Genomic DNA, 41,886 nt, shown 5'->3' on the forward strand with positions numbered 1-41,886 from the left:
AACGACCGAATGACCCGTGCTGGCACACCGCCAACCAATGAATGATCAGGAACATCTTTAGTCACGACCGCACCAGCCGCAATCACCACGTCATTGCCAATCGTGACGCCAGGAGTAATGGTTACCTTTCCACCAATCCACACATCATCGCCGATCGTTACCGGTAGTGCCTTGGCTAAGTACTGCCGCCTTCCTTGAGCGGTCATGGGATGGTTCACGGTATAAATATCAACGTTAGGCCCAATCATGACATGCGCACCAATCTTAACCGGTGCCAAATCTAAGATCGTTAAATTGTAGTTACTTAAGAAATCTTCTCCAACGGTAATATTTTGCCCATTATCGCAACGAAATGGGCTCTGCACAGAAACACGCTTCCCAAAGCCACCTAAAATTTCCTTAATCTTAGCCGTCTGTCCTTGGACATCGGTTGCTGCCAACGCATTAAATTCCTGACACAATTGTGCTGCACGAGCTTTTTGTGCCGCAACTTCTGCGTCGGAAAAATTGTACCAGTCACCTTGGTTAATCTTTTCTAACTCACTCATTTTCATCAGCCTCCTTGTTTACCATCACTTTACAACTTAGAGCGGGCTCTAAGTCAAATCAGGTACAAAAAAAGTTTGAGACAAAGCCCAAACTCTCTTGACTAAGCATCATTTTGATAAGACAAGATCAATTGTTGAATCGCCTGATTATCCGCTGCGGTCCCAATTGTGAACCGAATCCAGTCTGACTGTAATCCCGTCCGCAAACTATACCCGTGATGCAATAAATAATCAGCTAACTGATCGGCCTGTGGATATTTGAAGAAAATGAAGTTGGCATCACTGCGATCATATTGAATCTGTTGTGCATCAAAGAACGCTTCCCATTTTGTCCGCTCTACGGCATTTTTAGCAACGGTTGTCTGCACGAAATTCTGATCATTAACGGCCGCTAACGCCGCTGCTTGGGTCAAAGAATTCACGTTATAAGGTAACCGAACCGCCTGCATCGTTGGCGCATAAGTCTTAGAAAAGACCGCATAACCGACTCGGAAGTTGGCTAACCCGTACGCCTTAGAAAACGTCCGCATGACCACAACATTATCATAACGACTTGGCAATTGCATCGCCGTTAACTTGGCTGCATCCGTTGCAAAGTCAATATAGGCTTCATCAATTAACACCATCGTCTCGGCTGGTACTTGTTGGATAAAGGCTTCTAAATCAGCCAACGTCTCACTAGTCCCAGTGGGGTTATTCGGATTACATAACCAAACCATTTTGACATCAGGAGTTAGCGCTTGTGCCATCGCTGGAAAATCCACATGTCCATCAGCTAACGTTGGTACACTGACTAAGGTGGCTTCCTCAATTTCAGCGTGTAGACCATATTCAGAGAAGGTCGGTGCCGCCACCAAGACTTGGTCACCCGGGGCTAAAAACGTCCGTGACACCATCACGATCATTTCGTCTAAGCCAACACTAAAGACCAGTTGTTCTGGATCAACATGTTGTTGGCTCGCCACCGCTAGTCGTAATTCGGTCGCATCGCCATCCGGATAACGATTACTACCAGAAAAGTCCCAATTTTTAACGGCGGCTTCAACTGCCGGTGAAGTGCCATAAGGATTCTCATTAGCGGATAGACGCACTAACCGGTTGACACCCAATTCTGCTTGCAACGTTGCTAATGGTTTCTCCGGCACATAAGGTTGGAGTTTTTTGACACTTTCTTTCATATAAGGTACCTCCTACAAATTCTTGATTTCAGGACGATCTTTAAAGCTGCTCATCTTACCTTCGCGTTTAGCTAGTTCGGCCTTGATTTGATCAAAGCTAACGCCTCGTTCGACTAACAGCACTAACACGTGGTAAAACAGGTCCGCTGTTTCGTAAACTAATTCATCATCACCCGGATTTTTAGCCGCAACGATCACTTCTGTCGATTCTTCACCGACTTTTTTCAAAATTTTATCGATACCTTCCGTGAATAAATAATCCGTGTAAGAACCTTTTTTAGGCGTTTGTTTCCGGGCAGCGATCAGTTGATAAAGTTCTTCCATATTTTGCATATTAATTAACCTCTTTCTGTGTTTGAACGGTTTTAAAGAAACAGCTGTAGTGACCAGTATGACAAGCTGGACCATGCGGTGTCACCGCGATCAGCAATGTATCGTTGTCACAATCGAGTTTAATGCTGACCACGTCTTGTAAATTGCCACTCGTGGCGCCTTTATGCCATAATTCTTGGCGCGATCGTGACCAAAACCACGTTTGACCAGAAGCTAACGTCCGTTGGTAGCTTTCCGCATTCATCCAAGCCACCATTAACACGTCTTTAGTCATCGCATCCATAACGACCGTGGTTACCAGGCCATCGCCTTTTTCAAAGTCAGGTTGTTCATTCATCTCACGATCACCCCTTTAGCGGCTAGTGCCTGTTTGACTTGACTAATCGTTAACTCACCATAATGAAATACCGATGCCGCTAACGCCCCATCAACCGGCGCCTGGTCAAAGACCTCGACAAAGTCAGCTAAGTTTCCAGCCCCGCCAGAAGCAATCAGGGGTACGGCGACAACCTCGCCTAAAGCTTGATAAAGGTTCAGATCAAAGCCGGCCTTAGTCCCATCGCGATCCATGCTGGTCACTAACAATTCACCGGCCCCTAAGGCAACAGCTTGTTGCGCCCAGTCTAAAGCATCCAGATCCGTCGCTTTTTTGCCGCCATGGGTATAAACACGGTACATCTGTGCCGCTTCATCCCAAGCCGCATCAATTGCCACCACAATACATTGGTTGCCAAACTTTTCGGCCCCAGCCTTAATCAAAGCTGGATTGGCAACCGCCGCGGAATTAATCGCCACTTTATCAGCACCCGCTTTTAAGATCCGTTGCATATCATCAACACGACTAATGCCGCCACCAATCGTTAGTGGCATAAAAACTTGTGCCGAAACTTCTTCAACCAAATCGGCCATCGTTCGACGCTGTTCATTAGTCGCAGAAATATCGAGGAAAACCAGTTCATCGGCACCTTGTTGTTGATAGGCGGCGGCAATTTCAACTGGATCACCGATATCGGTCAAATTCACAAAATTGACGCCTTTTTTCACGCGACCATCGGCAACATCCAAACATGGAATTAACCGTTTTGCTAACATGCATCCACCTCCGCTAATTCGGCCAATGAAACGGTGCCGGCATACAATGCCTTACCGACAATCGCATCTTTAATGCCGGCCGCCTGTAATATTTTCAAATCATCGACATTGCGAATCCCACCACTAGCAACTAAATTAGCCGCTGGCAACTGTGCGTGAAGGTCAGTTAACAGTTCTAAGTTTGGCCCTTGCAAGGTACCATCGCGGGCCACATCGGTGACGATGAAGTGCCGTGCGCCACTCACCATCATCGTCTGAATCAAAGTACTCATCTTCGTTTGTGATTGAGACAGCCAACCGTCAATCGCGACTTGACCGTCCTTACCATCAACCCCAATTACGATCCGATTACCACCAAAATCAGTCAGTAATCGTTTGACTAAGTCGGGATCTGTCAAAGCTGCTGAACCGATAATCAACCGATCTAAGCCGAGGTCTAAGTATCGTTTCGCTAAGTCATAATTGCGAATACCGCCGCCCAATTCCAAGGTGCCAGTAAACGCCGCCCGCACGGCCTTAACGGTAGTAAAGTTTTCTGGTTGTCCGGATTTGGCACCATCTAAATCAACCAAATGGAGTTGATTTAACCCGGCAGCTTGAATCTGTTGCGCTTGTTCAACCGGATCAGTATTAATTAACGTTGCCTGGTCAAAATCACCTTGGTATAGCCGCACGCTTTGGCCGGCTTTTAAATCAATTGCTGGAAAAATCATTGGCACTCACCATGTCCTTAAAAGTTGCTAATTGTTGTAGTCCGACTTGTCCACTTTTTTCAGGATGAAATTGCATCCCCACCACATTATCGCGTTGAACGATGCTTGGCACTGTCACGCCATGTTGAACCGTGGCGACAATTTCATCAGTTGGGCATACCGCATAATATGAATGAACAAAATACGTATAGTTTTGATCAATGGCTTTAAAAGCACTCGCTGGTTGTTGCAACACATTTTGATTCCAACCCATTTGTGGCACTTTCACACCCAGATCAGCTGGCAGAGCAGTGACCCGCCCTTTTAATAGACCTAATCCAACATGATCACCATATTCATTACTACTCTTAAATAAGAGTTGCATCCCTAAACAAATGCCGAGCATCGGTTTGCCATCACGAGCTAACCGTTGTAACACTGGCACAAGTTGTCGTTCATTTAAAGCAGCCATCGCCGCAGCGAAGGCCCCAACACCAGGTAAGATAACCGCATCCGCCGCCGCTAGTTCAGCCGGATCGGCCGTTAATACCGTAGCGACATCTAAATAATCGAATGCTTTTTTTAAGTTACGGGTATTCCCCGTATCGTAATCCACGATTGCAAACATCTAAATCACACCCTTTGTCGAGTTGACCCCCTGAATTTCAGGATTGACCGTCACGGCCGCGCGCATCGCCCGGCCTAAGGCTTTGAATAAGCTTTCCACTTTGTGATGGGTATTACGACCGTAGAGAATTCGAGCGTGTAAGTTCATCTCAGCGGCAAAAGCCAAGGCTTGGAAGAAATCTTCTACCGTTTCGGTATCTAGTCCCCCGAGACGTGGATTGGTGAGTTCAGCATCAAAAACCAAGTAAGATCGACCACTCAAGTCAACACTCACTTGACCTAATGTTTCATCCATCGGTACGAATTCAGTACCGTACCGTTCAATCCCAACTTTATCGCCAAGAGCTTGTTTAAAACATTCCCCCAGCACAATCCCAGTGTCTTCAGTCGTGTGATGTGGGTCAACGTCCAAGTCCCCGTTGGCTTTGACGACTAGGCCAAACCGACCATGCTTGGCGAATAACGTTAACATGTGGTTTAAAAAGCCAATCCCAGTATCAATGTCGATGCCACTCTGTTCGTCTAGATTCAAACTAATTTCGATTTGCGTTTCTTTAGTGTTCCGTTTAATCGTTGCCTGTCGCATGTGTCTTCCTCCTAGTCATAGTACGTGTCAAAACGTGATTCAATCGCACGGGCATGCCCCTCTAGACCTTCAACTCGAGCCAACGTGGTAATGGCTTGGGCTTCTTTTTGTAAGGCCGTCTTCGTGTATTGCACAAATGACGTCCGTTTGACAAAATCATAAACGCCTAATGGTGAACTGAAGCGGGCCGTGCCGCTTGTTGGCAAAATGTGATTAGGACCCGCCACATAGTCACCTAATGGTTCCGAGGCATATCTCCCTAAGAAGACGGAACCCGCATTTTTAATCAAATTCAAGTATTGGGTCGGATTAGGCAATTGAATTTCCAAGTGTTCGGGGGCCACGGTATTCATTAAGTCAAACATGTCTTCAACTTGATCAACTACCGCGATGAACCCCTTATTGGTAACCGAGGCTGTCGCAATCTCAGTCCGAGGCAACACTTTTAGTTGAGAATCCACATTATCACTGACTGCTTGGGCCAGTTTAGCGCTATTGGTAATCAGGATCGGCCGGGCAAGCTTGTCATGTTCCGCTTGGCTCAACAAGTCAGCGGCCAGTTCACGCGGATTGGCACTGTCATCGGCGATGATGCCGATTTCAGATGGACCCGCGACCATATCAATCGCCACTTGACCGAAAACTTGTTTCTTGGCCGTGGCTACAAAAACGTTCCCAGGACCAATAATTTTATCCACTTGAGGAATTGATTCGGTTCCATATGCTAACGCCGCAATTGCTTGGGCCCCACCGACTTGGTAAACCGCATCGACACCAGCAATCTTAGCAGCAGCTAGTACGGCGGGATTAATCCCATCGGTTTGTGGTGGTGTGACCATCACCACTTCATTAACCCCAGCAATTTTAGCCGGCAAGGCACTCATCAAAATGGTCGATGGATAAGCCGCGGTACCACCTGGAACGTAGAGACCCACACGATTCAGTGGTAAGAATTTTTGACCGCGTAAGACCCCTGGTTGCTCAGCGTCCACAAAACCAGTGGCCTTTTCTTTTTCGTGGAAACTGGTGATATTACGTTTGGCTAAGAGCAACGCCGCTTTAACGTCTGGATCTAAGTTATCGTAAGCCGCATCAATCGTAGCTTGGTCCAACTTGAATTGATCAACAGCCACGCCGTCAAATTGTTGACCGTAGTCTTTTAAGGCCGTATCACCATTTTCAATCACGTTGGTGATAATTCTTTGAACAGCTGTGACCACGTTTTGATCAGTTAATTGTTGTGTTTTGGTTTGAACTAATTTTTTTAAGCTGGCTAAATCTTCATTAATAATTTTCATGATGGCATGACTTCCTTTTTGGCATTGGCATTGACAACATCAGCTAAACGATCAACTAAATCATAAATTGCATTGGCTTGTTGCTTGAGAGCTAATCGATTGACCACTAACCGCGTCGAGACGGGTTGTAAGTAGTCGTAAATCTGTAAGTGATTCTCACGAATGGTGGTCCCGGTTTCGGTAATATCAACAATGGCATCCGCTAATCCGGTTAACGGTGCTAGTTCAACCGAACCTTCAATTTTGATAATTTCAACATCTTGGCCCAGGCGGTCAAAATAACGTTTCGTAATCAATGGATATTTGGTGCCAATAATCTTGCGCCGCGGCGCTTTCGGGTCAAAATCTTGCGTTGAGGCTAGGACAAACTGACATTCACCAATTCCCAAATCGAGTAATTCATATTGGGTACTTTGGTGTTCAACCAAAATATCACTACCGACAATCCCAATATCGGCGGCACCGCGTTCGAGAAAAGTGGTGACATCCGGGCCTTTCGCTAAAATAAATTCATACGGTTGCGTTTCAGAATCAAAGATCAAGCGTCGCTGTTTATGCCGAACCAAGTCGCAATCAATTCCAGCTTGTTCCAACAATGGCAAGACTTGTTTTTCAACGCGTCCTTTGGTCAAGGCAATTTTCAAACGTTTAGTTGGCATCTGACGTCCCCTCCGTTAAATCAATTAAAGCTGCACCCAATTGTTGGGCTTCAATAATCGCACCGGCCCGATCCGCGGCCAAACTTAGAGTCGCTTGTGGCTGGGTGGCTAATACTTGTTCCGCCTGTGTCCATTGATCAGGGTTAAAATAAATCACTTGTTTAGGTGTCGTCACTGTCGTGTTTAAGGCCAATTCCGTTAAGAGATCGACATCTAATCCCATCCCAACAGCCGGTTCACTTTTGGTCTGAAAGTTCGCTAGTAGTTGATCGTAACGGCCACCACTGAATAAGTAACCCGCACCAGCCTGTGAGAATCCCCGGAACGTCAAACCGGTGTAATACTTCTGCGGCGCTTGGCTACTCAAATCAATTGAGACCGCTTGATCAGGCATGGTCGTTTGCATCCAAGTCACCACCGTTTTTAGTTCATCAATCCATTTGGTGACCGTCTCAGGTAGCGGCGCTTGGGCCAATCGTTGAAAAATCTGCTTGGGTTGACCGAATAACCGTGGCCATTGTTGCAAAAAGGGATAGATGGGCTGATCTTGATACGCCGCAATTAACGCGGTATACTGTGGAATTTGCTTATTGAACAAAGCAGTCTTAATCGCCGTTTGTTGCTCAGAATCAGTCGTCAAACTGGCCACAACTTGTTGGGCGAATGGCGCACTGCCGAGTTCAATTTCAACTGCGTCATCAATTAATTCAGCGCTCAACTGATTGGCAATCGCCAAACATTCTAATTCGGCTTTCAAGGACGCATACCCTACTAACTCAACGCCGGCTTGCGTAATCTGATTGTAAGACCCAGACAGACGTCGACTCACACGAAAAATATCGCCAACGTAGCCAAATTTCTGTGGCAGCGGCACTTTGGTCGCACTGAGAAAACGTGCAATGGGTAACGTCATATCCGGTCGTAAAACTAAGGTCTGGCCTTCCGTATCAAGTAACCGGTATAACTGATAATTGCCCATCTGGTAAGGATCAAAGACCGCTTGATTTTCCAACAACGGTGTTGCGATTGGAGCCAAACCACGTTGCTTAAAATGGGCTTGGATCACCGCGATGAGTTGTTGTTTAGTCGCGGCCCGGCGACCAAATTCATCGCGCGTACCAAGTGGTAATAAATTGCTTAACATGTCCAAGACCTCCTTAATTTTTCCTGCCGAATGTCAAATAAAAAAACGCCCTCTTAGCTTAATTGCTAAAAGGACGTTTACGCGTGGTTCCACCTTTGTTCGTTACTAGCTCACACTAGTAGCCTCATGTTGACAAATCGTCAACTTGGATAACGAAACCATTCGGCCAAGGCTAATCTACCTGGTTCACCTTGGCAGTTCATAGATGTGGGTTCATTAATAATATCTGCTCGGTTCTCAGCTACCCGAACTCTCTGGATGAGGAAGTTATTAACTACTTTTTCTAATCACAACCGTTTTATTAAAATTTGATTAGGCGTTTAATTTAAAATTCATTCTAGTAGTCTTTTTTTAACTTGTCAACCAACAATTAATTTTTTTATGAGATGCTGTCCCCGACCGACACTGATAATATCGTGTGAATCTGAACCATAAATCAGCGGAATCTCAAGCTTTTGAGCCCGCTTCAAAATTTGATTGCCCGGATAAAAATCATTACAAAAAGGTTTGAACAAACCAGCTAAATTTAAATCTAATTCACGGTGTTGCGTTTTAAGTAACGCTAAAATCTGATCAACTAAAGCTAAGTTATCGGCATCCAACGGTTCGATCAACTTGAAGTAATCTTGATACTTACGCACCAAGCTCATATGACCAATCCGTTGCGGCGCATACGGCCCTAAGTCAGCTTGTACGGATGCCAGGACCGTTTGGTAGTACTGTTTAAAGAGCTGTTGGGGCTGATCTATCCAAGGTTCAAAAGCCACGCCAAAGTTTTCTGGACTTAAATCAATCCCCCAAGTTTTACGTTGGGCCCCAGTCATGAAGTGCACCGACAAAATGCTTTCCTGAGTTTGTGGACCATATGTCTTCAAAAAATCACGTGTCCAAGTTTCAAAGCCGGCTAAATAATCCACTTCAAAGCCAATCGAAATGTCAATCTGATCACGATACTTAGCTTGTAATCGTTGCCCTAACGCCAAATACGTTGGCACTTGGTCAAGTGTCAGCGAAGCTTCCGTAATGCCTTCAGACATGCCAGCATAAGTTGCCGCAAACTCTGGTGGCAACGGTGCATGCTCCGTCAAACAATACTTCTGCATGCCTAACTGAATCGCCCGCTGCACCATTTTCTCAGTCGACTCACCACTGCCATGCGGACATAATTCCGTATGCGTATGACCATCCATTAACATATTCTCAGCTCCTTTTAATAATTGTTCACTATTCAACCATAAATTATCATAAATAGCAATATTCAAAAAAAAGCCTGAGCCTTAACCCAAGCTAGTCTCAATTAAGCTTTTTCAGATGCACTACCCGCATGGCGATAAGCCGGCACTAAAATATCATCGACCAACAATTTCACCTTATCATCGCCAATCGTTTCACGCGTAAATACATGATATCGTAACCACTCAAACGGTAATAATTTTAAATCGTTTGAAAAAGCAGTTGTCGTGATTTCACCCCGAGTTTGCGCCCGTTCGAGTACCCGATCAATGGCGTGAATATCAATAGTTGAGCTTTCTTCAACAATTTTTGAAATCACAGTCCCTTGTTCTTGATTTAAAACACTAAAAAAAGTCGTCACATATGACTGACCAAAAGTATTCATACTAATAACGAATCGTTTCATAACTTGCATTAAATCCTCGCGTAAACTATCACCAGTAAATACCACCTCATCAGTTCGACCATTGTTCTCAGCCTTAATCTGATCCTGAACTGCCGCTAACGATAATTCAAAGGGTGACTTCCAGCGCCGGTAGATCACGGGTTTACTCGTTCCAGCTGCGGCTGCCACTTTCGGAAACGTTAGTCCCGCTAATCCTTCAGTCGCTAATATCTCACGTGTTGCTTGAAAAATAGCCTTTTCTAATTCAACCCCACGGCGACGTGTTTTTGTCATCACGATTCACTCCTTATTTAAGAAACCAAAAGTTTCTTATTGACTTTTTTCTCTCTAAGCGTATTATAGCAGTTGTGCTTTTAAGATACCAAAAGTTTCTTATGTAAGGAGAAAGAAAATGAAAAAACAACCTACCAAAATTTCAAAATCAACGATGACCATTGCTTGGGTCATCGTATTCGGTGCCATGGCACCGCTATTAGATTCAACCATGATGAACATCGCCATCAACAACTTGGTCAAAAGCTTTAACAGTTCGGTGACCACGGTTCAATGGACGATTACTTGTTACCTACTGGCTACTGGTGTCGCCGTACCATTTTCCAGTTGGCTACTCAACAAATTTGACGGTAAACTCGTCTTTATGACTGGTGAAATTTTATTTGGTGTCGGATCAATTTTATCCGCAATCTCACCAAATATTCAATTTCTAATCGGTGCGCGCTTAATTCAAGGGTTTGCTGGCGGTTTAATCATGCCACTGTTAACGACCTTGTTAGTCCAAACTGCCGGAACTGCTGTGATGGGTCAAATGATGGCAACAGTAGGGCTTCCCATGATTCTTGGACCACTTTTTGGACCCGTTATCGGCGGGGTTATTATCAAGTTTCTTTCTTGGCACTGGATTTTCTGGATTAACGTGCCCGTCACCTTAATTTCAATGTTCTTAATCATTTGGAAAATGCCTAACTACCCCGCACAAAATAAAGCAGCTAAAATGGATTTCATTGGAATCTTATTGTTAATCGTGTCATCCAGTTCAATTATTTATGCGATCGTCAAGGCTGCTCACAGTGCTAATTTCACCAATCATACGACGGTCACTTTCTTAATTATTGGCGCCGTAGCCTTGATCTTGTACATTATCTGGGCCGCCTTTCGTCGTGAACAGGCCGTTTTGCCACTTAGTCTATTCACCTTCCCATCATTTGATGGTTCAGTCGTCGGGCTGTTTCTCGCCGGGACAGTTCTCAATGGTGCCATGCTATTACTGCCACTTTTCCTCCAAAATGTGCAAGGGATGAGTGTCATCATGGCCGCCTTAGCCTTGGTACCACAAGGCCTTGGTATGTTAGTTTCACGGCCACTAACCGGTAAGCTCACAGACCAAATTGGGGCTAAATATGTGGTCTTCACCAGTGTCTTAATCACGTTTATTGGCACACTACCGTTCTTTTGGATTGGTATTCACACGGCTTATTGGTTAATCGCCATCGTCTTGTTTGTTCGCGGTATCGGTGCTGGTGGGATTTTGATGCCATTAATGGCTGACTCTTACACCGGTATGGACAATGCCCAAGTACCAGCCGCAACGATTGGGTCTCGGATTATCCAAAATGTCGGCAGTGCATTTGGTTCGGCGTTAATCACCACTTTGGTCACGGCTTACTCCAACTCGCACGTTAAAACATTTGAACATCGTCTGGCAGCTGGTCATTACCATGTAGCCGCAAGTCATTTGAAAGCATTCACGACTCAACACTTAGTTAACATTCGCCTTGAAGCATTTCAATATGGTTTCTTATTCATCTCAATCGCAGCCTTAGTCATCATTTTGCCAACCCTATTCTTATCTAACAAAATGAAAAAAGTTTAATCTAACTAAAAAAGATGATCACAACAGCCAATATTGGCGTTGTGATCATCTTTTTATATTTTCATCACTAAAGGTTGAAAGCTGAATTTCAGACTTAACCATTGATAGGATAGACATTTAACGGTCAAAAATAGCGAAACTTGCCGCCTACCGTTCGCCCAATCCGGGCCGGAACGCTGTGGATGGACAATCCAAGCCAAAGTTCGGTCTTGGATTTCGTTTTGAACCGCAAAGGTCGGCGTTTCAAAAGCGCCAGTTTCTAAGCAAAAACCGCTAAGAAACGCCCACGGCTGGGCCCAGATTAGACTCACTTTCGGCTAGAGTTGTGATCAAATCATTGATCATCGCTTAACCGCAGGCTGTCAGTGATGGCGCCAACCGTGAAAACGTCGTTGTCCGGGTGTTTTTGCCGGACTTACAACGTGGACGTCTTGAAAGACTAGTGGTGTTTGCTAGGCTTTCAAGCGAGATTGAAGCCCGCCTTTTGGCTGAAATCGGTCCCCACAGCTGGCAGAATCACTGACAGCCGGAGGTGACCGATTTAAGAGTATTCAAGTCAGCTCTAGCAAGGTCCTACTAACGATGAGTAAGTTCAACCTTTAGTTTTCATCATTAATTTTGTGTCAGCCATTTCTTAATACTTGGCCAACTATTTCCGTTCACGATCATTCGTGGTAAGTTGTTCATTGCCGTTTCATCGGTGACAATCCCGACATCTAAGGTTGCAATACCTTCAGTCAAATGTTGCTTACTCAAGAAATTATTAATCCGTTTAGGGCCACTCCCATATGGATAGGCAAACATCTTCGCAGTAACCCCCATATGCGCTTTTAACTCACGCTTACTTAACGCAAAATCACGTTTAAAGTTTTGATATTCATGTGGTTGATCAAAAATCGGTGTAAACTTCTTGGTTAAATAATGCATATCATGCGTATGCAAGCCTAAAGTCATCAATGATCCTGCCGACTTTTTAGCAGCCTTGATCTGTGACCAAGTTGCCAATTGCGTGCCTTCACGGTAACGGCCAGTATTTCCGGTAATCACAAACGTGGTAAACGGCATGTGATACTTCTTCATAATTGGCATGGCATTATCAATCGTGGTTCGATCAATATCATCAAAGGTTAAGACAACGTATTTGCCCTTAATCGGTTTGCCGCTAGCTTTCATTTGCGCCATTTGCGCACTCGAAATCACTTTCACGTGTTGCTCATGAAGGGTCTTCATTTGGGCGGCAAATTGATCTAATGGCACATTAAAGTCATGTAACTGTGAGTTACTCGACAAGATTTTTGATAATTGGACCCCGGCAGTATTCTTCAAAATCCGGTGATAACAAAAAATAATGATCCCATTTTTCGCGCGCGCATCTTCTGGGCGTAACGCATAATCTTCGTTGCCACCCTTATTAAATTGGAAATTCTGTTTAACGGTGAAGCCCATGGCCACGACCACTAATAATGCTAACAGCCAAATTAATCCTTTTCGTTTCCACCGCTTCATGCTTGTTTCCCCCGTAATTTCCGTAACCGCCACGCGGCATAACCCCAAACTATCAGTGAAACAAGCACAATGATACCAACCACAATGCCATATAACTGATAATCCAAATTCATCAACAAGTAAAAGCTAACCAGTGTATCACTGTAGACGTGAAAGATGAACGCGAGATTCACGACCACAACAAAAATCACAAATAGCCACATCGCCGCAATCAACAAAATCCGCCCACCAGTCCGATGCGCACTAGTCTGCTTACGAATCACAAATTTTTCATTATCCCGCATTACTTCAACCCCCGATCTGGACTGGTCCACGTCCCAATCCGATCTGGATCTAAGACGAACGAAATGATGGCCGCGATACAACTGACCAAGTTAATCATCCAATAATAGATGATATAAACTGGTATCAATAATAGATCGCGCCATTCCAAATAGGCCGCAGCTTGTGATGCTTTAAACCCAATCCCGAATTGGGTAAAACTGATGACCAATAAGATCAACAAAATATCGCCATCCAGCTGCACCGAGTGCACCATAATCAAATTTAGCACCCATGAAATAAGACTTAATGAGGTACAAATCGCCCAAACATTACTAATCACTGTTTCATAAAGTAAAACGCGTTTACTCCAGCTACCATGAGCCAGGACATCACGGTTTCCCACCAGCACTTCAAGCCCACCACGTGACCAACGTTGCCGTTGCTTGATCAGATTCCGTACGCTTTCGGGCACAAGAATCCAGCAAATTGCTCGTGGTTCATAACGCACTTGCCAGCCATGCCGATACATCCGCCACGTAATATCAATATCTTCAGTCATAACCGCTGGATTCCAACCGCCAACTGCCAGTAATGCGTCTCGACGAAAGGCAACAATGACGCCAGAAACTGTTGTAATCCGGCCCGTCAAAAAGGCTTGGGCTTTCTTAATAATGTCAATAACCCCAATATATTCCAATAACTGTAGCCGACCCAAAATAGTCGTCCGATTCCGAACCACTGGTTTACCAGCCACTGCTCCAATATGAGGATCACTATTTAACGTCTTCACAAGTTCAGATAATGACTGATAGTCTAGGATCGAATCTGAATCGATCCCCAACAAATACTCACCGTTAGCCACTTTTAGTCCCTGGTTCATCGCGTTAGCTTTGCCTTGATTAACTTCAATTGGCACAACTTTAATCAAAAAACGATTTTCATAAGCTTTTTGTAACTCATACATGATGTTCAACGTATCATCACTGCTCTTGTCATCAATCAGAATGATCTCAAAATTATGATAATGTAGCGCCGCAATCGATGCCACGGCCCCTTTTAAGGTATCCTGTTCATTATGCGCTGGCACGAGAATCGACACTAACGGTGCAGTATCAGGCGTTAGCACTGGTCGTTTTTCAGTTCGCTGTAACTTACCAAAATAAAGACACCCAATAATCCACAGGGACGCCACTAAGATTGGATAACCAATCACAAAGTCATTCATTAAATTAATCAACCACATATTTTTTTAATTACTCCTTTTAATCGTTCCCCATCAATAAGCATATTATTTTAACACATAATTGCCGATTGACTAGTTGAATCACATAATCGGTGGATTTTGGTTCCTAAACGTTTATGACGTAATTAAGTGGCAATTTCTTTATTTTCTATGAAAAAAAGGTGAATGACCATCATTCAGTCACAATTCTCCAGTACAATGGGTTTAATTAACTAAAAGTTGAAAAATAATTATAGTGATGGAACCCTTACCAGTACTATCCTGAGTTATGCTAAATCGGTCACCTACGCCAGTCAGTAATTCTGCCGGCTGTGGGGATCGGTTCCAGCCAAAGTACGGGCTTCCACCTCACTTTTGAGCCTAGCCCAAATCGCTAGTCTCAAAAGTCGTCCACATCGTAAGCTCGGGAAAACCACCCGAACTAACGATATTTTCACGGCCGGCGCCATCACTGGCTGACTCCGGTTATTTCGAATTAATCAACTTGGTAACTATTATAGCCGATAGTGAGTCCACATTGAGCCCAGCCTTGGGAGCTCTTAGCGATTTATCGCTTAGAGCTCGGCGCTTTTGAAACACGGGTTGGGTGGTTCAAAACGACGTTTCAGACCGCTCTTTGGCTGAGCCGGTCCGCCCACAGCGTTCCGACTCAATGTGGGCGAACGATAGGTGGCAAGTATGACTAGTTTTTATCAATGATTATCGATAAAAACTATCTTTCAACCTTTAGTTTAATTAATTCATCGGGGGGACGCCATTATGCGAAACTTAATCACTAAACTCTATCAACTGGCTCAATCTAGTCATATCGTCAGTACGTTGCTCGAACCCGCGCACATTATTATTTTGGCGTTGCCATTCGTCACCTTACTAATTGCCTTAATCGTTCTATCCGGTCAGTTACACAGCCACGAAACCCTCAGTGAACGGCGAATTGTCAGTACTTACTCCTTTATCTGGTACCTAGCAGCCAGCTATTTACTGATTATTTTGCCACTCCCTTCACGCAGTTCAGTGGCCGCCTTAACGAGCGCCGAATATAATCTCCAACCTTTTTACTTCGTCACGCAGCTTAAGCTACTCACCGGTTTTCAGCTAAGCAATCCGGCGACATGGTTAGCAACATTTAAAACATCGACTTTTTTCCAACCGTTTTTTAACGTGATTCTCTTAATGCCATTTGGCGCTTATCTGAAAGGCCGTCACCATTGGCCAATTTGGTTAATCACGTTGGCTAGCTTCGCCCTATCGTTATTCTTTGAAACCACTCAACTCACTGGGCTGTACGGCTACTACAGTCGGGCTTATCGCATGTTTGACGTGGATGATCTGATCACCAACACGTTCGGTGGCTTTTTAGGTGCCGTGGCACTAGGCTTTATTCCTAAAAAATGGTGGCAAACCGATCATTCTCGTCAACTTAATCATCAAGATCATCCCATCAATTGGCGTCGTATTGGGGCACTTATCATTGACTGGGGCTTAATTGCATGCTTTGATGCCGGTTACTTTGTACTCGTTAAACATTTTAATTGGCCACTACCGCATGATTTTCGTTGGCTGTATGTCTTTAACATCTTAGCGTTCTTCTGGTTACCAGCCAAACTCTGGCGTGGTAAAACGATTGGTGGTTGGTTAACCAATAGTCGCCTTTTAAGTACCACCGGTCAGCCAGCTAGTGGTTGGCAACTTTTAGTTCATTATGGTGGTCTTTATTTCATTAGTTTGCCACTACTTTTCTTAGACTTGTGGTTATTCAATAAACTGGGAAACGTTCCTAGCCCAACACTCAATCGGTTAGATATTAGCCTTGTCATCGTTTCTTTAATCTTACTCATTATTAGTTACGATCTACTCTTAACTTTCTTCAGTCGCGAGCATCAAATGTGGTGTGAACGGTTAAGTCGGACGACTGTTCATTAAAACGCCCTTTACGTTCGGGGCCAAAGCATGTTAAATTGAGAGTAAATCAAAAATCTGGAAGTTTACAAACATGATAAAAGTAGAAGCCCTAAGCGACGATTTCCGGTGGGTCGCAGTTAACAATTATACGGATAATGATTATAATCAGCTCATTAATGAAGAAGGCGTCACCGATGAAATGTTGGGTTACGCCACCGACCGACATGAACGTGGCCGACTCGAATACGATGCCAAAAGTGCCATTACCACGTTGATTTTTGACGTGGTGACCAAGAACATTGATGAAGGGACTTACACCGCTCAAGTCAGTTTTATGTTGGTTGAACACACGTTGCTCACCTTCACGACTGACCACACTGATTTTGTTGAAGACATGTTGGCGGATGTGATCGATGCCGATTGGGAAAAAGTCCAACATCCCATCGATTATATCTTTGACGTGATGTACAAGTTATCACGTCAATACTTTCAAGCAATTAATGCCATCAACAAAGACCGGCAAAATATCCAATCCAAAATGCGTAAACAAATCCAACGTTCCGTCATTCTACAACTGATGGAATTAGAAACGACATTGGTTTACTTTTTGACTTCGCTCAAAACCAATAATGACATGTTACAATCGCTCAAACGCTTTGCACCAATTAAATTATCAACGACACAAAAAGAACGCCTTGATGATATCATTGTTGAAGCACAACAAGGGCTCGAAATGGCTAACATCGCTTCTGATATTATTGGTCGAGTTTCCAACGCCTATTCAAACATCTTAGATAATAGTTTGAACAACACCATGTGGCTATTAACGATCTTTTCAATCGTGTTGACGATGCCAAATATCGTTTTTGGCTTTTTCGGTCAAAACGTCGATCTCCCATTCACCAAAAATCCATTCGGTTGGGAGATTACGGTCATCATCGCGATTGGCTTGTGCGCCCTCACCATTTGGCTACTCCGTCGTAATTCATTTCGTAAATAAGCCTCAAAAAAGGTCGCCGATTCGAAAATTCGAATCAGCGACCTTCTTTTGATGTCAGAATATTTATTGCCAAAACGTGCACCAAAAGTCAATCAGTTCCGCTTAACCCTGCTAACCAAGCAATCCAAGTTCAGGATTGTTCGGTTAGCAACGTTAATGCTCGCTGACTGCCCGACTTTTGGCTCACTCTAATCTTATTGCATGTGTAACAAGCCTAACTTATCTAAGTGTTCGGCGATTTGAACGGAGTTCCAAGCCGCACCCTTCAATAAGTTGTCAGAAACGTCCCACATATGGAAAGCCATTGGATCTTCTTGATCAGGACGAACCCGGCCAACGAAAGTATCCTTAGACCCTTCAGCATTGTGAGCTTGTGGGTAAATTTGATGATCTGGATCATCTTGTAACACGATCCCAGGAGCAGCAGCTAAAGCGGCTTGAATGCCTTTAACGTTAGCTTTAGGGTCTTCAACTTCAAAATAGACAGCTTCGGAATGACTAACAGGTACCGGAATCCGGACACAAGTAGCCGTAACTTTGATATCATCACTATCCATATCGCCACCACACATGATCTTCTTGGTTTCATGGATCATTTTCCATTCTTCATGGGTATAACCGTCTTCTTCAAAGACATCAATTTGTGGTAACGCATTAAAGGCAATTGGATAATGCTTCTTATCACCAGAAACGGGTAAAATGCTAGCTTCCATTTCCTTACCATCTAAATAAGCTTGTGCTTCATCACGTAATTCTTGTACCGCACGGTTACCAGCACCACTAACGGCTTGATACGTGGACACAATGACCTTCTTCAATCCAAAGGCCTTGCGAATTGGTTCCAATGCCACGACCATTTGAATCGTTGAGCAATTTGGATTGGCAATAATGCCATGATGCTTGTACAAAGCATCTTCGTTCACTTCTGGTACCACTAATGGGACTTCGGGGTCCATTCGGAACGCACTTGTATTATCAACAACGACTGCACCACGTTTAACAGCTTCAGGCGCAAACTTCTTAGAAACTGAGCCACCCGCTGAGAATAAGGCCAAATCAATCCCTTCAAATGATTCTGGGACAGTTTCTTCAACCGTTAACGTTTGACCGTTGAACTGCAATTCTTTACCCGCCGACCGACTCGAAGCCAGTAATTTAACTGAATTGACTGGTAAACTCGTTTGTTCCACCATTTTGATCATCCGGGCACCTACAGCACCGGTTGCACCGACAATCGCGACGTTATATCCACTCACAATGAAGACCTCGCTTTGATAGTTATTGAAACTCAAGTATAGCACATTCAAAAAAATTAAAAACTAATGAGATCTAAAAAAATAATGATCCTAATCTCAAATCAATTGAGGACGACTTAACTGTTAGCGATTAAGCCTTATCAAATCAACGTTTACTCGCTTATCAGGCGTTCATTAAGTAATCAAAAAAATTATTTTTGCGCCCTTGACCGCATGAAAGCGTTGTCAGATTAGTTAACCCGTTTCACTTTAGTTGCTTATTCCACTGAAATGAGTCAAAATATATATCGAGGTGAAGAAATGCCAACCAAAAAACGATCGACGCGCGTTAGATTATTCGCTGATGTGAATCACGTCTTGGATACTTTGGAAATGAATTCTGCTCATTTAGTTTCAGAGTATTATCATCAGATGGCAACCACCGGTTTGATTCCCAAAGGTTTTCATGCCGATCAGGCTTGCCAAACAGCTAAAGATGCTGATACCCACCAAATGTCAATGATGACGACTATTGACGATTTAGACCAAATGTACGCTAATCTTAAAGAATGCTAGCTACCTGGTCGGGGATCAATGACTCATTCAATTTAATCCGTTACTAACGTTTGTTACTGAATGACGACCGGCGATTCCGGGCGTCTTTTTTTGTGTCTAAAAATCCCAGCAAACTCACCCCGCCTTTTTCTGTTATTTACTTAAAACTGGGCTTCTCAGTATTTGCTCATAAAAAAGCTAGATCAATTTTATTGACCTAGCTTTTTTAAACGTGTTGACTACGACCTGCGTTTAGTGCCGTTGCTTCAAAAAATGATCAAACTGCGTATTAATTGCATCCATGACTTTCGGGTCATGCAAATCGGCCGGTTCAGCTGCCGTCCCACCAGTAATATCACTGACCACCTGCAAATAGCCAAAAAGTACTTGACTCGGATCAAGGTGGTACTGTTGTGCCAAGTTTACTGCTAAATCATAACGATCTGGACCCATTAATGCTGAATAATTTGTCATGCTGATTTTCCTTTCGATAAAGCCAATTGATTACTCATCCGTAAATATGCTAAAAAGTGAAAAATAATCCCACCCGCTAGTAGTAAAGCCCCTAACCAGACTGACCAGAAAGTGCTTACAATGGCTAATCCATAAATAGACACACTGCGAACGGGGTCGAATTTGATGGCTGCGTAAAAGTCATTAGACACCCGCGTACTTTTTAGCTCTTGATGATGGTGTAAATACAAATACATAAAATAGAAGGTCGCTGAAATGAACAACGCAACCAAGTCATAGACAATAAAAGCGGCTTGCATATCTGCTCGGTTACCGCTAGTCAAAGCTTCCGCAACTAACGACATCGGATAGTCAAGCAACGTGATACTAAATAGCATCAGTAAATTCAATATATTTACATTCCGATCAATTCGTTGCAACATACTAAAATAATCATGATGAAACAACCATAACGTCCCAACGTAAAAATATGAAAAAGCATAGGACAAAAATAACGGCCATTGTGCTAACAGCGCGGCCAGTAAGTGTCCCGACTTAAAGTCTGGTACATGGAATTCCAAAACTAAAATCGTAATTAAAATGGCAAAAATACCATCGCTAAATGCTTGAAAGCGATCCGTTTTCATCAAGCATCCCCCTCTCACAATTTCAATAGGATAGCATAACTGTCTATCAATTGCTGGAATTTGACTTTTCAAGCGGTTACATCATTCAATTGTAATGCCCAGCACAAGTCATCTATGGTAGACTTATCATAACGAAATCAATAGATGAGGGGCGTCACATCCACATGAAAAAATTTCTCAAACCGAAATTTTTGTTCTTGGTCTTTTGGATTGTCGTTGTCTTTGTCGGCATCGCCGCGTTACCAAACGTGCAGTCGCTAATCGACAGCCATCAAAGCCAAACGAGCAGCCAAGTTTCCACGGCAAAATTGACAAAGCTACAAAATAAATGGGGACGCGGGTTGGCTCATACCGATCAACTCGTATTAGTTTTTAATAATCAGCGAACTCAATTACTGCCGAGTCAACAGACAAAAATTGACAAAGCCTTAAAGCAAATCAATAAAAAGGCGAAATACTATGGCATTAAACAAATCCGGACGATACATACTTCAACTAATGATCAGCAATTATTAACCTCTAAAGATGGTTCCACCGAATTGGCCGTTGTCGCCGTTGATAATCAACAATCCGAATTAAAAGTCGTAGCTAACCAACTGGCAGATGCGGCTAAGGTCAAAGGACTCAAAACCTACGTGACCAGTACAGATTTAATTGCCGCTCAACGACAACAAACGCAATTAAATCACACAATTATGATTCTCGTTATTGGTGCCATCTGTACATTGCTTTTATTAGGAATTATTTTCCGATCCCTACTGATTCCACTAATCAACTTGCTCATTCAAACCATTACCTTAATTACAACAACTAGTATTGCTGCAAATGCCGTTACCTTCTGGAAACTTCCATTTGCCGGCAATAGTGTGCTTTTAATTGGGATCAGTGTTTTGATTTTAAGTACAGTCTTAACCTGGTCTTACATGAATGATTACTTAGCCGAAGCTGAAAATACTGACGATCTAGAAGCCGACGCCCTAGCAACATTATCCGGTCAATTTAAAAAGTGGTTAATTGTCCTAGTCAGCTTTGCTTTGATGACTGTCGGATTAAGCTTTGCTGCTTTGCCAGCAGTTGCTTCTAGTTGGATACTTGCCTTAGCGGTGGTTTTATCTGCGTTGGCGGTGCCAACCTTAAATTACACCTTTGCTGCGCTACTCGGCCATGGTATTCAATGGCCCGGGACTCAAGCTTGGGGTCAACGCTCCAAGAATCTGTGGCGGCAATTTGGACGTTTTAGTCATTGGCGACCACTATTAGCATGGTTAGTCGCCTTAATCTTAATCGTGCCTGGTTTGTGGTTTGCACAGGCACGGTTCTCGTATGATACCTTAACACCTGATTTACTAGCCACCACCACTAATGCTGAAGATGGTAGCCAAGTAATCAGTGCACACTTTGGTGCTGGTGAAACCACGCCAGTTACCATTAATGTCTCCACGAACCGTAACTTGACCACTCAAAAAGATTTACAAACCATTGATGCGTTGACAACCAAGTTACAGCATGTGGCTGGGGTTAAATCGGTTGTTTCCGTGACTCAACCGACTGGTCAAAAAGTTGCGCAGTACTATGTAGGTAACCAATTAGATACGATTAACGCCAACCTCAGCGTTAACCAAAAAGACTTACAAAAGATCAAAAAACGTTTAGACAGTAATCAAGAAACCTTAACTAGTACCCAAGTTGGCCAACAGTTAAAGAACTTGAAGAAACTGCAAAAACAAATCAACAAACTCTCGACTTACAACGACCGCATCTCTAATGCACTGGTCAATACCGAAATGACTGCCGGCAATATTACAGGTAAAAACAAACGCAGTCGCCGGGCCTTACGTTCATTGAATCGAGAACTCAACAAAGCTGACAATTTAGTTGCCAGCATCACTGATTTAACAAATACCGTTCAAATGAACCAAGATAGTGTCGTATCCATGTACGATGAAACGAATCAAAAGATCAAGTCCGTTAATAAGAAGTTAGCAAAAACCGTTAAACTCGTTGGTACTGTGGGTAGTTCAATCAATAAAACCAACACCTACTTGGCTAGTTTGAAAGCCAGTGAAGTCGGTAAAGCGTTCTACCTACCAGCCGATGCTTACAATAGCAGTCTCTTTCAAAATAGTTTAACGACCAATACCAGTAAAAATGGTCATCAAACACAGTTGATTGTGACCTTCAAGACGGCTTCAACTAGTACGACTAGTTTCCATGCGTTAACTGCGGTGAAACAAACCGTTAAAGCGAGCCTACTAGCCACACCACTCTCAAAAGCTGACATTAACTACAGCGGTGAAACCGTTACGCAAAGTAGTATTCGTCAAACCTTCATTTCAAACTACTTGAAATGGGCGTTATTAGCGTTTGTTTTAATCGGTGTTTGTCTCTGGTTAGGCCTACGTTCAATCGTCTTGAGCGAATATTTGGTTATTGGGTTAGGGCTTATCGTAACCGCCAGTTGGGGCTTCACGCGCCTACTCTACACGAGCTTCGCCAACTTTGGGAACTTACCATGGTTAACCCTCGTTTGGGGCAGTATCTTATTAACCTTACACTGGTTACTCATCAGTACCGTAACGGTTAATCGTCGTGATTGGTTACACCAATTTGAAGCTGAAAGTTTGATGCAACATTTCGCTCGTAGTGGTCGCATGATCTTACCCGTTAGTTTGTTCGAATTAGTCTGTGTCCTCCCAATGTTGGGCATGCCAGAACAACTCTTACAATCAACTGGGATCATGGTTCTGATCGGCATTATTCTAAGCAACCTAGTCACCCCACTGATCTTACCGGGATTGATTGCTTGGACAGTTAATCCGCCTAAGCTCAATGTTAAGTCATGGGGCCCATGGCTTAAGGCCCGCTTCAAGCGAACACCTAAAGCTAAGAAAGCCAAATCGACTAAATCAGAGCAAAAATAATTAACTCAAATACCACCAACCTTGCGATCAACAAGGTTGGTGGTATTTTTTTATAATCAAAATTAGTCGTACTTACCACCTGCCGTTCGCCCACCTTGAGCCGGAACGCTGTGGGCGGACTGGTCGAGCCATAAACCGGTCTCGACCATCGTTTTGAACCACCCAACCCGTGTTTCAAAAGCGCCGAGCTCTAAGCGATAAATCACTAAGAGCTCCCACGGCTGGGCTCAATGTGGAGGCACTCTCGGTTATCAATGATGTCTAAATTAATTAGTCCACGATATAACCGGAGTCAATCAGCGATGGCGCCGGCCGTGATAACATCGTTAGTCCGGATGATTTTGCCGGACTTTACGATGTGGACGACTTTTGAGACTAGCGGGTTGGGCTAGGCTCTTGGCTGAAGCCGGTCCCCACAGCCGGCAGAATCACTGGCTGGCGTAGGTAACAAGTTAATGCTGGCAAGACTTTCTGCCATCTTTGTACTACTTTATAAAATCACATAAGCATAATACGTCACGAACACACAAATCACCATACAAATCAGGTTAAGTGGAATCCCAACTTTAAAGTAATCGGTAAACTTATAGTGACCGGGACCATAAACAATCAGATTCGTTTGATAGCCAATTGGCGTTGAAAAGTCGGCAGTAGCCGCGATCGTAATCAACATGACTAACATTATCACTGGTAAGTTGACAATTTTCGCCGCTGAAACCACAATTGGAAACATCAATGATAATGCCGCCGCATTCGATAAGATGGCCGTTAAGAAGTTGGTGATAAAGTACAACAAGAACATATAAACTATCGGGGCCGAGTTTCCTGTTAAGGCCACCAATCCTTTAGCAATAAACTTATCCGCACCAACATTGGACATTGCAACGCCTAAGCTGTAGGAACTTGCAACTAAGAACAAAACATTCATATCAACGGCCTTCACCACATCATCAACCGTCACACACTTAGTTAAGAACAAAAGCACACAGGCCGCGGCTAAACCGACAAATAAATCGATCACACCAATGGTGGATGCAATAATCGTTGTAATCAATAACAAGAGTGGCAAAAAGTCTTTATACGTTGTCGCCACATTTTGGGTTGGTTGCGTATTAAAGACATGGACATCTTTCATCGCTTCAAGTTGGGCACCATCATTGTTGGTAATCGCCACGAGATCATCGCCGGCCTTCAAATTAATCCGACCAATTTGACCTTTTAACTGAACCGCATTTCGATGAATCGCGACGATCACACTGCCATACCGATTACGAAAATTGGCTGATTTAACCGTTTGATTAATCAATGTTGAGTTTTCGGGAATCGATAGTTCTACAATTTGTGCCTGTTCATTCGTAATATCAGCCATATTGACCTTTTCAGTACTGGGAATTAATCCTTTGATTTGTAATAAATCATTGATTTCGTTAATCGAACCGGTGAAGTACAACTTGTCGCCTTGTTGTAGTTCGACAGCTTGACTGACGGGGACAATGGGACGGCCAGCGCGATTGATTGCGGCCAAAAAGACATTTTCTAAATCACGCAATCCAGCTGCAGCTACAGTTTGCCCAAGGTATTCAAAGTCTGGTCCAACTGACATTTCAATCAAATAATCATTTGGGGCGTCCGTGACTTCATCTAAAGGACTATTGCGATAATTAGGTAACAAGTGATACCCAATCGTCATCAAATAACCAATCCCAACGATGGTAATCGGCAGCCCCACAATCGCTAAGTCAAAAGTCCCGAATTGCTTCAAATGGTATTTGGATAACAATCCCTGAGCAACTAAGTTTGTCGACGTCCCTAAGACCGTCAACAAGCCACTTAAAATCGTGGCATACGATAGCGGAATTAAGAATTTTGAGGCCGATAGTCCTTTCTCCTTACACCATTTCTGTACCATCGGCGTTAAGGTTGAAACGATTGGCGTGTTATTCATAAAAGGCGAAATCACACTCACGGTCGTCAATAATTTCAATAACGCCCCACGTTCATGTTGCCCATTACCCAAAATACGGTTAAACAACCGATTGACAACATTACTCTTCGCAATCGCATAGGCCATAATATACATCAACGCAATGGTGGCTAAACCATCATTAGCGAACCCCGCTAGCGCATCACTAGGTGACAACACCCCAATTAATAATAAGAAACCCAACGCACATAAAATCACGGCGTTCGGGGTGGTGATTTCCATGGCCATCACAACAAAAGTTACGACTAAGGTTATTAAAACAATGGCAATTTGAACGGTCATTTACCAAGACTCCAATCCGCGACAACGCGCTATTTTCGATCAACTAGACTTTTATTGTAAGCAACAAATATGACCAAATTCGCGCTAGCCTGTGAAAGCATTAGGCAATTCCGCAAGATTTTGAGAAGATTGTGTGTGTATTTTTAAAACTGGCCAAAAAAAGAAGCGTGCGACTATAGTTATTTAATGCAAAAAAGAGTTTGGGTGTTATCCCAAACTCTTCCTTTGAATTCATACCTATTCATTAGTTCCGTAACTGTGTTTCGTTGGATATAAGGAGAATCGTTCGGCCCGATAAACGTAACCGCCGCTCCCCAAATTACTTAACTTCACGTTAAAGACTTGTTTTTTCGTCTTTGTGTCATATTCAATAATATTCGCGGCATCACCGTTATCTAACCACCCGAAGTCAATCAAGCGATTACTGCTACTGAGGTAACGGTTCGACCCGATAATATTACTAAAGTTGGCCTTACCTAACGATTTTCCATAACTACCGACTTGACTAATTGTCTTGGTCTTTTCGTTAATATGGTATTCGACACCTTCTGAATACTTACCAGAAGATTTAGCCAATGACGACTTCGTGGTCCCGACCGCAATGTTATTATTGAAGATTAATAGATTCAAGGAATTCTTATTCTTCAACGTTGATGGATCAACAATCGCAGCGTGTTGACCACCTGGCCAAGAAATCTTGCCACTCGCCTTCAACAAATACTTCCGATAAGACTTCGGCCAAGCTGAACGTTTCTTACCCGATAGAATCCACTTAATCTTTTCAGTCTTGTAATCAATCTTCATGACCAAGTTTTGATTCCGACTAGAAATAATCAAGCTCTTATCGGTTGAATCGTAATAAACCGAATTTTCATGGAACCAGTCAGTTTTACCCATGTACTTAGAAGACTTGGTTGCGGAATATTGTTCATAGAATTTCGCTGGTAAGATGTTCTTCATGTTAATGACCTTGGTAATCTTACCGGTCTTATGCGAAATCACGATCATCGTATCTTCAACATACTTCCGACCACCATCAGAAACCGTGGCGATCAAATCACCATTTGGCAATTCAGTCACATCATGGTGAATTTGGTTATGGTTTTGTTTCTTAGAACCAGCCGTCTTCCCCCATGCTTTATGGTTTAAGCGATAGACCTTGTACATCTTACCCGTGTAATCCATTTCAACTAATTGATTAAAGTAGGAATTAGACTTCTTCGACTTCGTCCAGATCAACAAATGTCCATTACTTAATTGCTTAAAGATATGCGAGGTTGGACGTGTCGTATACCAACGAATTGTTCCATCCGCATCCATCCCAAAGGAATAGTTCTTAGACTTGTTTTTACCAGAGATGGTTGTCCGGACCATAAAGGTTAACTTAGAATTACCCGAGCCTAAGACCATCTTTGACTTGTTATTCTTCTTAACCGAGACCTTCATAGAAGACAATGAACTTGGTAACTTCTTAGTCTTCAAATAGATCGTCTTCGTTTGTTTGGTCTTATTCTTATAAGTGACCGTCACTTTGACTTTGTTCTTATAGTTAGCATACAAACCAAGCACTTGTAACGTATGGTTCTTCGTATACTTAGTCGTCTTGTTGGTAATCGACGTCTTACTTGTCTTTCCAACGACTGTATACGTCACTTTAGCCGCTTTAGTCGTATGGAACGCTGCAATCGCGGTCAGTGGCGAACTTCCATACGCATTCACTTTAGTATACATGTTACTAAAGGTATAGCTAGATCCACTAGCAGCAGCCTTTTTTATCTTAGTGGTTGTTGATTTTTGTTTCTTAATACCACCATAAACCAGCCGCGAATTAATATCCTTCTTAACCGCACTGTCTGAACGGACCTTGCTACCATTGCTAGTCGTCTTGGTTGCGGATTGATAGCCATACCAACCGGCAGCCCCGCCACCAAGTACCACCACAATTAAAATGATGAGCCAAACTTTCTTGCGCATATCATCGACACCTTTACTAATAAATGTAGCGGCCTCCAACTTGGAGAACCGCCGAATATTTTATCCTATATCTTTAAGTAAAACACGTTTGACTTAAAAAAGCTCTCGCATGCGCTCAATTAACTGCTCAGCCACCGTTAAGTTTTGAACATAAGTACCACTAGCCAACGGATGGCCGCCACCACCAAAACGTCGAGCTAAATCATCGATTGGCACTTGCTTAGAACGCAAATGCACCCGATAAGTGCCATCAGGATGTTCAATCAACCACAGCCAACCTCGGACATTGGTTAATTTTCCCGGTAAGGCCACCACAGCATCGACTTCATCTAACCGCAACCCTAATTGACGCAACGTGCGTTGGGTCAATGTTAAGATGCCAACTCCATGATCATCAACTTCCAGATTGCTTAACACGTAACCGGCCAACTTACTAATTCGTGGTGTTAGATCCGTCACCTGATGGCTGACACGACTGACATCCACACCTAATGCCGCTAACTTCGCGGCGATACTCAACGTCCGGGCCGTCGTTTCTGGTGTTGAAAATTGAACCGTATCACCTAAGATCCCGGCATACAAGCGACTCGCCGCTGCCGTATCCAACGTCAACTGTTGATAGTTAGCTTGATAAAACGTATAGATCATTTCCGCGCAACTCGAGAAATCGGGATCAACCCAATTCAACTGTCCATATGGATCTAGATTAGGATGATGATCAATCTTAATGACAGGAATCCCCACCGGTAGTGCGCCATCAATGCGTTGCGCATTAGCGCAATCCACCACAATAATGAGATCATCGGCTTGCGGTGTTTCTAATGTTATCGCTGCTGGATCGCTTAACCACGCCAAAGTCTGACTCGGCGTGCCACCAGCCATCACATTTTTATCAGGAAAGGCCTGTTGCAACAAACCGATTAACCCGAATTGACTACCTAACGCATCCGGATCAGGATTTTGATGGCGGTAAACATAGATGTTGGCATGTTGCTGAATCATCGTTAAAATTTCAGTTAACATCATCAAGCCACCCGTGTTAAGCTGACAGGTCTAAATAACCATGATTGGTTAAATAGCGCATGATTTGTTCGACCGACTCACTTAATGGTTGTTTCGACGTATCAATAGTAATTTCCGGTTGCGTTGGCGCCTCATAAGGCGCATCGATCCCAGTAAAGCCTTTGATATCACCACGACGAGCCTTGGCATATAATTGCTTCACATCACGTTCTTCACACACGGCAAGTGGCGTATCTACAAAGATTTCGACAAATTCACCCGCTGCCAATAAGTCACGCACTTGGTCGCGATCCGCTTGATAAGGTGAAATAAACGCAGTAAGTGTAATGACACCGGCATCAACAAACAATTTAGACACTTCACCGACCCGACGAATGTTTTCTTGCCGATCAGCCGCAGAAAAGCCTAAATTACTGTTCAGTCCAAAGCGCATATTATCGCCATCTAAAACATAGCTATTCACTTGTTCTTCATAAAGCCGTTGCGCTACCGCATTGGCAATCGTTGATTTACCAGAACCTGACAACCCGGTGAACCACAGCACGGGGCTGCGATGACCGGCTAATGTTTGACGTTGTTGCTTACTAACTTGCGTATTTTGCCAAGTAATATTGGTTGATTTACTCATGAACCATCGCCGCCTTTCGTTTTAACCCATCAATTAAGACTTGAGCGACTTCTGGTCGTGACACTTCTTTTGGTGGTACCACGCCATCGCTTAACATCTTCCGGACCTTAGTCCCGCTCAACGAAATATGGTCGTCATCTGGATGTGGGCAAGTCTTCGCCGTCGCCATTGAGCCACAACGTTTGCAATAGAAAGAATTTTCAAATTTGAAGAAGCCCATCCCAAGTTCGGATTCAACGGACGTAATCAAGGCTTGGGCTTCGTAAGTCCCATAGTAGTCACCAACACCGGCATGATCACGGCCGACAATAAAGTGCGTACAGCCATAGTTTTTGCGGACCGTTGCATGTAAGATGGCCTCACGAGGGCCCGCATAACGCATCGCCGCTGGATAAATGACTAAGCGGACACGATCAGCGGGATAATAATGCTTCAAAATCGTTTGATAACTGTCCATCCGCACATCGGCCGGAATATCATCAGCTTTGGTTTCACCAACAAGTGGATTCAACAACAAGCCATCAACACTTTCAAGCGCCGTTTTTTGAATAAATTCATGAGCACGATGAATCGGATTACGTGTTTGGAAACCAACAATGGTTTCCCACCCTAATTCATGAAACATTTGGCGCGTGGCTTTGGGTGCCATATAGAATTGATCGAATTCACCATGACTCGGTTGTTTCAATAATTTAATGGGACCACCTAAATAGACATCACCGTTATCAAGCATGCGTTTTACTCCAGGATGCGCACTTTCAGTAGTGCCATAGACCTTTTGGGCTTCGACTTGTTTGTCAGGTCGGAATTTATCGGTCACGGTTAAGGTCCCATATAAAGTCCCATCAGCGGTCTTTAAGGCAACTTCTTGCCCAATTGTCACCGTTTCAGCCGTGGCTTCATCAACCGGAAGCGTAATCGGAATAGACCACAATACGCCGTTCGTTAAATGCATGTTGTCGACGACACCGCGATAATCAGCTTCCGACATAAAGCCAGTCAGTGGACTAAAGCCACCAATCCCAATGAGTTCCAAGTCGGATAGATTCCACGCATTGATTGTTAAGCTTGGTAATTTTTCAGCAGCTTGTCGTGTTGCGTCAGACTCATCTAATAAATCAATTAATTGGCCGCCGTGCGGTAAAATACCTACTGTTGTTTTTGTCATTATTAATCACCTATCTGTTTTAAAATTTTGTCATGATATAACGCTAAATATTGTTGCAAAGCGGCTTGGTTAGCCGGATCTTGACTAGCTGCTGTTATTAGCTGTGCCAAGTTTTGGGCAACCTGGGCCAACGTTAGTGGCGCTTCTGGCATCGATACCGCTGAGTTGTTTTCAACGACAACCTCATCTTGTTGTACGAAAGTTGCCAATTGAGTTTGCGTATCCGGTTGTGTCACCGCGGCCGCTGGGATAATCAAGTAAGGTTGGTCTTTGACCGCATGCAAGACACGCACGGTGGATCGTAAGGCCACCTTTAAGGCTGCTGGATCTTGTTGTAATTGTTCAAAGTCTGCGACTAAAACCAAGTTACGAGTCGCTAAGCCCATTTCGTCACTAACGGCCATGATCATTTCAACAACCGAGCTAGCGGCAACATCACCTAAGCCCCAAACATCATCATGTTTGGCATGTTTACGAATAAAGTTATTTAAATCTTCTTTGTCACTAACTAAGACATAATCTTTTGGATACGTGACCTCCCAAGGCTGGGTCGTCGCCAACTTTTGACTTAATTGTGTTTGTAATTGATGTGCGCGGGTATTATCGGCCGTTTGTAACACCACACCAAGTTCGGTTAATTGATCATTCACGTGTTCCACGGCCGCTGCATCATTCCCCCAAACATAAACGGTCTTACCAGGAATCTTTTTATTAAAGTCTCGATATAAGGACCCATGTTTAGTCACATATTGATCAGTTAATTGTTTAATTTTGAGATCAAATTCTTCTGATTCAAAGAATTCAGGATCATTCGCCGCTCGCACTGCTAATAAATACAAGGTCTTCGCATCCGGATCGATATTGTTATCCGCTTTAAAGTCGGCCAAGCTTTGCGCACTGTCACTATGTTGCAAGTTTGGATCAATGAAGCCATCAATTTCAGCCTGCAATGTCCCTTCATCGCTTGGCCATGGTAATTGCAATTGATCAGCAATGCGTTTTAAGGTCGGTAACGTTTCATTAAATAAAGCCTCGTAAGTAATTAAAATCCGATTCTGATTCTTCGTATCACGCAACGACAATAAGGTCCGCACTTGCCATTGACGTAAAGCCAAAGTCGCATCGCGATGCCAAGCCCGACTATTGGAATTCACCACATCAATCGGGTTACGGATTAAAATAATCTCAGCCGGTTGCACGTTGATATCAGCTAGTACTGCTTGCCAGAGCTCGATATAATCATTCATCCGGGGATCTTTAATCGCTAAGTATCGTTCATCTGCAAAAAAATCAGTTAAGTATTTGGTCAAGTTTTCGCGATCTTTTTTTATTTTGGCACTATCCTCATAACCGGCAAAGGCTGGACGATAACGAATCTTACTCCCAATCGACTTATGGATCTTAATCACATCTTTATTCTCAAAATAGCCTTTGGGATTGATCTTCTTACTAGGGCCCAATAAGTTATTAGTGCCTAGCGAGATGCCCATAAAACTAATACATTTCGTTAAGACGGACGTCCCGGAACGACCACTGCCGAGAATTAAGACGGCTTTTTTCTTGGGCCGCCATCGATTCATCAAGTGTTGCATCAAACTGTTTGCCATTGTCATCATCCTAACTTTTAGTAGTGGTGCGTTGTCTGGCATACCAGAAACATTAGTAATAATCCTAGCATGGTTTTCGGCCGCAAATATTACCGTGGTCTGAAAATAATATGATTAATTCACGAACAAATAACTAAAAACTAACCGTAAAAAAGACTTAATTAAAAGCCGCACAATTTCGTTCAAACACTGTTGAATCAACTTTTGTTTCAAATTGTGTGAATTTTAATTGACCAAATCAGTCAACGTGAGCTGGTAAAAATTGGGACTAATGAGATCTATTTGCTCACTTAGTCACATTTAAATCAGGGCACAAAAAAACATCACTTTAGACTTAGCAATCTAAAATGATGTTTCGTTAAATGCTCAATCGTCGAGCTGATCCAGCTGTCATTCAACCGAAAAAAATAAGCAATATTGGCTTAAATCGTGCTAAATTGGTCATCCCTGGCTGGCTCCGGTTATTTTGCAAACCGATTAATCTAAGCAACCATTATAACCGAGAGCGAGTCCACATTGAGCCCAGCCGTGGGGGCACTTAGCGATTTATCGCTTAGAGCCTGGCGCTTTTGAAACACGGGTTGGGTGGTTCAAAACGACGGTTCAGACCGCCTTTTGGCTGAGCCGGTCCCCCCACAGCGTTCCGGCTCAATGTGGGCGAACGGTAGGTGGCAAGCAAATGGCGAAAACTTGCCGTAAAAAATAACTTTCAATCCTTAGTTATTTTATCCCCGTGGTTTAGCCCCGGAAATTTGAAATTCTTTGGCATATGGTGTGCCCGCTGCCCAAGCCTTAACTTGTGTGGCCGTCACATCAGCCCACACAGTATCTACTGGTAAATCTCGCAACTTCATCGGATCCTTGACCGTCAATTGATAATCCTGCGCCCAAACCAATAGCGCTGGGATCACCGTCAAATCATCATTTAACAAATGATATGTTGCCGCCGATGTGTCAATTTCTAAATTAACCGTCAAGCGATCTTTGAATTTGACGATCGGGCCATAATCATTGGTCACCGAATGGTAAATACCGATGGTCAGTCCATTGATCATCGTTGGGCCAAAGGAGCAAAATTCAGCACCATGTTCATCAGCCAATGTTAATCGGCCCGGCGTGATCGTCAACTTGCCGACCGCAAACGGATCGTGATTTAAAGCCTTCGCTAAAAAGCCATGCTGTTTTGGTTTGGGTTTTGGATACGTCTGTTCATTCAACGTAATATCCATAAATGTTAATTGGTGTTCTAGATTGGTCGCCACATCAGCCACCGTAACTGCTTTTGGTAAGTCCATCCTATCCACTCCCAGATAGTTCTCATTCTCTCTAATCTAAGAATACCACTAATCCAGTTGACCGAAATAATCATTTTAAAGGGTTAACGTCATCGTTTGATGGGGCAATCCTGCTTCAGTAAATGGTTCGCCACTTGGTTGAAAACCTAAGGCTGTGTAAAACCCTTGTGCGGTCACTTGCGCCCCTAGCGTTAATTGTTGATACCCTTGTTGCCGCGCATCCGCAATCATTTGCGTGAGTAATGCCCGCGCATAACCATGTCCCCGAGCATCCGCTAACGTGGCTACCCGTTGAATATGTAACGTTTGTCCATCTGTTTCTGGCGTCATCCGGGCTGTGGTAACCGCACCATCCGTCGTATAACCGACATAATGCCATGTCGCATCAGTCACTTGGTCAAGCTCTAATGCGGGATCAATGTGTTGTTCTGTGATAAATACTGCCTTACGAATCATAATCGCATCGGCGTAAACCGTCGAATCTGTTTGGTTACTCATTTTAATTTGCATACTCGCGCCTCCATCTTTAAATTTGAGAATACCGTTTTTATTTAACGCCGTCAATCTCGCTGGCTTTAACGAGATGTTAACCATTCAAAACGACGAGATATGTTAAAATGACATGATGACTGTTTATCGAGTCATATCCAAAATTGTGACAAATGAGGTCTGATTAATATGTTAAAGCAACTCCGCCAGCGTCTAAATACGCGGCTGGGATTCTTTTGGTTACTCGTGCTCTTCTTTTGGGCCAAAACAATCTACGCTTATTTGACAGAATTTTCACTCGGCGTGTCTGATATTCTGCAAGTCTTGTTAATGCTGGTCAATCCAATTGCCATTACGGTCTTTTTATTTGGATTAGCCTTGTATATTCGCAAAACCGGTTTTTATTATTATTTACTCTTATTAATAGATACGCTAAACACCGTGATTTTATACGCCAATATCATTTATTATCGCGAATTTACCGACTTTATGACCGTCAGTACCGTTACGGGCTATTCTAAAGTTAGTCAGGGACTAACTGGCTCATCACTGGCTTTAGTCCATTGGTATGATTGGTTGTATTGGATCGATATCATCGTCATGTTAGGATTGTATCTCTTCAAACGATTCCGACATGATGATCAACCAATTCGTAAACGTAAAGCTTTTGCAATCACATCAGTCGCGATTGCTGGGTTTGCCTTAAACTTAGCGTTAGCCGAAGCCAATCGGCCCCAACTGTTGACGCGAACCTTTGATAATAATTACATCGTCAAATACTTAGGTCTTGATGCCTTTTCACTTTACGATGGGATTAAAGATGAACGCACCAATCACCAACGTGCTAGTGCTAAGAAGTCTGAACTAGATACCGTCAAAGACTTCACCCAGTCCCATTATGCCAGTCCCAACAGTAGCATGTATGGGATTGCTAAAGGTCGCAATGTAATTGTGATTCACTTGGAAAGTTTCCAACAGTTTTTAATTGGGAAAAAGGTTAATGGCAAAGAAGTCACCCCATTCTTGAATAAGTTGTATCATAGTCAATCGACTTATGCGTTCAAGAACTTCTTCCATCAAGTTGGCCAAGGGAAGACCAGTGATGCCGAAAACATGTTGGAAACCAGTACTTATGGATTATCGACCGGTTCACTGTTCGCCCAACTTGGATCAGATAATACATTCCAAGCGGCACCGGCAATTTTAAATCAGCGCAGTAATTATAGTTCGGCGGTCTTCCATGGAAACGTGGCTAGTTTCTGGAATCGGAATAACACTTATAAGAACATGGGCTATCAGTACTTCTTTGATGCCAGTTACTTCGATACGACCGGGGATAAATCAACCGGTTATGGGTTGAAAGATAAGCTACTCTTTAAGGATTCAGTGAAGTATCTGGAACGCTTGCAACAGCCGTTCTACGTCAAGTACATCACTGTCACCAACCATTTTCCATTTACGATGGATAAGGAAGATACCACTTTTAAAACGACTGATACCAGTGATTCAGCTATTAACGGTTACTTCCAAACAGCGCATTATTTGGATCAATCGATTAAAGAATTTTACGCTTATTTGAAAAAATCGGGCTTGTTGAAGAACTCGATGATTGTCTTGTATGGGGATCATTATGGGTTATCTAATAGTGAAAACTCAACCTTGGCCCCACTGCTTGGTAAGAGTAGTGATGATTGGACGAGCTACGACAGCGCGCAATTGCAACGCGTACCGTTCATGATCAACTTGCCAGGGACTAAAGGTGGTAAAATCGAATCCACTTACGGTGGTGAAATTGATGTCTTGCCAACAATCTTGCATCTATTAGGAATTTCTAGCAAACGTTATATTCAATTCGGGACCGACCTCTTCTCTAAGCAACATGATCAAGTTGTCGCCTTTCGAAATCGTGACTTTGTCACACCGAAGTATACGGTACTAAGTGACAAAGTTTATAGCAATGCCACGGGTAAACAAGTTGAAATGACCGATGCCATTCAAAAAGTCATCGATAAGGATCAGAAGAAAGTGAATAAAGAATTGAGTTTGTCAGATTCATTAAACTCGAAAAACTTATTACGCTTCTATCATCCTAAGGGCTTTAAGAAAGTTGACGCGTCGAAATACAACTATGCGGACGGCTTGCAAAAAGAAATCAAGATTGAAAATGCCTTGAAGAAATCAGCAACTAGTCTCTACGCTGAAAATGGTGATAAATCGACGACATCACTCTACAAGACTGATGCGCCAGAAGCGTCACATAAGAAGACAAACTCCACTCGGATTCAAATTACCAATCCGGATGACACGTCAACGACTAACAGCAGTAGTAGTTCTAAGAAATAAGCATGACTTAAACCGGCTCCCATTATCTGAGAGCCGGTTTTTATGTGCGTTCAAGTCGATTTTTTAGACGTTTGTGACAATGTAACCGTTTTAGCATTGAACCACGTTATGATACGGTTAGCATTGAATAAAATCTAAGCAAAGAAAGCTGGTCATATAATGATTCTACTCAGTATTATGGGATTTGCCCTAGCAGTGCTTGGTTGCTATTTGATTGGTGGTGGTTGGGTCGACAATGGCTTCGAGCTTTATCGTAATTATCGCCGCTCACACTTGCCACTCACTAGTTTTATTCAGTTACTGGTGCCTAGAAGTCACCGATGAGTCACGTTTAGCCAATAGCCATCACTCTTATGGGTATTGGCTTTTTCCATACTAAATTATGATAAGGGGGAATTTCTATGCAACGCTTAACAAAAGCACTAATCGACTTTAGCACTGATTTATTTGGCCCATTAACCCCCAGACAAACTCAGGAGCGCGATCACCAATTGGCGATCAGTTTTTCCTTGCTATCATTACTTGTTGGATTCACCTTTTTTATCAGCTTTTTAACTGATATCGCGCACAATCAACTCAGCTGGACAACTGGCGCTTTAATTGTATGTTTGGCTATACCGGCCTCAATCAATAGTTACATGTTTAGAAAGCTACGATTGACACACGATTTTGAGGTCACCACTCAATCCGATTACAAGTATTGGCGGCGCATTGCTCGTCGACAAATCATAATTGATTGGTTCATAACTGTGCTTTTTTTCATTTTTGCTTTGAAATTGGCTGATTATTTTGATTGGACTGCCTTAATTATCGTTCTAATTATTATTACTTTCAGTCACTGGATTCGGTATCGTCGGCTCTTACGCAAAATCATTTTCATAAAAAAACAGCCGTTTAGTGACAAAAAAAACAATTCCTAGCTATTAAAGTTAGAAATTGTTTTTTTAATATTAAGCTTGTTGGTGCGTACGTTTTTCAAATAAAGTCGTACTATGCAACGGACTACGCCGTTCTGGATACAGCTGCATCATCAACTGATTAACCGCATTAGGGGCTTCGCCAAAGCCACTGGCAATTAATCCTAGCTTTCCTGTAAAGGTCACGGCATCGCCAATGGCGGCAATCCCAGGCACATCAGTATTCATCTCTGAGTTCACGGTAATCAGATGATGCGCCATACTTGGCGTTACTTGCCAAGCTTGTAACGCTTTATTGTCGGCAATAAAGCCATAGTTCACAACTAAGTCATCCACTGCGACGTGTTCTTCCGCGTCCCCCCGAACTTCTTTCATCATTAAATCTAATTGGCCGTTATCTAAGCGTTCGATCGTTTTAATCAAAAATGGGGTTTTAACGGTCACACTCGAGGCCTTTAACAAGTCCACACTATGTTCCATGGCACGGAATTGATTGCGACGATGCATGATCGTCACTTGTTTAGCAACGGGTTCTAGCATCAAAGCCATATCAATGGCGGAGTCGCCCCCACCCGCTACCAAGACCGTTCGATCCTTAAAATCAGCTAAACTTGGAATATGGTAAAACAATTGTTGATCTTCAAACTGCTCGGCACCTGGTACGGCTAATTTCCGTGGTTCAAATGCACCTGTCCCCGTCGCCACAATAATCGCTTTACTGTGTGACACCCGGCCATCGACCGTGGTAATGGTAAAGTCGCCCATTTCACCCGTCACGTTGGTTACGGCACTTTTCGTGTGAACATCAATTGGAAATGTCTGCATCTGTGTCGCCAATTGTTTAACTAACTCGCGACCTTTAATGGCCGGATAGCCAGCAATATCATGAATCATTTTTTCTGGATAAAGGGCTTGAACTTGCCCACCTAACTCTGGCAAACTTTCGAGTAACTGTACTTTGGCATTCCGCATCCCGGCATAAAACGCCGCAAACATGCCTACGGGACCGCCACCAATAATGGTTAAATCGTATTCAGTCTCCATTCCGCAACCAACTTTCTCAATTGTTAATTAACTTTATTCTAGTGGATTAACCAACGATTTGCAAAAAGCTTTTACCCGCGTTTTAATAGGATTTATGAATAGTTTATTTGAAAGACAATAAAGGAGCGTTTTGGGGATGCGACGAAAACGAATCATTCAATCATTAGCCGGTATTAGCGTTGGCATTGTGATCGGCTCAGGGGCTTACTGGCAATGGCGATTAGCACCACTTAAAGCAACCACTGTCAAAATGACCAACATTCCAACTGTCTTTGTCGCTGGCGATTATGCCCGCGCATTTTCAACCAATGGCTTTGTCCATCGTTTAAGCAGTACTCATCTGATGACTAAAGCCTTGGTGGTTAATGTTGCCAAAAATGGGCACTTGACCATCAAACAATGGGCACCCTTACGGCGCAATCCTACAATTCAAGTCATTTTCGCCGATAATCACCACCCCAAGCGCCAGGCTCAACAATTAGCCGTGGTTATGGCACAATTAAAGAGACGTTACCATATCACGACTTATAATGCCGTTGGTCATTCTTCTGGTAGCAACATTATTTGGCAATACCTCGTTAATACCGCCAAGCAACCGCAACAACCTAAGATTCATAAATTTGTTAGTATTGCCTCGACTTATCCACAGGTCACATCTCAATTACACCAGTTACCCACCAAAATACCGATTCTAAACATTGGGGGCCAGATCTGGCAAACAGCCGGCGATGGTGAAGTTTCATTAAAAGGTGTTTTAGCTTTTAGTCAAAAGTTACGTCAACAGGGCTGGCAGCCAAAAACGGTCATTATGCATGGTAGCCCGTTCACGGTTGAACATTCGCTGTTACATATTAACCCAGCCGTCGATCGTCAATTGGTGACCTTCTTATATCAATAAAAAATAGCGCGATGAACAGCCACATTTGCTGTGTCATCACGCTATTTTTAGGTTATGGTACTATCCACCTACACTAGTCAGCAATTCTGCCGGCTGTGGGAACGGCTCCAGCCAAAGTACGGGCTTCCACCTCGCTTTTAAACCGCTAGTCTCAAAAGTCGTCCACATCGTAAGCCCGGGAAAATCACCTGGACTAACGATGCTTTCACGGCCGGTGCCATCACTGGACGACTCCGGTTATATCGTGGAATTAATCAATTTAGTAGCCATCATAACCGAGAGTAAGCTCACATTGAGCCCAGCCGTGGGAATCTCTTAGCGATTTATCGCTTAGAGATTGGCGCTTAGAGATTGGCGCTTAGAGATTGGCGTTTTTGAAACACGGGTTGAGTGTTTCAAAGCGACGGTTCAGACCGCTTTTTGGCTGAGCCGGCCTGCCCACAGCGTTCCGGCTCAAGGTGAGCGAACGGTAGGTGGCAAGTTAACTCATTTTTAACCAACGATTCTTGCTAAACCAACTACCAATTAAACTACGGTAATGGTAAAAACGCATGCTCTTCGGCTGGAATTCCCGCTTGTCGCAACATTCGGACTTCACGTAATCCCGCTTCAATCAGGACAAGAATCACGACCCAACCACCAGCAATTAGGATTAACTGATGAATGTAAAAAATATCTAACCAAGCAAATGGAACGTGCCAATCCCATAACGCATGGAACAGTACCGCTAACCCATAAAATCGCATAAATTTGGGTCGCAATACCGTTTGTGTCGTTAAGGGCCGGTAATCGTCTTTAGCGAAGACGACTGCGGCACCCACCATCGCTGACCACAAAGTGTGCGTGCCAATTGCCTGCCAGGATCGAATCACTAAGGTAACTAACCCATAATCCATCCCGTAACCAGCCGTTTCAAACACGGCAAAGCCAGCGCCAACTGCCGCACCAATCAACATCCCATTGAAAATATAATTCAATTGTAAATGATTAATAAACCACGCGATGATCAAAAGTTTCCCAGTCTCTTCAATCAAGCCAATTAAGGCAGCTGACCACAAAGCCGTCCCATTGGCGGTTGGGATCAAGGTGTACAAGAACATCGTCGCCACCATCGATGCCACCCCACCGAGTAAAAAGACTTCCAGTACACTCAAAATTGAGACATTTTTGAACACATTGACTTCAAAGAAGTAAATCATCAATGAAAAGGGCACCGTTAACGATCCCATCACCAATAACCCTGGGAGGACTCGCTCATTCTTGAACGCATAAAATAGCAATAACAATAAACTAAATGTGACTAATAGAACCACGAGTACTCGCGAAAACAGCCACGGTTTAACCGGCGCATCCGATACTTCTGCTAACGGTGGCGTCGTGGCTTCTGTTCCCGCAATAAAAATCGCATCGGCATCGTTTTTGGTATGCCGGTCAAAGACTTCCGAAAACATCCGCAATGGATGAATTTCAACAGCTTTCGCTTCCCCTGTCCATTCATTTAATTCCTTGGTTGTGTCATCTAGTAAGTTATGTTTTGGCTGTTTCGGTGTTGCCATCACCAAGCCCCCGTTTCAAAAGTTAAAATTAGCCCTTTCATCATACCGTTTTTAAGCCAATTAGTCCAAATGGTCTAATTCGGCCGATTTCCTAACAATCCTTATTGATATCGCCTTCATGTATACTCATGGTAACTTATGGATGTTGAGACCGGCAGCCTCAGCAGATATAGATTGGAGGAGAATAAGCATGTTTAGGAAATGGCAACTGTTACTATTAGCACTATTTGGTGGATTGATTTTATTTTTAAGTCCACCACTGATTAGTCATGCTCGCGTTGTGACCGAGACTAGTGGCTTTGATGAGGCAAGTGCTGTTATTAAAGATAGCCAAGGTAAAATTTATGCGCACGATGCTGTTTTGTCAGCCGAGAATAGTTATACCGTTAGCTATAAATGGCGAATTTCAAATTCGGCCAAGCTAGCCGCAGGTGATACAATTCTTGTTTATGTTCCCACCAACGTTCAAATTACCAAAGCCATTAGTTTTCCAATGAAAAGTACTACTGGCCTATCAACGATTGGTGACTTTACCATTGCGGCTGGATCACATGTTGGTGTATTTACACTCAATAACAAATTAGTGACCGACAATTTATTCCGTAATGGCTATATTAACCTTAACGTTCATGGCGCCGGTACCACTGACGAACAAACTCCGCCAGAAACGCCAGAACCCATCACCATGAATAAATCGGCGGTGTGGGTTGATCCAGATACTCACGATGCTATCCGTTGGAATATTTACGTCAATAATAATGACCAAACTTTACTGAACCCAGTCATTACTGACACTTTAATTGGTCATCATGTTTACATTCCAGAAACAGCACAGGCCACAGTTAATAAGCAAGTAACACCGGTAACCGTGACAACTAATGGTAACCAGATTGTCTTTAAGCTTAGTGGTAAGTTTACAAGTCCATTGAAGTTGACCTACCAAACAAAACCCACTAGTGAATTAGTCGATGAAGTGTACCAAAATGATGCTACCTATCATGATGACAACGACAATGAAGCCGCGGCCGATGCGGAAATCGTCTTAGAACAAGAGGAAACACCACCCGTTACCCATCCCGGTGGTAGTGAGAATCCAGAAGATCCAGGAACCACTGAGCCCGAAAATCCTGGGACTACCGAACCTGGTAATCCTGGCACCACGGAACCTGAAAATCCTGGGACTACCGAACCTGAGAAACCTGGCACCACTGAGCCTGAAAATCCTGGGACTACCGAACCCGGAAAACCTGGTACCACGGAACCTGAGAAACCTGGGACTACCGAAC

Annotated in this window: 38 protein-coding genes and 1 other annotated feature (1 of these 39 only partly in view); of the genes, 9 read left to right on the forward strand and 29 right to left on the reverse strand. The window is 43.4% G+C overall.

The annotated features are described in order from the left end of the window. The 13 genes from FFM84_RS12260 to FFM84_RS12320 form a co-directional block, all read right to left on the reverse strand. Nucleotides 1-548: the 5' portion of a sugar O-acetyltransferase gene (locus FFM84_RS12260; RefSeq protein ID WP_130845549.1), read on the reverse strand. It extends 19 nt beyond the left edge of the window; only the first 548 of its 567 coding nucleotides appear in the window; the start codon lies at nucleotides 546-548; the stop codon falls past the left edge of the window. A 101-nt stretch (nucleotides 549-649) separates the two neighbouring features. Next, the gene (gene hisC, locus FFM84_RS12265; RefSeq protein WP_130845548.1) at nucleotides 650-1,726 is read right to left on the reverse strand and encodes a histidinol-phosphate transaminase; all 1,077 of its coding nucleotides are present in this window, start codon (nucleotides 1,724-1,726) and stop codon (nucleotides 650-652) included. Between the two features lie 12 nt (nucleotides 1,727-1,738). Then, a complete protein-coding gene (gene hisE, locus FFM84_RS12270; RefSeq protein WP_130845547.1) occupies nucleotides 1,739-2,059 on the reverse strand; it encodes a phosphoribosyl-ATP diphosphatase in 321 nt (106 codons plus the stop codon). Between the two features lies 1 nt (nucleotide 2,060). After that, complete coding sequence (gene hisI / locus FFM84_RS12275; protein WP_130845546.1) at nucleotides 2,061-2,396, reverse strand: phosphoribosyl-AMP cyclohydrolase; 336 nt, start codon at nucleotides 2,394-2,396, stop codon at nucleotides 2,061-2,063. Beyond that, nucleotides 2,393-3,151: an imidazole glycerol phosphate synthase subunit HisF gene (gene hisF, locus FFM84_RS12280; protein ID WP_130845545.1), complete on the reverse strand. Its 759-nt coding sequence runs from the start codon at nucleotides 3,149-3,151 to the stop codon at nucleotides 2,393-2,395. Before hisF ends, hisI begins: the two co-directional genes overlap by 4 nt. Beyond that, nucleotides 3,145-3,864, reverse strand: coding sequence for a 1-(5-phosphoribosyl)-5-[(5-phosphoribosylamino)methylideneamino]imidazole-4-carboxamide isomerase (gene hisA / locus FFM84_RS12285; RefSeq protein WP_130845544.1), 720 nt, complete (start codon nucleotides 3,862-3,864; stop codon nucleotides 3,145-3,147). Before hisA ends, hisF begins: the two co-directional genes overlap by 7 nt. Further along, nucleotides 3,845-4,471, reverse strand: a complete 627-nt coding sequence (gene hisH, locus FFM84_RS12290; protein WP_130845543.1) for an imidazole glycerol phosphate synthase subunit HisH — start codon at nucleotides 4,469-4,471, stop codon at nucleotides 3,845-3,847. Before hisH ends, hisA begins: the two co-directional genes overlap by 20 nt. After that, complete coding sequence (gene hisB, locus FFM84_RS12295) at nucleotides 4,472-5,056, reverse strand: imidazoleglycerol-phosphate dehydratase HisB (RefSeq protein WP_130845542.1); 585 nt, start codon at nucleotides 5,054-5,056, stop codon at nucleotides 4,472-4,474. 11 nt (nucleotides 5,057-5,067) lie between these two features. Continuing rightward, the gene (gene hisD, locus FFM84_RS12300; RefSeq protein ID WP_130845541.1) at nucleotides 5,068-6,354 is read right to left on the reverse strand and encodes a histidinol dehydrogenase; all 1,287 of its coding nucleotides are present in this window, start codon (nucleotides 6,352-6,354) and stop codon (nucleotides 5,068-5,070) included. After that, nucleotides 6,351-7,013 (reverse strand): ATP phosphoribosyltransferase, encoded by a 663-nt coding sequence (gene hisG, locus FFM84_RS12305; RefSeq protein ID WP_130845540.1) that lies wholly within the window; start codon nucleotides 7,011-7,013, stop codon nucleotides 6,351-6,353. The genes hisD and hisG overlap by 4 nt, the downstream gene beginning before the upstream one ends. Continuing rightward, a complete protein-coding gene (locus FFM84_RS12310; RefSeq protein WP_130845539.1) occupies nucleotides 7,003-8,157 on the reverse strand; it encodes an ATP phosphoribosyltransferase regulatory subunit in 1,155 nt (384 codons plus the stop codon). The genes hisG and FFM84_RS12310 overlap by 11 nt, the downstream gene beginning before the upstream one ends. A 66-nt stretch (nucleotides 8,158-8,223) precedes the next feature. Continuing rightward, nucleotides 8,224-8,457, reverse strand: a binding site (T-box leader). Nucleotides 8,458-8,516: 59 nt separating this feature from the next. Continuing rightward, nucleotides 8,517-9,353 (reverse strand): histidinol-phosphatase HisJ, encoded by an 837-nt coding sequence (gene hisJ, locus FFM84_RS12315; protein WP_130845538.1) that lies wholly within the window; start codon nucleotides 9,351-9,353, stop codon nucleotides 8,517-8,519. A 101-nt stretch (nucleotides 9,354-9,454) separates the two neighbouring features. Continuing rightward, nucleotides 9,455-10,069 (reverse strand): TetR/AcrR family transcriptional regulator, encoded by a 615-nt coding sequence (locus FFM84_RS12320; RefSeq protein WP_130845537.1) that lies wholly within the window; start codon nucleotides 10,067-10,069, stop codon nucleotides 9,455-9,457. Nucleotides 10,070-10,187: 118 nt separating this feature from the next. Between FFM84_RS12320 and FFM84_RS12325 the strand changes: the two genes are divergently transcribed. Further along, nucleotides 10,188-11,666, forward strand: a complete 1,479-nt coding sequence (locus tag FFM84_RS12325) for an MDR family MFS transporter (protein ID WP_130845536.1) — start codon at nucleotides 10,188-10,190, stop codon at nucleotides 11,664-11,666. Nucleotides 11,667-12,278: 612 nt separating this feature from the next. Here the strand turns inward: FFM84_RS12325 and FFM84_RS12330 are convergent. Genes FFM84_RS12330 through FFM84_RS12340 form a run of 3 tightly spaced genes read right to left on the reverse strand, consistent with a single transcriptional unit; the run spans nucleotide 12,279 to nucleotide 14,679 of the window. Continuing rightward, nucleotides 12,279-13,172, reverse strand: a complete 894-nt coding sequence (locus tag FFM84_RS12330; RefSeq protein ID WP_130845535.1) for a polysaccharide deacetylase family protein — start codon at nucleotides 13,170-13,172, stop codon at nucleotides 12,279-12,281. Next, the gene (locus tag FFM84_RS12335; protein WP_130845534.1) at nucleotides 13,169-13,456 is read right to left on the reverse strand and encodes a hypothetical protein; all 288 of its coding nucleotides are present in this window, start codon (nucleotides 13,454-13,456) and stop codon (nucleotides 13,169-13,171) included. Before FFM84_RS12335 ends, FFM84_RS12330 begins: the two co-directional genes overlap by 4 nt. Then, nucleotides 13,456-14,679, reverse strand: a complete 1,224-nt coding sequence (locus FFM84_RS12340; RefSeq protein ID WP_308779294.1) for a glycosyltransferase family 2 protein — start codon at nucleotides 14,677-14,679, stop codon at nucleotides 13,456-13,458. Before FFM84_RS12340 ends, FFM84_RS12335 begins: the two co-directional genes overlap by 1 nt. Before the next feature lie 759 nt (nucleotides 14,680-15,438). Here FFM84_RS12340 and FFM84_RS12345 point away from each other — a divergent pair. Next, complete coding sequence (locus FFM84_RS12345) at nucleotides 15,439-16,602, forward strand: VanZ family protein (RefSeq protein WP_130845533.1); 1,164 nt, start codon at nucleotides 15,439-15,441, stop codon at nucleotides 16,600-16,602. Nucleotides 16,603-16,672: 70 nt separating this feature from the next. Continuing rightward, complete coding sequence (locus FFM84_RS12350) at nucleotides 16,673-17,581, forward strand: magnesium transporter CorA family protein (RefSeq protein ID WP_130845532.1); 909 nt, start codon at nucleotides 16,673-16,675, stop codon at nucleotides 17,579-17,581. A 194-nt stretch (nucleotides 17,582-17,775) separates the two neighbouring features. On the opposite strand, the gene FFM84_RS12355 is transcribed toward FFM84_RS12350, so the two are convergent. Next, nucleotides 17,776-18,837 (reverse strand): aspartate-semialdehyde dehydrogenase, encoded by a 1,062-nt coding sequence (locus tag FFM84_RS12355; RefSeq protein ID WP_130845531.1) that lies wholly within the window; start codon nucleotides 18,835-18,837, stop codon nucleotides 17,776-17,778. 300 nt (nucleotides 18,838-19,137) lie between these two features. On the opposite strand from FFM84_RS12355, the gene FFM84_RS12360 reads away from it, so the two are divergent. Continuing rightward, on the forward strand, nucleotides 19,138-19,392 hold the full coding sequence (locus FFM84_RS12360; protein ID WP_130845530.1) for a hypothetical protein: 255 nt from the start codon (nucleotides 19,138-19,140) through the stop codon (nucleotides 19,390-19,392). 231 nt (nucleotides 19,393-19,623) lie between these two features. Here the strand turns inward: FFM84_RS12360 and FFM84_RS12365 are convergent, their stop codons facing one another. Next, a complete protein-coding gene (locus FFM84_RS12365; protein WP_130845529.1) occupies nucleotides 19,624-19,845 on the reverse strand; it encodes a hypothetical protein in 222 nt (73 codons plus the stop codon). Further along, complete coding sequence (locus FFM84_RS12370; protein ID WP_130845528.1) at nucleotides 19,842-20,471, reverse strand: TMEM175 family protein; 630 nt, start codon at nucleotides 20,469-20,471, stop codon at nucleotides 19,842-19,844. The genes FFM84_RS12365 and FFM84_RS12370 overlap by 4 nt, the downstream gene beginning before the upstream one ends. A gap of 164 nt (nucleotides 20,472-20,635) precedes the next feature. Between FFM84_RS12370 and FFM84_RS12375 the strand changes: the two genes are divergently transcribed. Then, the gene (locus tag FFM84_RS12375) at nucleotides 20,636-23,392 is read left to right on the forward strand and encodes an MMPL family transporter (RefSeq protein WP_130845527.1); all 2,757 of its coding nucleotides are present in this window, start codon (nucleotides 20,636-20,638) and stop codon (nucleotides 23,390-23,392) included. 490 nt (nucleotides 23,393-23,882) lie between these two features. Here FFM84_RS12375 and FFM84_RS12380 read toward each other — a convergent pair whose 3' ends face one another. From FFM84_RS12380 to FFM84_RS12415, 8 genes are all read right to left on the reverse strand, one after another. Then, a complete protein-coding gene (locus FFM84_RS12380; protein ID WP_130845526.1) occupies nucleotides 23,883-25,658 on the reverse strand; it encodes an SLC13 family permease in 1,776 nt (591 codons plus the stop codon). Between the two features lie 237 nt (nucleotides 25,659-25,895). Next, nucleotides 25,896-27,632 (reverse strand): aryl-sulfate sulfotransferase, encoded by a 1,737-nt coding sequence (locus tag FFM84_RS12385; RefSeq protein WP_130845525.1) that lies wholly within the window; start codon nucleotides 27,630-27,632, stop codon nucleotides 25,896-25,898. 93 nt (nucleotides 27,633-27,725) lie between these two features. Continuing rightward, nucleotides 27,726-28,655 carry a DHH family phosphoesterase gene (locus FFM84_RS12390; RefSeq protein WP_225424656.1) on the reverse strand — a complete coding sequence of 310 codons (930 nt, stop codon included), beginning with the start codon at nucleotides 28,653-28,655 and terminating at the stop codon, nucleotides 27,726-27,728. Nucleotides 28,656-28,671: 16 nt separating this feature from the next. Then, entirely contained in the window at nucleotides 28,672-29,283 is a 612-nt protein-coding gene (gene cysC / locus FFM84_RS12395) for an adenylyl-sulfate kinase (protein ID WP_130845523.1), read from the reverse strand. Then, on the reverse strand, nucleotides 29,276-30,451 hold the full coding sequence (gene sat, locus FFM84_RS12400) for a sulfate adenylyltransferase (RefSeq protein WP_130845522.1): 1,176 nt from the start codon (nucleotides 30,449-30,451) through the stop codon (nucleotides 29,276-29,278). Before sat ends, cysC begins: the two co-directional genes overlap by 8 nt. Before the next feature lie 2 nt (nucleotides 30,452-30,453). Then, nucleotides 30,454-32,058 carry a sulfotransferase family protein gene (locus tag FFM84_RS12405; protein ID WP_130845521.1) on the reverse strand — a complete coding sequence of 535 codons (1,605 nt, stop codon included), beginning with the start codon at nucleotides 32,056-32,058 and terminating at the stop codon, nucleotides 30,454-30,456. Nucleotides 32,059-32,783: 725 nt separating this feature from the next. Continuing rightward, nucleotides 32,784-33,353, reverse strand: a complete 570-nt coding sequence (locus tag FFM84_RS12410; RefSeq protein ID WP_130845520.1) for a hypothetical protein — start codon at nucleotides 33,351-33,353, stop codon at nucleotides 32,784-32,786. Nucleotides 33,354-33,428: 75 nt separating this feature from the next. Beyond that, complete coding sequence (locus FFM84_RS12415; protein ID WP_130845519.1) at nucleotides 33,429-33,863, reverse strand: GNAT family N-acetyltransferase; 435 nt, start codon at nucleotides 33,861-33,863, stop codon at nucleotides 33,429-33,431. A 168-nt stretch (nucleotides 33,864-34,031) separates the two neighbouring features. On the opposite strand from FFM84_RS12415, the gene FFM84_RS12420 reads away from it, so the two are divergent. Continuing rightward, entirely contained in the window at nucleotides 34,032-36,185 is a 2,154-nt protein-coding gene (locus FFM84_RS12420; RefSeq protein WP_130845518.1) for an LTA synthase family protein, read from the forward strand. Between the two features lie 401 nt (nucleotides 36,186-36,586). Continuing rightward, complete coding sequence (locus tag FFM84_RS12425) at nucleotides 36,587-37,105, forward strand: hypothetical protein (RefSeq protein WP_130845517.1); 519 nt, start codon at nucleotides 36,587-36,589, stop codon at nucleotides 37,103-37,105. A gap of 30 nt (nucleotides 37,106-37,135) precedes the next feature. On the opposite strand, the gene FFM84_RS12430 is transcribed toward FFM84_RS12425, so the two are convergent. Next, complete coding sequence (locus FFM84_RS12430; RefSeq protein WP_130845516.1) at nucleotides 37,136-38,146, reverse strand: NAD(P)/FAD-dependent oxidoreductase; 1,011 nt, start codon at nucleotides 38,144-38,146, stop codon at nucleotides 37,136-37,138. Between the two features lie 136 nt (nucleotides 38,147-38,282). Here FFM84_RS12430 and FFM84_RS12435 point away from each other — a divergent pair, with 136 nt between their 5' ends. Then, nucleotides 38,283-39,044: an alpha/beta hydrolase gene (locus FFM84_RS12435; protein ID WP_130845515.1), complete on the forward strand. Its 762-nt coding sequence runs from the start codon at nucleotides 38,283-38,285 to the stop codon at nucleotides 39,042-39,044. Nucleotides 39,045-39,574: 530 nt separating this feature from the next. Here the strand turns inward: FFM84_RS12435 and FFM84_RS12440 are convergent. Continuing rightward, a complete protein-coding gene (locus FFM84_RS12440) occupies nucleotides 39,575-40,600 on the reverse strand; it encodes a PrsW family intramembrane metalloprotease (protein WP_130845514.1) in 1,026 nt (341 codons plus the stop codon). A 190-nt stretch (nucleotides 40,601-40,790) separates the two neighbouring features. Here FFM84_RS12440 and FFM84_RS16420 point away from each other — a divergent pair. Beyond that, on the forward strand, nucleotides 40,791-41,886 hold a 1,096-nt coding region (locus FFM84_RS16420), incomplete at its 3' end, for an Ig-like domain-containing protein (RefSeq protein WP_137643812.1).

This window comes from Lactiplantibacillus mudanjiangensis, from assembly GCF_005405385.1.
Taxonomy (GTDB): domain Bacteria; phylum Bacillota; class Bacilli; order Lactobacillales; family Lactobacillaceae; genus Lactiplantibacillus; species Lactiplantibacillus mudanjiangensis.

Excerpts from the sequence above, each read along its gene's own strand:
- hisC (WP_130845548.1), bottom strand. The coding sequence starts at position 1,726 with ATGAAAGAAAGTGTCAAAAAACTCCAACCTTATGTGCCGGAGAAACCA.
- hisE (WP_130845547.1), bottom strand. The coding sequence starts at position 2,059 with ATGCAAAATATGGAAGAACTTTATCAACTGATCGCTGCCCGGAAACAA.
- hisI (WP_130845546.1), bottom strand. The coding sequence starts at position 2,396 with ATGAATGAACAACCTGACTTTGAAAAAGGCGATGGCCTGGTAACCACG.
- hisF (WP_130845545.1), bottom strand. The coding sequence starts at position 3,151 with ATGTTAGCAAAACGGTTAATTCCATGTTTGGATGTTGCCGATGGTCGC.
- hisA (WP_130845544.1), bottom strand. The coding sequence starts at position 3,864 with ATGATTTTTCCAGCAATTGATTTAAAAGCCGGCCAAAGCGTGCGGCTA.
- hisH (WP_130845543.1), bottom strand. The coding sequence starts at position 4,471 with ATGTTTGCAATCGTGGATTACGATACGGGGAATACCCGTAACTTAAAA.
- hisB (WP_130845542.1), bottom strand. The coding sequence starts at position 5,056 with ATGCGACAGGCAACGATTAAACGGAACACTAAAGAAACGCAAATCGAA.
- hisD (WP_130845541.1), bottom strand. The coding sequence starts at position 6,354 with ATGAAAATTATTAATGAAGATTTAGCCAGCTTAAAAAAATTAGTTCAA.
- hisG (WP_130845540.1), bottom strand. The coding sequence starts at position 7,013 with ATGCCAACTAAACGTTTGAAAATTGCCTTGACCAAAGGACGCGTTGAA.
- FFM84_RS12310 (WP_130845539.1), bottom strand. The coding sequence starts at position 8,157 with ATGTTAAGCAATTTATTACCACTTGGTACGCGCGATGAATTTGGTCGC.
- hisJ (WP_130845538.1), bottom strand. The coding sequence starts at position 9,353 with ATGTTAATGGATGGTCATACGCATACGGAATTATGTCCGCATGGCAGT.
- FFM84_RS12320 (WP_130845537.1), bottom strand. The coding sequence starts at position 10,069 with ATGACAAAAACACGTCGCCGTGGGGTTGAATTAGAAAAGGCTATTTTT.
- FFM84_RS12325 (WP_130845536.1), top strand. The coding sequence starts at position 10,188 with ATGAAAAAACAACCTACCAAAATTTCAAAATCAACGATGACCATTGCT.
- FFM84_RS12330 (WP_130845535.1), bottom strand. The coding sequence starts at position 13,172 with ATGAAGCGGTGGAAACGAAAAGGATTAATTTGGCTGTTAGCATTATTA.
- FFM84_RS12335 (WP_130845534.1), bottom strand. The coding sequence starts at position 13,456 with ATGCGGGATAATGAAAAATTTGTGATTCGTAAGCAGACTAGTGCGCAT.
- FFM84_RS12340 (WP_308779294.1), bottom strand. The coding sequence starts at position 14,679 with ATGTGGTTGATTAATTTAATGAATGACTTTGTGATTGGTTATCCAATC.
- FFM84_RS12345 (WP_130845533.1), top strand. The coding sequence starts at position 15,439 with ATGCGAAACTTAATCACTAAACTCTATCAACTGGCTCAATCTAGTCAT.
- FFM84_RS12350 (WP_130845532.1), top strand. The coding sequence starts at position 16,673 with ATGATAAAAGTAGAAGCCCTAAGCGACGATTTCCGGTGGGTCGCAGTT.
- FFM84_RS12360 (WP_130845530.1), top strand. The coding sequence starts at position 19,138 with ATGCCAACCAAAAAACGATCGACGCGCGTTAGATTATTCGCTGATGTG.
- FFM84_RS12365 (WP_130845529.1), bottom strand. The coding sequence starts at position 19,845 with ATGACAAATTATTCAGCATTAATGGGTCCAGATCGTTATGATTTAGCA.
- FFM84_RS12370 (WP_130845528.1), bottom strand. The coding sequence starts at position 20,471 with ATGAAAACGGATCGCTTTCAAGCATTTAGCGATGGTATTTTTGCCATT.
- FFM84_RS12375 (WP_130845527.1), top strand. The coding sequence starts at position 20,636 with ATGAAAAAATTTCTCAAACCGAAATTTTTGTTCTTGGTCTTTTGGATT.
- FFM84_RS12380 (WP_130845526.1), bottom strand. The coding sequence starts at position 25,658 with ATGACCGTTCAAATTGCCATTGTTTTAATAACCTTAGTCGTAACTTTT.
- FFM84_RS12385 (WP_130845525.1), bottom strand. The coding sequence starts at position 27,632 with ATGCGCAAGAAAGTTTGGCTCATCATTTTAATTGTGGTGGTACTTGGT.
- FFM84_RS12390 (WP_225424656.1), bottom strand. The coding sequence starts at position 28,655 with ATGTTAACTGAAATTTTAACGATGATTCAGCAACATGCCAACATCTAT.
- cysC (WP_130845523.1), bottom strand. The coding sequence starts at position 29,283 with ATGAGTAAATCAACCAATATTACTTGGCAAAATACGCAAGTTAGTAAG.
- sat (WP_130845522.1), bottom strand. The coding sequence starts at position 30,451 with ATGACAAAAACAACAGTAGGTATTTTACCGCACGGCGGCCAATTAATT.
- FFM84_RS12405 (WP_130845521.1), bottom strand. The coding sequence starts at position 32,058 with ATGGCAAACAGTTTGATGCAACACTTGATGAATCGATGGCGGCCCAAG.
- FFM84_RS12410 (WP_130845520.1), bottom strand. The coding sequence starts at position 33,353 with ATGGACTTACCAAAAGCAGTTACGGTGGCTGATGTGGCGACCAATCTA.
- FFM84_RS12415 (WP_130845519.1), bottom strand. The coding sequence starts at position 33,863 with ATGCAAATTAAAATGAGTAACCAAACAGATTCGACGGTTTACGCCGAT.
- FFM84_RS12420 (WP_130845518.1), top strand. The coding sequence starts at position 34,032 with ATGTTAAAGCAACTCCGCCAGCGTCTAAATACGCGGCTGGGATTCTTT.
- FFM84_RS12425 (WP_130845517.1), top strand. The coding sequence starts at position 36,587 with ATGCAACGCTTAACAAAAGCACTAATCGACTTTAGCACTGATTTATTT.
- FFM84_RS12430 (WP_130845516.1), bottom strand. The coding sequence starts at position 38,146 with ATGGAGACTGAATACGATTTAACCATTATTGGTGGCGGTCCCGTAGGC.
- FFM84_RS12435 (WP_130845515.1), top strand. The coding sequence starts at position 38,283 with ATGCGACGAAAACGAATCATTCAATCATTAGCCGGTATTAGCGTTGGC.
- FFM84_RS12440 (WP_130845514.1), bottom strand. The coding sequence starts at position 40,600 with ATGGCAACACCGAAACAGCCAAAACATAACTTACTAGATGACACAACC.